Source organism: Erysipelatoclostridium sp. MSK.23.31, assembly GCF_019125875.1.
GTDB classification, from domain to species: Bacteria; Bacillota_I; Bacilli_A; order Erysipelotrichales; family Coprobacillaceae; genus Thomasclavelia; species Thomasclavelia ramosa.
Genome location: NZ_JAHOCB010000033.1, coordinates 1 through 41910, shown reverse-complemented (window position 1 = coordinate 41910; position 41910 = coordinate 1). Strand labels below are relative to the sequence as shown.

The following is a 41910-nucleotide window of genomic DNA, read 5'->3' as shown; positions in this document are numbered from 1 at the left end:
TATACATAATATACGCGATAAGAATTTACATTTCCTACCATTATGCGAAGTTATATATGTTATATCTACTTTACTAATTATAAGAGGTAAGGAGTTTTTAATATTCCTTACCTTTCTTGATTTTATCCATTTCAAATGAATCATATAAATTTGTTACATATTCACCATTGAAACAAGCTAAACATAAACTACATTTATGTTTTTCTTTATTAAAATGGATAGATTTATCAATTCCTTCTTCAGTAATAAAGGCAAGTGAATCAGCTTCAATATAATTGCATAATTCATTAACATTCAAACGATTAGAAATTAATTCGTCCATGGTTGACATATCAACACCATAAAAACAAGGATATTTGATTGCTGGTGAAGCAATTCTTACATGCACTTCTCTAGCACCAGCTTCTTTTAACAATCGTACAATTCTTTTAGAGGTAGTTCCACGTACAATTGAATCATCAATCATAACAACACGTTTTCCTTTAACAATTGAAGAAACTGCAGATAATTTCATTCGAACCCCCTGCTCTCTCATTTCTTGAGTAGGTTGAATAAAAGTACGACCTACATATTTATTCTTAATCAGACCCATTTCATAAGGAATATTAGCTGCTTCTGCATATCCGATTGCAGCAGAAATAGAAGAATCAGGAACACCAATAACTAAATCAGCTTCTACTGGTGCTTCTTTAAATAATTGTTTACCAGCAAGTTTTCTAGTTGTATGAACATTTATTCCATCTAAATTACTATCTGGTCGTGAAAAATAAATATATTCCATTGCACATATTTTATCAGTAACATCATTTGTATAAAGCTTTGATTTGATTTGACCGTCTTTGACTCTAACGATTTCACCAGGTTCTAAATCACGAACAAATTTTGCACCAACAACTTCAAATGCACACGTTTCTGATGAAAATACATATGCCCCATTAGGCAATTGACCAATAGAAACAGGTCGCAAACCATACTTATCTCTTGCTACATACAAAGCATTCTCAATCAAAATCAAAAAGGCAAATGCACCATCAAGTTTGTTTAAGGAATTACAAATACGATCAATCATATGACCTTCTTCACGCATAATTAAATGACCTAAAATCTCAGTATCTGAAGAACTAGAAAAAATGCTTCCTTTTTTTTCTAAGTCCGCCTTTAAGACATTGGCATTAACAATATTTCCATTGTGTGCAATTCCTAAAGATCCATTTAAGGTTCTAAATAATAATGGCTGAACATTAGCAATTCCACCACCACCAGCTGTTGAATAACGAACATGACCAATAGCATGATCACCTTTCATTTTGCTAATTTTATCTTGATCAAATACTTCAGTAACTAGCCCTTCACCCTTTTGAATTGACAAAGCTTCTTTATTTTTTACAACAATACCAGCAGCTTCTTGCCCCCGGTGTTGTAAACTATGTAATCCATAGTAGCACATTGCTGCAGCATTTTCATATCCACAAACTGCAAATACTCCACATTCCTCATGTAATTCTCGATCTTTTGAAAACATTAACTAACCTCCTCTTAAATACTTTTACATTTTATAATGCAGAGATAGGTTAGTCAATAAAAAATAGGTATTATAGGCACTCATTTATATAAAATTTATTATCTTGACAACTATTTTTTAAAAAATTGGTCAACATTGTACATATATACGTACAATCACCAATTATTTCATTGTTTAAATCACTTTCAATAATCAGTTCTTTGTTTGTTTTTGATAAGAAACAAACGATTTTATTTAGACTTTCATAATTAGTATAGATTATTTCACTGACCTCAATTTTAGAAGCACTTTCATGATAAATTGCATATCCAATTATTTTAGCATTATCATAAAATAATTTTATTTGATCGTTATAAGCACGGCAACGTGCAATTAAGTAATTTTGGTAATAGTCGATATCTCTTTTACGATAACCATTAAAATCTTTTGTGAAATCATTATATAATTTAAGTGAATTTACAAAATCCAGATCTTCAATAACTGTTAAATCATAATCATTTTGATATGATTTTTTGTCAACATTTGTAATTTTATGATAATAATCTTTATTAAATCCAAAATTATAATAAATTTCTGGCATGTAAGCTTGAAGTAAAATCTTTTGACCAGCATATTTTGGCAAGTTAAGCACATAGTTCATTAACTTTTTCATCATTCCTTGCTTTTGATAATTCTTATTAGTAGCAACACCAAGAATAAAGTATGCCTTTATCTCCTGATTATCCAGAACAATGGTATATGGGACTATTTGCATCATTGAAACAAGGAAGTTGTTATTTTTTAATAGATATGTATTTTCTTTGCTGTAACATTTCATAAAATAAAAGTTAGTTGTTTGCTTGTCTTCATCTTCAAAACTATCACGCCATAGGTCAATAATTGAATGCAGATCATTATCTGCTGCCGGCATAATTGATAGGTTACTAGGAACAATATTATATTTCTTAACCATTTTAACTGGGTGCAGCATTTGTTTAGCACGGCGTAGTGATTCTAATCCCATATCTTCCTCACGGTTAACAAATTCATAACCCTCAAAATTTCGTTCTAGGAAGAATTTACCAATCGCCACATATAATCCTCTAATATCTTTATTAGCCTTCTCTACGTGAATTTGAACGGTACTGTGTTTAAGTGGGGAACCAATAATAAATGCTTCTAACTGTCCGTTAATGTAAATACAGCCAGTTTTTATTTCCAATTCATGACGATGTACTAACAAGTAGACAATCCCGATATACTCAGAAATAACACTCTCTTCTATTCGATGAGAAAAATCCCATTTTTTGAGACACTGTAAAACATTATCAACATCTTCATCTTCAATTTCTTTATAAATATAATTCGGATTTTCTTTAACAAACGCATTAAAGTGATTTCTTCTCTTTTGCATTTTTTTTCCTGCCAAAGATTCTAGAGATTTTTTTGTATAGACATAATCATCAAAATCTTCATTATGCAAATACAAAAACTTATCTCCATATCTTTCTTTAATTAAACTCATAGATTCTTCAACAGCTAAATCGATTCTAAAAAGAAAGTTATGCTCTTTAGCATAGTTTTGCATATATTCGATTGCTTCATAGTAGTACTCTGGTTTGCAAAAAGGCATTGCAAAAAACTTTTCGTCTAAATATGTGTGTAACATAACCATGAAATTATCTTTTATTTCATAATATATTTCATATTCATGATCCCACATCATCATTGTGACAAAATTAGAATTATAGCCCTCATAATTTGCATCGTCTAAATATTTTTTTATTTTGTGATAATCGTTTAATAATAATTTTCGCATATTACTCCTATTGTTTTATTTACCTAGCATTGCATTAATAAATTGTTTGGCAGTTCTTCCTGAAAATCCACCGTGACGAATTTCCCAAGTTAATGCTTTTTGATGCAATTCGTTACGCTCCATCATTAAACCATATTGTTCGGCTAAACCATCAACAATATCTAAATAATTTTGACGATCTGGATGCATAAATAAAATTTTAACACCAAATCTTGAACTTAATGATGTTTTTTCTTGTTTAGCATCATTTACATTAACCTCATCCTGATCTTGACGATCACCCCATGTTTGTTTTACTAAATGACGGCGATTACTTGTTGCATAAATCAAAATATTATCAGGTTTCTTTTCTAACCCGCCTTCAATGACTGCTTTTAAGTATTTATACTCAATTTCAAATTCCTCAAACGATAAATCATCCATGAATAATACAAATTTATAATTACGTGACTGTAATTCTTGAATAATACTAGGAAGATTTATAAACTGATGTTTATAAACTTCTATCATTCTTAGACCATCTTTATAATATTCGTTTAATAAAGCTTTAATACTACTTGATTTACCAGTTCCACTATCACCGTATAATAAAACATTGTTTGCTTTTTTTCCTGCTAAAAATGCCTCGGTATTTTGGGTAAGTTTTTCTTTTTGGCTTTCATAACCAATCAACTGATCTAGTCGCCCATTACCTATATGTATTATAGGACTAATTTGCTCATTTTCATAACGAAATGCTTTATTTAATCCAAATTTTCCAACTCCATACGTTAAAAAGAAGTTTTCTAATACATTATAAAATGATTCAACATCATTACAGGCAGTTAAATTGTCCTGTAATGTTTTTGAAACTTCGAATAGTTCAATATTAATGACAGGCTTTGAAGGTGTGAATCCTGTTATCAAATTTTGTTGTGCTAATGGCAAGACACTAAAATCCGTATTAAACATTTTGAAAATAATCTTAAAATCATTCATAACAATTTCTTTTAAATTAGCAGCTATTGTTTTTTTTCTTTCTAATGCTAGAGTAAACGAATTTTCATTATTAATTAACAAATAAGTTAATAAACTATTAAATAGATTATCGTACAAGTTGTATTTTTCAGCTAATTTAATTAACAATGAAACAAATTTACTGCTATTTTCAAGTTTCCCATCTACTACTTCAGTATATAATGCAAAACACTCAGCAATATCTTTATTTTTATACAATGGATTAAAAACTATTAAATCATTCATTTTACATTTTCCTTTCAATATAATGAAAAAGACGAGTTAACGTCTTTTAATTTTTAAAACTATGAATTGGTGCAGGAATTCTACCACCACGATTAATAAATTCAGCACATCCAAATTGGTTTACTGGCATTACAGGTGCATAACCCAATAGTCCCCCAAATTCTACTACTTCACCAACATTTTTACCGATTACAGGAATAATTCTAACAGCTGTGGTTTTTTGATTGATCATACCAATTGCCATTTCATCGGCAATGATTCCAGATAAAGTAGTGACTGGAGTATCTCCAGGAATCGCAATCATATCAAGTCCAACTGAACATACACATGTCATAGCTTCTAATTTTTCAAGTGTTAATGCGCCACGGTTTACAGCATCAATCATACCTTGATCTTCACTGACTGGAATAAATGCTCCACTTAATCCACCAACATATGAAGAAGCCATAACGCCACCTTTTTTAACTTGATCATTCAAGATTGCTAATGCAGCTGTTGTTCCTGGAGCACCAACACTATCCAAGCCCATTCCTTCTAAACAATCGGCGATACTATCACCGATTGCTGGAGTTGGAGCTAATGATAAATCGATGATTCCAAAAGGAATCCCCAATTTTTCCGACGCTTCTAAAGCAACTAATTGACCTACGCGAGTAATTTTAAACGCAGTTTTCTTGATAATTTCACATAACTCTCCAAAATCTTTTCCTTTGGCATTGGCAATAGCATTTTTAACAACACCCGGGCCACTAACTCCAACATTTATAATTGCGTCTGCTTCACTAACCCCATGGAAAGCCCCAGCCATAAATGGATTATCGTCAGGTGCATTGCATAAAACAACTAACTTAGCACAACCAATAGAATCATTTTCCTTAGTTAAATCTGCAGTTTCATGAATGATTTCCCCCATTAATTTTACTGCATCCATATTAATACCAGTTTTAGTTGATCCAACATTTACCGAACTACAAACATTACTAGTAACTTTCATTGCTTCAGGAATTGAACGAATTAATAATTCTTCCGCCTTTGTCATTCCTTTGGAAACAATTGCTGTATAACCACCGATGAAATTAACTCCAGTTTCATGAGCACATTTATCCAATGTTTTAGCAATTTTAACAAAGTCCGCTGTTGATTTGCAAGCATTAGAGCCAACAAATCCAATTGGTGTTACTGAAATTCTTTTATTGACAATAGGAATTCCATATTTCATTTCGATTTGTTTACCCGTAGAGACTAGATTCTTAGCTACGGTAGTAATTTTTTTATAAATATTTTCACATAAAACATCAATATCATGATCCATACAGTCTAATAAACTGATCCCTAATGTAATTGTTCTCACATCAAGATTTTCTTGCTCAATCATTTTATTTGTTTCTGCTACTTCAAATAAATTAATCATTCCGATTCTCCTTAAATACGATGCATTTTATTAAAAATGTTTTCATGTTGTAATTTAATATTTACTCCGATTTCTTCACCTAATTTATCTAAATCTTCACAGATAGTTCCAAATTCTTCGGTAATTGAACTTAGTTCTACAATCATCATCATGTTAAAATAACCTTGAATGATAGTTTGAGAAATATCCAAGATATTAACTTGTTTTTCCGCTAAAAAACTACAAACCTTAGCAATAATTCCTACTTGATCTTTTCCTACTACTGTAATAATCCCCTTTTGCATACTATTACCTACCTCCTAATTATTTAGGATATTATATCATAGTTGTATACAATATAAAACCCCTATTTCTTGAAATTTCGTCAAAATAAAAACGGATAAATTTTATCCGTTTTTATTTAATCGTAAGGAATTATCTTCCCATTAATTTTTTAGCAAATTCGTAAACAGCTTTACCATTCATCATTCCGTAATCTTTCATTTCAATTACATCATAAGGAATATCTTTTCCAGTATCTGCAATAATTTTTTCAACTTCTTTTTTTGCATATCTAACTTGTGGGCCAAGTAATACACAATCTACAGTATCAATAATTTTTTCACCTTCTGTCAAAGGTAAAGCAAAGATTTCTACTTCTTCTCCAGCTTCTTTTGCTGCTACTTCCATTTTTGTTACTAATAAACTAGTAGACATACCTGCAGCACATACTAACATAATTCTTGTTGCCATAACTAACTCTCTCCTTTATTGTTAAATTTCATATAAAAAGGGCATCACAAAAAACGCCCGTTTTATCTTTTGTTATTTCAGTTTAAGCTTTTTGATTACCCAATCATTTTCATTGCAGCTTCAAATACAGCTTTACCGTTCATAGTTCCATAATCTCTCATATCGATTACATCAACAGGGATAGCTCCTGCTTTACGTCCAGCAGCCAATTTTTCAATAGCAGCTTTTTGGAATCTAACTTGTGGGCCAAGTAAAATACAATCTACTTCTTCTAATACTCTTGGTGCATCAGAGAATGGTAATGCAAAAATTTTACATTCAACACCTGCATCTTTAGCAGCACCTTCCATTTTTGTTACTAGTAAGCTAGTAGACATACCTGCTGAACACACTAATAAAATAGTTTTCATAATAATATACACTCCTTTTTTTTTACCTAAATTAATTTTACACCGAATGGCTTAGAATGTAAACACTTTCTTGGCTGAAATGCTTTATTTTTTTACAATTAAAAATGAATTTTTTAGTAAAAAATAACTTCTACTCTTAGTTAATAAATCTTGCCATTTTAAAATTTTCCTTGTTAGAATCATCAATTTTTAAAGCTCTTTAACACCGTTTTTTTGAAGTGGAATTATAAAAAAAGAATCTAAAAATTTTAATTTTTCTTTTATAAAATATTTCAAATAAATCTTTTTTTATAGTATAACAGACGCTATTCTTCTGTACTTGTCTAGACCATTGGTGTCAAAGAATAATTATCTTTATTTTTATCCTTTTTCAAATATGTTATGATAGATAAAGAAGGAAGTGATTTTACATGCAGGTATTAGTAATTAGTGATACTCATTTACAAAATGAATTATTTCAAAAAATTAATCAAACATATCCTAAGATGGATTATTATTTACATTGTGGAGATTCATCCTTAAAAAAAGATGATTTCTTGTTAAACAAATATTATACTGTAAAAGGTAATCATGATGATGAAGATTTTCCAGTCAATATTATTTTAGAAATTGGAAAATATCGCTGTTTAATTACTCATGGAAATGCTTACGATATATACTACGGAAATGATAAAATAAAGCAATATATGATTGCTAATAATATTGATATCTGTTTTCACGGACATACTCATGTTCCTGCATATACCCAAATTGGTAACCGTTATATTATTAATCCAGGCAGTGTGATGATCAATCGAGGTTCATATGGTTTCGGAACCTTTGCAATCGTGGAAATCGGTGATACTATAAAAGTAAATTATTATAATAGTGAAACTTTTGAAGAATGCTCAAAAATGGTTCTAGACGATGGAAAAATCGTTTTAGAAGAATTTAAGCAAATACTAAAATAGAAGTGAGATTTAAAATTTCTCACTTCTATTTTTTTCTTCATTTCGCTTACGTTTATATTCAATCATAAACATTACTTCTTTTAAATCTTCATCCGGTAACTCTGTTAACAACCGTGCGATATTAGCAATATTATAGTAGTCGTATTTTTTACCACTCATTATTTCTTCTACACTTCGTCCATATAAGTTAGAAAATATTCTTAATTCCCCTACTGTAATATCCCTCTTACCATTTTCAATATCTGAAATGGCTGAATGTGGTACTTTTAAATAAGCAGCAACATCCTTTTGTGTCAGGTGTTTGAAATTCCGATAAGATTTTAATCGTGCCGCTAAATCTTTATCAATCATCATTATACCTCCGATAAATAGATTTTAGCATTTTCCTTATTTTTCTTCAATAAGATTTTGTATATTTATAATTTATTTCGACAAATAATAATTTTTATTTATATAATTAGATAATTAGTCATAAAAATATCCATTAGTTAGTTTTGTTTTTAAACTAATTTGTCGAGGTTTAGCAAACATAATATTATTTTTGAAATCCCTAAATACAGCTTTGGTGATTTCTGGTGCTTCATTACTAAATGAAAGCAAAATAAAATCAACTTCTAGTTTTTCTAAATGATCAATGTAAAGACAGTGACTATTGAATATTAAGTTATTACAGTCTTGATCTGGGAAAATATCAAATTGTTCACCTTTACGATCAATTAAAGTAAACTTTCCTTGTTTACAAAGATTACATTTGATTTTTTTACAATTAAAATAATGATCACTTATTAAGCAGTGTTTTAGATGCATATTGATTGTTTTGCCATACACTGTCATTATAATATTTTGTTTAATATTATTTAAATGATTAACTTGTTTTCTACTCATCTCGAGAGAAAGAATAGCATCATGATTATTAAAATAATTCAAAGCATAGCTATTATAAAGGTTGAAAGTACTATCTAAAATACATTTTTTATCTTTAAAAATTTGTAATGCTCCATAGTCACCTACTAAAATACTATTTATCTTATTGTATGAGACACTATTTTTAAACTTGATTAAAATATCCTGATTATTCAAAAAGCTTGTAAATGGGATTATTTCTTTATTTACAGAATGCGCTAAACTTATAGCTTCATCAAGTTCTTCGTTGATAGGAAAATAATATGCATCCACTTCCTCTGTTAACAATGCTTTTAATTGTGCCAAATTATAAATTTTTACCACAATCCCTTTAATTTGTTTATTAATATGATTATGTTTAGTTTTAATCATTGGTTTTTTAACTTTTTTTATCTTTACTATCATATTAGAAAGTTCATCTATTGCTTGACGACGCATTTCATTAATTTCTTTAATACTAAAAAAACCATTATCAGGAAAGTCAATAGTAATATCATTTGCCTTAAATACTGTATTTCCTAATTTTCCTAATTGTTGTCTGATTCTTTGAGGATCTAATGGCAATTTAGCTGCTGATTCAATTAGAAGATTAGAAACTTTTTCAACTTTTAAATCTTTATAGTTGATGGTTAATCGTGCTGGTTCGTTGATTTGACCTGAAAATGCCATAGTTACTGTATTTTTAATATTTTCATTTTTATAACTTGCTAAAGCTTCATTGATTAGATCTATATCAATAACCTTATATACTGTTTCATTCTTTTTTACTGGGGTATTCAATTCGATTTCAACAATATCACCAGCATTGCCTTGATTAATCAAATTATTAAATAAATATAACTTTGTAATAGTTCGAGTAAACCCAACACTCTTGAAATTAATCCGATCTCCTTGTTTCAACTTATCTTGTAATTGAATTTTTACAATTTTTCGATGTTTATCATAATCTATCACTGTACCAACTTCAATTCCTCGGTTTCCAGGATAATCTTTAGCCACAAAATTTTGATCTTTTAAAATATATCCACCAGTGAATCCACGGTTGAACATTTGCTTCATTTTTTTTATACGCTGCTCAAATGCATTAACTGTCGTATTTTTTAAATATGCATCTATTGCTTCACGGTATTGTTTAACGATTGTAGCAACATACTCAGGTCGTTTCATCCGTCCTTCTATTTTAAATGATGTAACACCAGCATCAATTAATTGCCCAATATTCTCAAAGGTACATAAATCTTTAGGTGATAATAAATAGCTTGGAATTTTATCTAAATTCATACTATCTTTTTGCAATTTATAAGCGAGCCGACAAGGCTGTCCACAAGCGCCTTTGTTTCCACTTCTTTTAGCAATCATACTCGACATTAAACACTGTCCCGAATATGACATACATAGAGCACCATGAACAAACACCTCAATATCTAGAATTGTGTTTTGACAAATATCAGCTATTTCATCAAGTGTATTTTCGCGCGCTAAAACAACACGATCAACACCAGCATCTTCAAAATATTTAACTGCTGACAAATTATAAATACTAGTCTGTGTTGACATATGAATTTCAAAATCTGGAAAGTATTGTTTAACAAAACTCATCAGTCCGATATCTTGAATAATTAAAGCATCAACTTTTATTGTTTGTAAAAACAAAAGATAATCTTGTAGTTTTTCAAACTGATTATCTTCATATAAAGTATTTACAGTTACATAAATTTTAACGTTGCGTAAATGGCCATATGCAACTGCAGCTTGTAATTCCTCGCGATTAAAGTTTGTTGCAAAAGCTCTGGCACTAAATTCATTTCCTCCTAAATAAATTGCATTTGCACCATTTTGAACCGCTGCTACTAAAGCTTCATAACTTCCAGCTGGAGCAAGTAATTCTATATTTTGCATATGTATTAATGCTCCGTTTCTGCAATTAATGCTATACACATTTTAGCTGACGCTTGGGATGCTTTTTTTAAATATTCATCAAATTGGACAGAAGAATCTCCCTTACCAAAAACATCACTTAAAGAACGTGTAATAATAAAACTAGTCCCGAATTTATAGCATGTTTGAGCAATTGCTGCTGCTTCCATTTCAGTACATTTTGCATCAGGAAAATTATTTTTAATGCGTGTTGCTACTTCCGGTGTAGCAACAAATTGGTCACCAGAAACAATTAGACCAATTTCGCAATTTAAATTTAAGTTTGATAATATTGTTTTAGCTTGAGTAATTAGTTGACGATCTGCTTCTATTCTTGGGGGTAAACCTGGAACTTCACCAATCACTCGATTGGGAAATGCCGTAATATCAAAATCATGTTGACAAACTTCATTAGAAATAACTATATCCCCAACTTCTTGAGTTAAACACAATCCACCAGCAGAACCGATATTTATGACATAATCTATTTTATAGTTAGTCAGTAATAAAGTAGTACAAATAGCAGCATTAACTTTTCCTACTCCACCCTGTAACAAAACGACTTGGCGCTCTTTTATCGTTCCTTGATAAAATGTACAATCAAGAATAGAGCGTGTTTCAGTAATCTCCATATATTCTTTAATTGCTGCCACTTCTTCTTCCATTGCTCCGATAATTCCAATCATTCTACTTACCTCCCCTTCTTTTATGACATATAAAAATAATTCTTTGTGATTTATCATGATATTCCTCAAACTCACCATAATATTGTACATCCGTAAAACCTGCCTGTTTCAATAAGCTAAGATAAATTTCAATATCGTAAGTTTGCTGATAATGCATTTCTTTTATATGTTCATTATTTTCCTTATCAATTATCTCAATTTCATGTTCCACTTTACCAAGAGCAGTCTTTTCTACATGCCATTTAAAATAGAAATCATCAGCATCTTCTTCTTCAAAATAGCCATCTAGAATTTCATCCATCTTATAAAGACTATCAACATCAAATATAAAGGTTCCATTATATTTTAGTGATTCATATACATTTTTAAAAGTTCTTAATACTTTCTTTTTACTCAAAACATAATTAATTGAGTCACAAAGGCATAAAATCAAATCTACTGCTTTATCGGTTACAAAATCAGTCATATCAACTCGACCTAATAAAAGATTAACATCTGCTTCCATTGCTTTCAAACGTGAAACTTCAAGCATATCTTTAGAAAGATCAGTTGCATAAATCTCTTTACCTGCTTTAGCTAAACGAATTGCAATTTCACCAGTTCCACACCCAAGTTCAAGCACGCTTTTAAAATCAGCGTGCTCATTTATAAACTTGAAATAATCATCATAAAATTGTTCATCCATTAAGCTGTCATAGTAATAAGCAAAATTTTCGTATGACATTAAGCTAAATATTTTGATACGTCAATTCGTGGCATATCAGACCATAATTTCTCAAGATTATAACTGTTTCGTTCGTCAGCATCAAATATATGCACAACGATATCACCATAATCCATCAATAACCACTTGCTATTGCGTAACCCTTCAATTTTTTTAACTTCATAACCATTTTCATGACAGCTGTCTTCGACACTGTCACGTAAAGCATTCATCAATCTCTCGTTACTTGCTGAACAAATCACAAAAGTATCAAAAATAGGACTAGCTAACTGCATGTCAATTACTACAATGTCCTCTGCTAATTTATCATCTAATGCTTTTATAATTACTTCTAATTTATTCATTAATATCTCCTTTTGCATATTTATTATAAATTTCAAAAAAACATTCATCAATTTTTCGCCCTTTTTCATGGGAAAAATCATAAAAATCTTGTAAACACCCTTTAAAGCCAGCAACTACATCTTTTTTGCATAATGCAATTTTTTTTGAAGAATCGTAATCTCGACTTGGATCGTATTTATCAGCTTCATAAATACACATATCAAGTTTTGACATATATAAAGAAGCAGTTGTATGATGCCTAATTGCTTGTAATATTTCAGGATCATCAACTAAATACTCATTTTTTGCAACATATTCAGATAACCATTGATGCCAAACCGCCTCTGGTTTATTAAGATAATCTGGATAATTTTTTTGCATTATTACAACAGCTTCATCATGAGGCATTTCTTTAGCAATATCATGAAGCATTCCTGCTACATATGCTTTTCTACCATCTAGATTATTAGCTAATGCAATTTCTTTAGCTAAATGAGCCATGCTCACTGTATGACGATAGCGTTTTAAAGACATTTTATTTTTCACAATTGTTTCTAAATAAATACCATTATTAACAATATATTTTAAAACTTCAGGATTTAAAGCATGTAATGCACCATTCCGGATATTATTACTAGCGTCATCACTGGCAACCAAATCTAAGTGAATAAAATTATATTTATCTAAATTATCATTAATTTGATAACCTATGCGATCGAATACCACTAATTGAGCTAATTGACTCAATTCTTTAGCAGCAATCCATTTATGATATAAACTTGCTTGATCCATTCCCATCATAAAATATAACTGATCATTTGGATATATTTTTTTTAGATATCTAATTGTATCGATCGTATAATTTTTTTTACTACTATCTTGATCAATCTCGTAGCGGCAAATTTCAACATTTTTATAGCGCTTTAAAGCAATTTCCAACATCGCTAATCGTTGTTGTTTAGTTGCTCCTGTAGAGTCTTTCCATGGGTTGTTAGCAGTCGGCATAACTAAAATTTTATCTAACTTTAATTGCCTGATTGACTCTTCAATCACGCGTACATGAGAACGATGAATTGGGTCAAAACTACCGCCAAAAACACCTATTTTTATCATGGTAATTTATAAATTTCCTTTTCACTTGGGCGATATAAAATAATTGTTCTTCCTAAAATTTGCACAACATCTGCTTTTGTTTTCATACTTAACTCTAGCGCAATCTCATTTTTTGAATCAGCACATGATTCAAGAATTTTTACTTTGATCAATTCATGAGCTTCTAGAGCATCGTCAATGCCTTCAATTTGAGTTTGATGAACTCCTTCTTTACCAATTTGAAAAATAGCATTTAAATTATGTGCTATCCCTCTTAAATATCTTTTTTGCTTTCCTGTTAACATAACCCGATTCCTTTCTAAATTAATGCTTCTCTAATAAAAACACCAACACCTTGTGGTGCATGAACTCTAACATTGGCATTGGGACAATTAACACTGACAAATCCTAGACCGGAAATAACAATATCAATTTTACCCTCTGGTAATTTAAAATCATAACTTGCCATTTCATTAATATCCTTAATACTTTCAATTTCCGGCATCAGAGTCAAGTGCCGATTATATAAATTATCACTGTTTCCCAATTTAGTTCTATGAATTTTTAATAATTTTGGAAAAAAACAAGTAAAAGAACTACGCGGTCCTTTAATGAAATCAACGCGTGCCAACCCACCAAAATATAGTGTTTGTTGGTCGTTTAATTGAAAATTAATTGGTCTTAATTCGCTTTTAGGAATAATTATTCTCAAATCTTCATCTTTAACTAAATGAGCCATCTGATGATTATTAATGATACCAGGCGAATCATATAAATAATTTTTATCATCTAGTGGAATTTCAATTAAATCAAGCGTTGTTCCAGGAAATTCACTTGTTGTTATTAAATTATCAGTTACTCCTGCATAATGTTTTAATAAAGAATTAATCAACGAAGATTTCCCGACATTAGTAACTCCAACAATATAAACATCTCGACCATGACGATATTCATTAATCTTATCTATTAATAAATCTAAATTATAATTTTTGGTTCCACTTGATAAAATAACGTCAATAGGTTTAATTCCTGATTCTTTCAACTGTCTTCTTAGCCAATGCTCAATTTTACGATCTTTTAGTGATTTTGGCAAAATATCTCGTTTGTTTCCAAGAACTAAAATATCATTATTATTAAGATGCCGTGATAATCCATTTATTAAGCTGCCATTATAATCAAATAAATCAACTAAATAAACAACAAGACAATCATGATTTCCGATTTCTTGAAGAATTTTTAAAAAATCATCACTAGTAAGATCTGTTTTTTGTAATTCATGATAATTTTTTAAGCGAAAACAGCGTTTACAAAGAATTACATCTTTTTCTAAAGCATTTTTAGGCACAAAACCTATCTTTTTTTCGTCTTCACTTTGAATTATGGCTCCACAGCCAAAACATCTAATCTCTTTAGTCATACTATCTCCTTTTCAAACCACTCCCATTGTACCTTATTTTAAGCCAATTTTAAAGTAAATAATCGTTAAAATAAAACTTGGTATAATTTTATTTATTTGGATGAATATAAAGATTTTTGTCCTAAATTAAAAGATTGACAATATATATGTATTAGAGGTGAAATATAAATGTTTTCAACATTATTATCCTTACTTACTAATGGTTTCTTTGTCTCATACATTAAATCAAAATCTTTTGAGTTACCACTAACAGCTAAAGAGGAAGAAAGATATCTTGAACAGTTTTTTAATGGTGACAAAGAGGCTCGGAATGTTTTAATTGAAAGAAATTTAAGATTGGTAGCTCATATTGCTAAAAAATACGAGAACAATAAAGATATGCAGGAAGATCTGATTTCAATTGGAACAATAGGACTGATTAAAGCAGTCGATAGTTATAAACAAAACCATAAAACTAAGTTAGCCACTTATGCTTCCAGATGTATTGAAAATGAGATATTAATGCATCTTAGAACTAATAAAAAGACTAACTTAGATATTTCATTAAATGAGACAATCGGTATTGATAAGGATGGCAGTGAAATAGTTTTAGGTGATATCATTGCCGCAAAACAAGAGGAGTTTATCGATATAGTAGATAAAAAGGATACTTTAGATAAATTTACAACATATTTTAGTGTTCTTGAACCCCGCGAAAAAGATACTTTGATTATGCGTTATGGCTTGAATAATACCAAAAAGTATACTCAAAAAGATATTGCTAAAAAATTAAATATCTCACGTTCTTATGTTTCACGTCTTGAAAAACGTGCATTAATTAAATTATTGCGTGAACATATGAAAGAAAAACCGTAAATTATATAATTTACGGTTTAAAAATCATCTTCTTTTAGAATATCTTCTAGAGATATTTTTTCATATTTAATTGGTTCTGTTTTTTTGGGTACTTTAACAACCGCTTTATTTTTGGTAGTTTCAACCTCATCACTTTCAAAATCATCTAATAAGGTATGCTCTTTGGGTTGTTTAAAGATTTCTAAATCAACTTCGGTTTTCTTAGCTACATCATAATCACTTGTTGAAATTGGAGAATTTATATAAACATCATCAATTACTTGATTAGCCGTTAATTTATTAGCTACACTTGGTTTTTGCTCAAGATTAGCATTATTATAGTCAGTTGCTTTAAATTCAAATGAAGTCTGATCGTTTAAAGTGACTGTAATTAATTGTGAATTATCAACAATTACGGAATCTTTTACATAAATAATTTTAGATTTAGGATTCTTATACAATAAAGTTCCTTTTGTAGCACGATTGCAAGGTGTTATATCGCCAATTTTAATTCGTTTAACCCCACCTTCTTCGCTAATAACGATTAATGAACTGCTAACTAATGGATTAAAAATATTGAGACTAACTAACTCATCATTTTTTAAATTTACAGCTCTAATCCCAGCGGCTTTGATTCCAACGATTGAAACTTCTTGCTCTGAATATAATGCTCCATACCCAGCTTTAGTCGTTAAGATAATTCCTTGATTATTATCAGTCAATTTAACATCGACTACCCGATCATCATTCTTTAATCCCATACATTTAAGGGGCTTTGAATATCGAGTAACTTCAAAATCTTTTAAATTCGTCCGTTTGATTTGACCATTTTTTGTTGCTAGCATAACGTACAATGGTAAATTAAAATCTTTTACCAAAATAGTTCCGATGATTTTTTCACCAGCATTTAGTTTTACTAAATAACTAACATGTTTACCAGCATCTTTCCATTTAAATTCTTCAATCTTATGAACTGGAATAAAGAGATAATTTCCAGCATCAGTAAACAGCAATAAATGATCTAACGTATTGGCTTGATACATTGAAACTAGATAGTCATTTTCTTTTTTGCCGAACGGAATACCTTCACTAGCCTTGATAGAACGATTACTAATTCGCTTAATATATCCATCACGGGTAATAGAAACATTGATATCCTCAGATAGGATCATTGCTTTCTCATCTATTTTAATTTCTTGAACCTCATCACGAATTTTTGATAGACGTGGCATTGGATATTTTTTCTTAATACCTTTTAATTGATCAATAATAACTTTACGTAGAACCTCATCACTGTTTAAAATATTATTTAAATATGCAATTCGATTATCTAATTCTTTATTTTCATTTTCCAATGTGACAATATCAGTGTTTGTTAAACGATACAATTGTAACATTACAATTGCTTCAGCTTGTTTTTCGCTAAAACCATATTTTTCAATCAAGTTATTTTTAGCATCGCTTTTATCTTTTGATTGTCTAATTGTTTTTACAACCTCATCTAAAATTGAAATTGCTTTAATCAATCCTTCAACGATATGTTTACGCTCATTAGCCTTATTAAGATCATGAATTGAACTTCGTGTAACAACATCTATTTGATGTGCAATATAGCCATCTAAAATCTCAATTACCCCCATTAAGACTGGTCGCTTATCTTTGATTGCAACCATATTATAGTTGTAATTTTTTTGTAGATCAGTATTTTTGTATAGATAGTTAAGAGTATTTTGTACATTTATATCCTTTTTTAAATCAATAACAATCCGTAATCCAGTACGATCAGATTCATCACGAACTTCGATAATTCCATCGATATTGCGATTAAATCGAATTTCATCAATTTTACGAACTAATTCTGCTTTGTTTACTTCATAGGGAATTTCAGTAATAACGATTTTATTCATCGTTTTCTCTTCAATCATTTCACTAGTACTACGAACAATCACTTTCCCACGGCCACTTTTAAAGGCATTTAAAATTCCTTGTTTTCCTTCAACAATAGCTCCAGTTGGAAAATCTGGACCTTTAATAAATTCCATTAGTTTTTCCAAAGAACAGTTAGGGTATTTAATTCGATGAATCGTTGCATCGATTACTTCTTCAAGATTATGTGGAGGAATATCTGTTGCATAACCGGCCGATATTCCCGTTGCACCATTTACTAATAAATTTGGATAGGCCGCTGGTAATACAGTTGGTTCATATTCTGTATCATCAAAGTTTAAAGACATTAATACTGTATCTTTATCTAAATCTTTTAGTAATTCAACAGCAATTGCTGATAGACGAGCTTCAGTATAACGCATTGCTGCTGCCGGATCGTTATCAATAGATCCATTATTTCCTTGCATATCAACTAATGGAACACGCATTTTCCAATCTTGGGATAAACGGACCATTGCATCATATACTGATATGTCTCCATGAGGATGATAATTACCAATAACGTTCCCAACTGTTTTTGCTGACTTACGATATGGTTTTGAATATAAATTTCCTTCTTTATACATCGAATAAAGAATCCGGCGCTGTACTGGTTTTAAACCATCACGAACATCAGGTAAAGCACGATCTTGAATAATATATTTAGAATATTTTCCAAAGCGGTCACCCATGATAGTTTCTAATGACATAATTATTTTTTTATCCACGCTTATTTTCTCCTTACTCAATTGCAAAATTATCTTCTAATGTAAATTGGACATTTTGTTCAATCCATTCTCGTCTTGGTTCTACTTTATCACCCATTAATACAGAAACTCGACGTTCAACAATTGCCGCATCTTCAATTGATACTTGAATTAAAGTCCGAGTTTCTGGATTCATAGTTGTTTCCCATAATTGAGAAGCATTCATCTCCCCAAGTCCTTTATACCGTTGTACATTATATCCACGACCAATTTTCTTCTTTGCTTCTTCTAATTCGTCTTCTTCCCAAGCGTAAACGATATCTTCCTTTTTCCCACTTTTCTTTGACACTTTATAAAGTGGTGGTAAAGCAATATATACTTTTCCTGCAGTAATTAGATCTCGCATATATCGATAGAAGAAAGTTAGTAAAAGAATTTGAATATGGGCACCGTCGGTATCAGCATCGGTCATGATGATTACTTTATTATAATTACTATCTTTTTCGTTAAAATCAGCTCCAACGCCAGCCCCAATTGTATTAATAATTGTTGCAATTTCTTCATTTTTTAAAATGTCAGCCATTGCTGCCTTTTCAGTATTAACAACTTTTCCTCGTAATGGTAAAATTGCTTGATATTTACGATCGCGACCTTGTTTTGCACTACCGCCTGCTGAATCTCCTTCGACTAAGTATAGCTCTTTACGTTTTTTATCTTTAGATTGAGCAGGTGCTAATTTTCCACTTAAAATTTTTTCTTGACGTGGGCCTTTACCTTTACGAGCAGCTTCTCGAGCTTTACGTGCCGCATCACGAACTTGAGCAGCTTTAATCATTTTCTTAACAAGATTATCTGCTGTTTCTTTATGCTCTTCTAAAAAATATGTAAGTTTTTCATAAACTACTGTATCTACAACATTTCGTGCCTCTGGCGTTCCTAGTTTAGATTTTGTTTGTCCTTCAAACTGTAAATAATGTTCAGGTACTTTAATTGAAATAATTGCCGAAAGTCCTTCACGAACATCATTTCCTTCTAAATTCTTGTCCTTTTCTTTTAATAACCCATATTTACGAGCATATTCATTAAACGTTCTAGTTAAAGCTGATCTAAATCCTGTTTCATGAGTTCCACCATCACCAGTTCTAACTAAATTCACAAAAGATAAAGTAGTTTCTTGATAACCACTAGTGAACTGCATAGCGACATCAACTTCTATTTCATTATTTGTACCCTCAATATTAATAATTTCATTAAGAGTCTCTTTTTCATAATTTAAATATTCAACAAATGCTGTTAAACCATTATCGTATTGATAACTTATCTCTTTACCTGTACGTTCATCAACTAAATCAATTTTGATTCCTTTTAAAAGGAACGCACTTTCCATCAATCGTTCACTAATCGTAGAAAAATTATATTCATAAACTGAAAAAATGCTTGAATCGGGCATAAAATGAATCGTTGTTCCAGTTTGATTTGATTTACCAATCACTTTTAACTTCCCAACTTTACTACCACCATCTTCAAATCTTTGCTGCCAAACTTTTCCATCACGATAAATTGTTACTTCAAGCCATGAAGATAGTGCATTAACGACCGACGCCCCAACTCCATGTAATCCGCCAGAAGTTTTATAACCGCCGTCTTCGTTAAACTTACCACCGGCATGTAAAATCGTAAGGATTACTTCTGTTGTAGGCTTACCTGAAGCATGCATCCCTGTCGGCATTCCCCGACCATGGTCAGTTACTTTGATACTGTTATCCTTACAAATCGTTACTTGTATATTATCACCAAATCCTGAAAGTGCTTCATCAATTGCATTATCAACAATTTCCCAAACTAAGTGATGCAGTCCGCGTGCATCAGTCGAACCAATATACATTCCTGGTCGCTTACGAACTGCTTCTAAGCCTTCAAGTATTTGAATATTTGACTCATCATAATTACTTTTAGCTGCCATATAATTCATCTGCCTCCTTTAATCACTTGTACCATTATACCTAAATTTTAGGTTTTTTTCAAAGATTATTGCATTTTTATAATGATAATATATAATAGTCACAGGTGATAAAAAATGGATATAATGATTTCAATAATTTTAATTATACTCAGTTATCTATATGGATCGATTCCCTTTGCATTAGTTATTGGGCGATTAGTCTATAAAACTGATGTTAGAAACTATGGTTCCGGTAATTTAGGGGGAACAAATACTGGTCGTGTTTTAGGAAAAAAAGCTGGTGTTGCTGTAATTCTTTTGGATGCTTCAAAGGCATTATTAGTAATGCTTTTAACTAGTTACTTATGTTCACTATTAAAAATGAATAATGATTTAGCATATATATGTGCTTTAGCTTGTGTGATTGGGCACTGCTATCCTGTTTTTGCAAATTTCAAAGGCGGTAAAGCAGTTTCAACTGCAATCGGTTTTTTTATGGCTGTCAATCCTATAGGTGCTGTCTTAGCCTTAGTCGTTTTCTTCATTGTTCTAAAGCTTTCTAAATATGTTTCACTGTCTTCAGTTTTAGCATCGTCTTCAGTATTGTTTGCAATTCCGTTTTTAAATATGTCAATGACTGGTAAAATCGTAACTGCAGCGGTTATTTTACTGTTAATTTATCGACACAAAGAAAATTTAATTAGAATTAAAAATGGGACAGAAAATAAAATTACTTGGATGTAAATATGCTCGTTAATACATAAAGTTGTGAATTATCACGGCTTTTTTATTTAATAAAAATAAGGATGCATTATCCAAAAAGAGATGCATCCATTAGGTAATTATTTATATGTAATTATTTCACTACTTTTTAGATGACTATCATCACCAATATATTTAATCTTAAATTCTTTTCCATCATATTCAACTTCACTTAAAGAACAACCACGAACAACATATTTATTGATTTTTGTTAATTCGGATGTTTTATAATTAAGCATTATTCCGTGAAGAATAATAAATAACATCCCATGAATCGTAATAAAAATTGTATCATCATGATGTTTTTTATAAATATCATTAAAAAAATCTTTTAACCGCATTTGGACTTCATGATATGTTTCACCACCAGGAGTGCTAACATCATCATCCGGAAGATTCCATAATCGATTATAAATTGGATCATTTAATAATTCATTAATAAGGCATCCTTCGTATTTACCAAAATTCATTTCTTTTAATCGTTCGTCAACAAGAACATGATCAAATAATATTTCACTTGTTGCTTTAGCACGTTCTATCGGACTGCTATAACAATAATCAATTTTAAGTTCTGTGATTCTTGCTTTTAGCAACTTAGCATCTTCTATGCCTTCTGCTGTTAGCGGTGAATCTTGCCATCCCTGTAATCTTTTTTCTTGATTCCACAATGTTTTTGAGTGTCGAGTAAGGTATATTTTCATAAAGTAAAAATAAGGGTTACCCCTTATTTATATTGTGACATAACAGATGACATGATTTTTTTAATTTGAGCCTCACTAGGTTTACGACCCATTTCCATATACATTGCACGAATCATTTTTTCGTTGATTGGTGGATTTTTTTGTAATTGTTTTTTAAACATATAACGTGCTGCGAAAAAACCGATAATCGCACCAACGATTAAACCCAAAATTATATTCAACATATTTATACCTCCAAGTTTTTAGATTGCTCTACCATTATAACATAACTTTTTGATATTTGGTATAAAATATCCAAGAATATATTTGTTTTTTTATTTGCTTCAATAATTATATAGTAATCATGAATAACGCAAATCATTTCTTCTTTTGTTAATTGATTATCAATAACATGTTTATTTTTATCCCGATGATAATCGTATCGGTCTTTTAACTTGTATTCGATAAAGTCACTAACTCCTTCATTATTTCCAAATAAACACTCCATTTGCTTCGTAAAAAAAACATTTTTAGGTTCAATATTAATAATTTGATTTTTCACCTCTGGATATTGTTCAAGTAATCCAACAACATTAGGATTTAACTTATATATTTTATATGTATTCATTTCTATCACCATGATTAGTGTATCAAAGAAAATCTAAATATATTGTCAAATCATGCCCAAAAATCAATAAAAGTGATGTTATTACATCACTTTTACTAGTCCTTATAAAATATCTTTAACGTTTTTTACTACATTTTCAACTGTAAAACCATAGTTTTTAATAACGATATCAGCAGGTGCACTAGCACCAAATTTATTTACTGACATTGTTTTACCATCTAAACCAACATATTTATGCCAACCAAAATCACTGGCCATTTCAATCGATAAACGAGCTCTAACATTGTGTGGAAGAATCTCATCTTTATATTTAGCATCTTGCTGTTCAAATAACTCCATTGATGGCATTGATACAACACGAACATCGATATCTTCTTTCAATAATTCTTCTTTAGCTGCCATTGCTAAATTTACTTCACTACCTGAAGCGATAATAATTGCATCTAATTTATTGACTTCTTTACCTACAATGTAGGCTCCATGACAAACACCTTCGTATGAAGTTGCAGTCATTGTGGTAACATTTTGACGAGTCAAAATTAGAGCTGTAGGATTATTAGTTGATTCAACTGCTAATTTCCATGCAGATGCCATTTCGACAGCATCTGCTGGTCTAAATACTCGCATATTTGGCATTGAACGTAACATTGTTAGTTGTTCAACGGGTTGATGAGTTGGTCCATCTTCCCCAACTGCAATCGAGTCATGAGATAATGGTAAAATGATTGGCAATTCCATCAAACAAGCCATTCTCAAAGCGCCTTTAAAGTAGTCAGAGAAAACTAGGAAACCACCTGCAGATACTTTTATTCCTGTGTGTAAAGTGATTCCATTCATCATTGCAACCATAGCAAACTCACGAATTCCAAACGCTAAATTACGGCCATCATAATTTTCAACACTAAATGTTTTTTCGCCTGCAATATTTGTTTTAGTTGAAGATGCTAAATCAGCTGTTCCTGACATAAATGTAGGATTTTGTTGAGCAACTTCTTGAATCATTTCTAATGAAGTGTTTCTTGTTGCATCGTTATGACCAGGTGAATATTTTTTCATTATTTCATCTAAATCTAATGAAAAGTTCCCAGCAATAGCATTTTCTAATTCTTGAGCAAGTTCTGGATAAGCATTTTTATAGTCTTTCATTAACCGCTGCCACTTATTATAACGATTTTTTCCACGTTTAATACATGTATTAGCAAAATCATCATAAACTTCTTCAGGAACATAAAATTCGTCATGATCAAAGCCATAAGAAATTTTAGCATTTTTACCATCTTCTTTTCCTAATGGATTACCATGAACTTTATTAGTTCCTTCATTACTTGAACCAAAACCAATCACTGTATCAATAATGATCAAAGTTGGTTTATATAATTCTTTTTTTCCTTTACGGATTGCTTTTTGAATTGCACTAACATCATTTCCATCTGTTACACGAATTACTTGCCATCCGATTGCTTCATAACGCTTTTTCACATCTTCACTAAAAGACATTGATAACGGCCCATCAAGCGTAACTTTATTGGCATCATATAAAACAATTAATTTACCTAACGATAAATGCCCAGCTAAAGAAGCAGCCTCATAAGTAACGCCTTCTTGCATATCACCATCTCCGCATAATGCATATGTATAGTGATCGACAACATCATAACCCTCACGGTTATATTTTGAAGCTAAGAATTTTTCTGCTAAAGCCATTCCTGCTGCCATTGGAATTCCTTGACCCAAAGGTCCTGAAGAAGCATCGACACCATCAGTAATATCACATTCAGGATGTCCTGGAGTAATAGAACCCCATTGTCTAAAATTCTTTAAGTCATCAATAGAAATTTGATAACCAGATAAATGCAGCATTGAATATAACAATGCTGAAGCATGACCAGAAGCCAATACAAAACGATCGCGATTAAACCATTTTGATTGTTTGTGATAAAAATCCATTTCCTTAGTAAATAACGTATAGATTGCCGGTGTTGACCCTAATACCATCCCTGGATGACCAGAGTTAGCTTTGTTGATGGTATCAATACCTAACGCACGAATTGTTGCGATTGATAAGCTTGATGTTTCCATTAATTTCTAATTCTCCTTTTTTGCACATAAAAACTTATTCTTATTATACACAAAATCGTATAAATTAAAATAAGTTTTTCGACAAATTATATTAATTTTTTAATTTTTCATCTTTTAGCTTTTGTGGCGTGATATCATTTCCTTCTTCGTCAACAACTTTAACACCCATTAATTGTTGCTTAAACCCACTACGAAAAGCTTTTAAATATTTTTGACGTAATTCTTTTTGTTCTTCTAATTCAGCCTCACTGATTGTACCATCTTTTTTCTTTTTAGCCAATTCATTAATTCTTACAATTAATTCTGGATCTATATTACTCATTTTAATTTTCTCCTTAAATATAAAAAAGGTAGAGAGCTTTAGATATTTCCCTGTTAAGTACAGGTGGGCACCTTTAAATATACTTTAGGATCCCTATTCAAAGACAGGTTTTCAACACCGCAATTTAGATCAGGTTCCCTTATCTATGATGTGGAAATTTATTTACTCTCTAACCAAAATTATTATAACACAGCCACCTTAAGTGTCAACACTTTAAGCATAGCGATATGTGACAAAATTATTACTTTTTCTTAACGATACAAGTACTAGTGTATTCAATATCAAAATATTTAAAAGTGTTATAAATATCTTTAAGTTGAATATCAGCCACCTCATCGACTAAATTCAAAGCGATAGTTCCTTCAAAATAATAGCGACTGAATAAATTCGCAATACTTTCAGGACTATTAAATAAATTTATAAATAATCCAATATTTTTCTTTTTAATTCTTTCAAAGTCTTTTTCTTCAATCTTAAGCTCTTTAAAATTTTTAATTAAGTCGAGCAAATGATTTTTTAATGTTTCATAGTCATCACAATCACATCCAATTTGAATAAATGCATAGTCTCTTTCTTGCGTAAAACTTGCACTAAATGAATCGTTAATAATCCCTTTATTTAACCAGTCGTTATATAATTTTGAACTTTTTGAAAATAGTAAGTCAAACAATAGATTCATTGATAACTCACGTTTGATTTTTTCTTTAGGTTTAGAAAGAATTTCATTTATTTTAATTGAAACAATTATTTTATTCATTTCAACATCCATTGATAAAATATTTTCTTTTGTTTTAACCTTACAAGGTTCAATGTTTTTCTGGCAAATAATTGGTTGTGCTGTTTCAAAATTCTTTTTAGCCTGATTTTCTCTAATTACATTTATGGCTGTATCGGCATTAATATTACCTACGACAAATAACATCATATTACTAGGATGATAGAAAGTATTATAGCAAGTTTCCAACATTGTTTTATCAGTGCGATTTACGGTTTCAACTGTTCCCGCAATATCAATGGCTACAGGATGATTATTGTAAAGGTTTTGAATTGATCCAAAATAAACACGCCAATCTGGGTCATCATCATACATTTTTATCTCTTGACCAATAATCCCTTTTTCCTTCTCAACACTTTCAGGAGTAATATCTAATCTTTGAACAAAATCTAATAGTAACTCAATACATGGATATTCATTTGAAGTAGTACTAAATAAATAGGCTGTTCTACTTGATGAAGTGAAGGCATTGGTACTGGCACCTAATTTAGCAAACTCATCAGAAGCATCAGTACCATTCATATCAAACATTTTATGTTCTAAGAAATGAGCTATTCCGTCTTCTACTTTAATCATTTCATTACCATTTAAAGGTACAAAAGTTGTATCAATAGCGCCGAATTTGGTTGAAAACAACCCGTAAGTTTTTTCAAACCCTTGTTTTGGTAAAAGATAAACTTCTAATCCGTTATCCATTTTTTCATGATATAAAGTTTCTTTTAAAGTATCAAAGTATATTTTTTCCATTATTTATCACTCCCTGTTAATAAGAAAATTGTATCTAAGTGTACTTTTTTGCTGGCAGCAATAATTTCTTCTTTGGATACACGCATTAATTTTTCTAAATATTCATCATTTGTTTCTTGAACACCTGTTAAATCCCGGTTATAAGCCAATGTAATCAAACTAATTGGTTCATCTTTAGTTTTTGTTAATGAGCTTTTTAACATCAGTTTTGCTAAATCAATTTCATCATTACTAAAATCACCATTTTGAATATTCTTTAATTCTTGGGCAATTAAGTCCTTAGCTTTTTGATAGTCACTGCCTTCAATTCCCGCATTAACTGTCATAATCCCACTAAATGCCCCATAGCTTGATGATATATAGTAACATAAACTATGCTTTTCACGAACAATTTTGAATAACCGTGATTGTGAAAATCCGCCAAAAATTGCATTAAATACAGTCATCGCATAAGTGCCAGGATCCTTAAAGTTACAATCAACAACATATCCCATATTTAATTTAGCTTGAGTAATATCTTGTTTTTCAACTACTTCTAAGATGTCATTCTTGCTTGATTTGAAATTAGTAACTGGATCAAGCGGTTGACTGCTGCTGCTAAAACTTAGATTTTCTTTAAATACATCTACAATACTTTCATCAACATCACCAACAACATATAAATGTTTAACATCATTCTCTAAGCATTCAACTAAGTATTTATAGACCTCTTCATTAGTGATTCGATCAAGTTCTTCTACATAGCCATTATTACTAATGGATAAAAAACCACCCTCACCCATATTTTTGAATAATTGATCTAATCCGTACATAAATTTATCATCATTTTGAACAATCAAACGCTCTTTTAATTCTTTTTTCTTAATAGCAAAAGTTTGTTCATCAAATTTTCCATTTCTAACATTGGGATGAAATAAAACGTCATTAAACATTTTGATTTGTTGCACTAATAAATTTTCTTGATACGGCAAAAATGTTTCATTAATACAAACACTTGAAATATTTAACACTTGTCCAATTCCCTTAGTCGCTAAATTAGTGCCAAAACTCATTCCATAAAGATCTTCCAAATGAGTTGATAATGCTTGAGTTGAGGGATAGTTTTCTGTTCCTCCAGTAAGCATAAAAGCCAATAAAGAACGTTTAGTAACATTTTCTTTTGTTAACTTTCCTTCTAATTTTAATGACATTGTTATATTCTTAAATTTTTTGCTTGGAATAACATGTAGTGTATATCCAGCTAATTGATAACTTTTTTTCATAAAAATCTCCTTTACAAACCTAATGTATATATTATACACTAAAAAATAAAAATTAAAACCGCATCTTAAAAAGAACAAGTTAAAAAGAACATCATGATGATGTTCTTTTTAACAAATTAACGTTTTGCTTTATCAAAAGGTTCTCCAGCAGCTTTTGGTGCTGCAGAATTTTTTGAAGTAAAAGCTAATAATATTAAAGTGGCAACATAAGGGAAGATTTTAAAAACTACACCTGGAACTCCAGAATTTAATAAAAATGGAATTGAAGCATATGTTACAGCTAAAGTCTTAGCAAAAGCAAAGAAAATTGCTGACAATGCGATTCGCCAAGGTGTCCAGTTACCAAAAATTAAAACTGCTAATGCTAAGAATCCATATCCAGCAACTGTACTAGAATACTCACTTGTTATTGGGATTACATAGATTAAACCACCCATACCAGCCAATATTCCAGATAGAACAACGCCTAAATAACGCATTTTATATACATTTACTCCAGCAGCATCAGCAGCTTGTGGGTTCTCACCACATGTCCTAATTCTTAATCCTGTTTTCGTTTTATAGAGATACACGTATGTAGCAATCAAAATAGCAATACCAATAAATGTAGAAAGATAAAAATCTTTAAAAAACATATCACCAATTATTGGAATGTCTGAAAGAACTGGAACTTTTTTTATTAAAAATTCATTACTGAACGGAATACTTTTCACTCCACCAAAAATAGTCTTAGCAACAAAAATTCCAAAAGCAGGAGCAAATAAATTCAATGCAGTCCCAGAAATAGTCTGATCAGCTTTCATACTGATTGCAGCAAAAGCATGTAACAGCGCAAATAATCCACCGATTACTCCAGAAATTAATAAAGCTACTAGAAACAATGCTTGCCCACTTAACCAGCCGGCATTTTGAGCAGTATGCATAAACCAAATCCCAAAAAAAGCTCCAAAAATCATAATTCCTTCTAAGGCAATATTAACTACTCCAGAGCGTTCACTAAACAACCCGCCTAAAGCAACGATCAACAGAGGGATCGAAAACATCAAGCTTTGTCTAAATAAGAAATAAAATAAATCCATTATTCATCCCCTCCAATCAAAGCTTGTTTTTTATCTTTTTTACGCCCCTTTCGGCGTTCTAAAATTAATCGAATAAACAATGTGAAAGAACTAAAATAAATAATTGCTGCAACAATTACATCGATAATTTCTACTGCAATATGTACTGCTTGAACATAGTTTCCGCCTAAATTGATATATGCGATAAATAATGCAGCGAAAATCACGCCAAGTGGATTGTTAAACCCTAATAAGGCAACAGGAATACCATTAAAACCTTCAGCGGCTAAAACTTCTGCTGTTCCTATTGTTCGTCCAGTTCCTGCCATATAAACCAAAGCTCCACCTAGTCCTGCAAAAAACCCGGCAATTACCATCGATAAAACAATACTTTTTTTCTCATTCATTCCCGCGTATTTACTCGCATCTGGATTATATCCAGTTGCTTTTAGTTCATAACCAAATGTTGTTTTATTCATAATAACATAAGCAAGAATACATACACCAATAGCAATGAACGTTCCTAAATTAATGCTCGAACCATTAAAAACCTGATCTAATCCTAAATTTGGTATTGCTAAACTTGTAGGAATAGTATACGATTCAGCGCCAGTGGGATTATACATAAATTTTTTTACTCCTTCAATTACTAATAGCATCCCAATATAATTCATCATGATACTAGATATTACAACATTAACATTGCGATAAGCTTTAAGTAATCCAGGAACACTGGCCCATAAGGCTCCTGCTAATCCTCCTGCAAGCACAGCAAAGATCCAACGAATAGATTCGGGGATAAAAGTTGCATTAAAAGCTATAAACATTGAAGCAAAGGCTCCTACAATATATTGTCCTGGTGTTCCAATATTAAATAGACCACATTTAAATGCAAAAGCCACTGAAAGACCGGTCATCATAATTGGTACTGATAAATATAATACTTCACCAACGCTTTTAATTCCACGATAAAAACCACCTCGAAGTAAGATTGAAAATCCTTCTAATGCCTGATTAGGAATTACTAAAAACATAATTAGTAGTCCAAAAATCAAACCGCATAAAATCGCAATCAAAGAAGATAAAAATGATTTTGTCCATGCTTTATTTTTCATATCCAACACCTCGCTTTGATCCCGCCATATACAATCCTAATTCTTCAACGTTAGTTTCTTTTGGATTTAAGTCAGTAACAATCTCTCCTTCATACATTACCAGAATTCGATCACTGACATTCATAACTTCATCAAGTTCTAAACTAATTAGTAAAACCGCATGTCCCTCATCGCGCTGTTGAATCAACTGTTTATGAATAAATTCTATTGCTCCAACATCAAGCCCACGAGTAGGTTGAACAGCAATCAATAAATCACAATTACTTTCAATTTCTCGCGCAATAATTGCTTTTTGTTGATTTCCACCAGACATTCCTCGAACAATCGAATGTGACCCTTGACCAGAACGAACATCAAATTTTTCAATCAATTTATCTGCATAATTATAAATGTTCTCAAATTTTAAGAAACCATGTTTCTGGTTATCTTTATTAAAATAATTTTTTAAAATCATATTTTCTGCTAAATTATAATCTAGTACTAGTCCATGCTTATGACGATCTTCAGGAATATGGGAAATTCCTTTTAAATTTCTTTGCCTAATCGAATAATGGGTTATATCCTCATTATTTAAAATTATCTTACCTGTATATCCAGTTAACATTCCAGTTAATGCATATACAAGTTCACTTTGCCCGTTTCCATCAATTCCTGCAATACAGACTATTTCACCGCGTTTAACTTCAAAATTAATATCTGTCAAGGCATTTTTCATAGCGTTTTTCTTACAATAATTGAGATTTTCAACCTTTAAAACCGTTTGCCCAGGAGTTGCTTTTCCTTTTTCAACAATAAAATTAACATCACGGCCTACCATCATCTTTGACAATTCTTCTTTTGAGGTCGTTGTAACATCAACAGTAGCAACGTACTTTCCTTTTCTAATAACAGTACATCGATCAGCTACCGCTTTGATTTCATTTAATTTATGTGTAATAAAAATAATTGATTTTCCTTCGGCAACTAATCCTTTCATAATTTTCAATAATTCTTCAATTTCTTGAGGGGTTAAAACTGCAGTTGGTTCATCAAATATTAAAATCTCATTATCCCTAAAGAGCATTTTTAAAATTTCAACTCGCTGTTGCATCCCTACTGTTATATCTTTTATAAGAGCATCAGGCTCGATATTTAAATGATATTGTTTAGAAAGATCAAGAACCTTTTTACGAGCATTGTCTTTGGCTAATAATCCATTTTTAGTTTCTTCAACACCCAAAATAATATTATCCAAAACTGTAAATGTTTCGACTAATTTAAAATGTTGATGAACCATTCCAATTTTATAACGATTAGCATCGTTAGGATCATTTATTTCAGCAATTTCACCGTTAATTTTAATGCATCCCTCGTCAGGTTGATACAGCCCGAATAGGATTGACATCAATGTTGATTTTCCTGCTCCATTTTCTCCTAACAAAGCATGAATCTCACCTTTTTTTAGTTGTACGGTTATATTATCATTAGCCTTAATTCCAGGAAATTCTTTAGTGATATTCAACATCTCTATTACATATTCCATACCGTCACTCCTTTCTTATCTAATGTTGATTTTTCTCGGTTAGATTGAGAAATACTTTTAAAAAAAGCGAGTTGTCTCGCTTTTTATTATTTATCATATGTAATATTTACATTAGTGACAGGTACTTTAGTAGGATTACCATTATCATTGTCAGTAATATCTGTCATTGATTTGATTTTAATTTCACCACTTGCCACTTTATCAAATACTTCCTTGTATGCTGCAGCATTAAAATCACCCAAACGATCAAAGTCATCTGGTAAACCAACATAACCACCTGATGCATCTAATGTTTCGATACCACCTTTAAATTTATCATTTTTGTAATCGACTAATTTATCATAAACTGTCTTTTTTACATCTTTTAATGCTGAAGTAATAACAACACCTGTCTTGTCATCATTTTGGTTGCTATCAACACCAATTGCATATTTGCCAGCTTCTTTTGCTGCAGGGAAAATAGAGTTACAAATTCCACCACCGCATGAGAAAATAGCTTCAGTTCCAGCATCATACCACTTAGCAGCTTTAGTTTTAATCGCAGGATCTTCATTAAATGTTCCTGTATATGTATACATCATATCGACTGTAACACCTAATTCTTTTGCTGCATCATTTGCTCCTTGAATATATCCATAACCATAATTAATTACAGCTGGTAATGCAATTCCACCCATAAATCCAAGTTTAGTGTGACCTGCTTTGACAGCTGCATACCCTGCTAAATATCCAGGTTGTGTTTCTGTATACAATGCACAATAAACATTATCACCAGGATCAACTGGATTAGATTTAGTACTATCCTTCTCATCTGGAACTGTTGGTGTAGCATCAATCAAGATAAATTTGACATCTTTGTATTTATCTTGTAATTCACCAATTGCATTACAGAATTTAAAACCTGGACAAACAATAATTTTTGCCCCATTTTCTACAGCTTCTTCAATTTGTGATTTGTAGCCAGCATCATCAAAACTTGCTGGTTTATAGTATTTGATAGTTGCATCATGATCTTTTTGATACTGTTCAACAGCTTCCCATGCAGACTGATTAAACGATTTATCGTTAATATCCCCTGCATCTGTTACAAGTGCTACTTCAAATTCTTCACTGCTACTACCACCGCATCCCACTAATAGAAATGAGAATACAACAAGTGAAGCCAAAAGCTTTTTCATATTCAATTTTCCTCCTTCAATAAACTATAGCTTTATTTTAACATTCTTCCTTAAAAATTGAAAGCGATTACATTTATTATTCCCGTTTTTTTATAAAATATACAAAAAAAGACATCTATTTAGATGTCCTCTTCTTGATATCCGCGAATGTAAACTTCACGTGGCTTAGAGCCAATCTGTGGTCCAATAACACCGTCTGCTTCTAACTGATCGATGATTCGTGCTGCTTTATTGTATCCAATTCGAAACTGCCGTTGTAATAAAGATGTACTTGCTTTTTGAGCATTGATTACAAAACTGCGACACATTTCATATTCTTCATCTTCCTCTTCTTCTTTCGAAGCAGCACTTGGTGAAGTAGTATTTAATTTTACATTTATGTATTTGTCATCATAGCTAGCCTCCTGCTGAGTAGCAGTGTGGTGAGTAATTGCACTAACTTCATCGTCAGATACAAAAGCACCTTGAACCCGCACCGGTGAACTAGAACCCATTGGTGAAAATAACATATCTCCTTTTCCTAATAATTTTTCCGCTCCAGAAGCATCCAAAATTGTTCGTGAATCAATTCCAGAAGAGACTGCAAAAGCAATTCTTGATGGAATATTTGCTTTGATGACTCCAGTGATAATATCAGTCGATGGTCTTTGTGTTGCAACGATCAAATGAATCCCTGCTGCCCGCGCCATTTGAGCAATCCTCATGATACAATCTTCAACTTGTTTGCTTGCGACCATCATCAAATCAGCAACCTCATCTAAAATAACTACATGAAAAGGTAAGATCTCTAATTGTTCGTCCAAAGCTAATTCTTCATTTTTTTTACGTGCATAGTTATTATAGCCTTCGATATTCCGTACATTTGCCCCAGCAAAAAGGTCATAGCGATGCTCCATTTCCACTACAACTTCCTGCAATACTGCAGCTGCCTTTTTAGGATCAGTTACTACTGGAGCTAATAGATGAGGTATACCATTATAATTAGTTAACTCTACTTTTTTAGGATCGACAAGAATAAATTTCACCTCATCCGGTCGAGCACGCATCAAAATACTACAAATAATAGTATTTACACAAACTGATTTTCCACTTCCAGTTGCCCCAGCAATCAATAAGTGGGGCATTTTATTTAATTCCGCATAAATAATCTTACCACTAACATCCTTGCCTAAAGGAACTAACAACTTGTTATCCTGTAAATCTTTTGGAATGTCTTTAATTACTTCTTTGAAACTTACCATTGTTGCAACACTATTAGGAATTTCCACTCCAACTGCCGGTTTACCAGGAATTGGTGCTTCAATACGAATATCTTTTGCAGCTAAGGCTAATTTTATATCATCTTGTAATTGCATAATTTTATTAACACGCGTGCCCGTTTCCAATTTTAATTCATATTTAGTAACCGATGGTCCAATAAAAATATCACTAATTGTTGCGTTTACTCCAAATTCATGAAGAACATTTGTTAGTGCTTCAGCTTTAGATAATGCATTTCCTTTATTATCACCAGACTTTTTTGCTGTAGGATTTTTTAATAGGGATAAGGCAGGTAAACGATAATTCTTATTAATCTTTTTCTTAGGTTTAGACATATCATTTTCATGGATCTTTGGTTCTTTATCTTTAATTTCTAAAGTCATAGAATCCTCATCAAATTCAAATGTAGAGGGTACTGATTCATCTTCTTCTAAATGAGTAGTATGGATTCGAGCTGAACTCTTTCCAGGGGGATCTTGCTCTTGGCTTGAAGTATTTTCATCACCAAATATCTCCTCTGGAAAAAAGCCTTTTGCTTTATCTTTTTTAGGGGTAAAAAAATCTGTGAATTTACTAGCGCTTTGATGCATTTTAATATCTTTTTTAGTGGGTTTCTTTTTCTTTCTTTCAGCAACATTTTTACGATGTTCTAAATAAAACTTACTACCTAACAAAGTTAAACCAATTACTAAAATAAAACCAGCAGCAATCATTGCCCCCGTTTTATCAAACAAAGCACTTAAAATGCCATATAAAACAGCTCCTAGAAATCCACCTCGATTACAAGGTGCTGTTGAGACATATTGATTAATTACTTTCATTCCAACCATTAAATCATCATTTAAAGATGACATAAAAGTCAAAACTGCCCCTACCACCATGTATAATCCGATTGCACGAGGACCAGTAAATTTTGGTAATTTAGCAAAATAAATTACATACCCACTAATCAAAACCAATGAAATATAACTAATTCCAACAAAATTTCCAATTATATAAGTACACAAAAAATTCAGTTGTTCGCCAATTGGCCCTAATTTCATTGCCCCGACAACAATTAAAAACAAGCCTACTGTAGCAATGATTCTTACTTTTAAATCCTCACTAATTTGATCTTGTTTTGATTTTTTTGAACGACTTGTTTTCGCCATGACTCACACTCCCAACTCTAACTCAATCATTATACCATATCATATCTATTTAGCAAAAGAAAAAGCAAGGATAAACTTGCTTAAACTTCGATGATAATTGGCAAGATTACAGGTCTTTTACCTGTCTCTTTAATAATAAACTTATTTGCTTTATCTTTAATATTTTGTCGAACTTCTACTGCTTCTAGTTTAGGATCATCTTTCATTTCACTAACACATTTTTCAGCAATATCAATAACTCCCTTAATAATATGTTCAGAATCCCTTAAATAAACAAAACCACGTGACTGAACATCAGTATTGGCAATAATTTCATGAGTTTTACTATCAATCGTGACTCCAATAATGACTACTCCATCATTTGACAACTGAATTCGATCATCAATAACTTTATCACCTACATCACCAACACCAATTCCATCAATCATTACATCTTCAACTTCAATAGTATCGCGATAATCTTCTAGTTTTCCACTTTTAAACGATAAAATTTCACCATTATCGATAATAGCAATATTTTCTGGTTTAATTGCCATATTTTTAGCAACTTCCAAATTTGAAATAAAATGTTGATACTCACCCTTAACTGGTACAAAATATGTCGGATTAAAAATTTGTATAATTACTTTAATATCTTCCTGCGATGCATGCATCGAACATAATTCTTTATTTTTTAATACATGAATATTTGAATCTGTCTTATATAATTCATTTACCGCTTTATTTGCAATTTTTTCTGTTCCAGGAATAACTGGAGAAGCAACAATAAATGTATCATTTTTATTTAATTTTAAAAACTCATCTCCACCATCAATGATATCACAAATATCATGATAGATTCTTTGCGGTGTTCCACTGAGCAATACTACTAAATTATCATCAATTCCTTTTTTACCAATATCAGTAGAAAAAGCAATAAGATTTTTTGGTACTTGAATCACTGCTTTTTTTAAACGCTGTCCAATGCGGACAATACTATTTGTGCTATCATATTTATCACGACCATAAAAAACAATTTTTCGATTATATTTCTTCGTCAGTTCAACAATTTCTTTAGTTCTAAAAATGTTTTGAGCATAACTTGAAATAATGATTCGTCCTTCACTATCTTCAAAAATATTATCAATTTTATCTGTCAATTTATGTTTTGGTGATGTATAACCTGGATTTTTAGAATAAGATGACTCACATAAAAGTGCTAATACACCTTTTTTTCCAATCTCCATCATTTTTTGAATATCACATCTAAATCCTTCTGGGGCACCAAAATCAACAATAAATTCACCGCTATAAACGATATATCCATTATCAGTCCATAAAGCCACTCCAACACTACCAGGAATCGAATGAGTTACTGGAAAAAATTCAACAGGAATGCCAGCAATAATAATTGAATCATTGCGTTTTACACGATTTAACTGATAACTCACTCTAAAATTATTATGTTTTTTATGTCGCTTGATCATTTGTTCAATTAGATCAGCTGTTAGTGCTGGAGCATAAACTGGGGCATTGACCGCTTCTAACAAGTAAGGCAAAGCTGCCATCACATCATCATGACCATGCGTTATGATGATAGCTACAACTCGTTCTTTATTTTCTTTTAAGTAATCAAAACTAGGAATAATGATATCCACTCCTAATTTACTTACTTCTGGGAATCTAAACCCGGCATCTAAAATAAAAATCTGTTCTTTTATTTCGATGCAGTACATACTTTTACCCATCTCAGCCTGTCCGCCAAGTGGTAAAATTTTAACAACATCTTTCTTCATTTTTTCCTCCATTATTATAATCTATATTATTTCTTAATCATCGCTGAAAAACAATCTTTACCATATTAACATATTATAGTATCGTTTGCTAATACTTTCTACGTTCATTGTATCAAAATTCTCAAGAAAAGAGAAATGATTTAATTTTTACTAACATCTTTAACATGTAATATTATTAACACAATAACCTTTTTTAGCCGTGTTCATTTAAGAAATTATTTAGCAAAAGTGAGATCGTAAATTTCATCTTATTCTGGTAAATGCGTAACATACCCAATTGGTATTTTATTTTCCGTCACTTCAATTATAGTTTTAGCTCCTGCTTTTCCAAAAGCACCGCATAATTCGATGCAGTCAACTCCCTCAATAAATAATTTTTTGCCACAATACTTGCTTCTGCTAAATTAGTAACGCCAATTATTTGTGCTGTCTGTTGATGGATTGCGGCATGATCATATTTCAAATTAAAATCTCCCATGATTATAAATGCAAATTTCATTATATTGTCTCCTTAAAATTCAAACTCTAATCTTTAATTAGACTTTACGAGTATCTACTTTTTCATAGTTATCTAGCCGTTTTTAATAGTATATAACATCCGCCTCATTAAATAAATAAATTTAAAGTATCTTTTTTTATTTCGTGATTCAAAAATAATGGAGAAATAAATTAATATTTCTCCATTATTTTATTCAATTGTTCTTTTGACTCATCACTGATTTTAACTAATGGCAAACGTAACTTATAAAGAATATTGCTACTTTGGCTCAACGAATATTTTAATGTACTTACAATATTATCTTGATAAAAATATTTAACTATTAATTTAAAAAAATCAAAATATAAATCATTATGCTGAGTAATTAATTCTCTATACTTTTTATAACTTAGATTAGTTAAGTTACTAATAAGTCCATCATAATTATTAATTTCATTTTGCACTAGCATCTCTTCTATACCGTATAGACCTAACCCTTTATTTCTAATAATCTGATAACCTGTGCTATTTACTTCAGTAATCAAGCCAGTTATATTTTCATGTTTTTCTTTCAATTCCAATAAATGATTAACAGCAATCATATTTTGCTTATGTTGTTGAATAACAATCGATTTATTAGTTGCAGTAGCAATTAGATCAAGATGCTTAATCAATCCGTTTTGGGTTAAACTAAAAATTTCTGGTAACTCGATCATATAGCCAGCAAATTCGCTAATGTCTTTAAGGTCTCCTATCTGTTTAATTACTTTTTTTGTACATGATTCACTAAGCTGCATATATATTTCAAGACCAGGATAGTGATAGCAAACATATCGTAATAAGTGTTTTTGTTCTAAAAAAGTCAATGAAGCAGCTTCCCCTGTCCTGCTGCCAATAATAAATTTATTATTTCCTTGATTTACTAATTTTTCAATATGATTATCTAGCGCTTGATAATCAATCATATCATCAATATCAAAGGGAGTAATTAAATTAGTAAAAATATCTATTTTAATCACTCCTTACAACCAAATCATGTAAAAGATTCAAATCTTGTTTTTGATTTTTTGCTTTCACATAATAACTATCATGTTCATTTTTAGAAACAATTGCAAATTTTTCAAGAAAATTCCGATAAATCTCATCATTTTCTAATCCACAACCAACAAAATGTACTTTTGTATAAAGATCTATTTTAGTATAATCAGTTTCTAGTTTAGCTAAATCTTCTTCAAAAATTAAATAATCATCGTCAAAGCAATCATGAAGGAAACTATAATCGCTTTTAGCTATTGTTTCTTCAAAACGAATTAGCCAATAATTAAAATTAATTGACATTGTTCGGATATTTGTATCATCATGATTAATCAAAGTACCAATCCTATCATCTTTAAAAGAACGTAACTTGATTTTAAAGCCATCTTTTTTATACCCTTCCATCAATGCTTTGTAACAAATGATCCGAGCTTTGTGCTTGGCTAAATCAAGAGCTTGACGATAGCCAATATGCTTGATAAGTCGTGCTTCATTAATATATTTAGGATCACCAGTAAAAATGCCACAAACATCACTATAAATATATACCTCATCCAAATTCAAACGTCGTGCTAGGTATACTGCTGTATAATCGCTATCCCCTTTTTCTAGAATACGAATATTTTTAAATTTATCTATTCCCTGAAATCCTGGCACGATAATGACATCATATGTTTCAAAATACTTATTGATTACTTTGGTATCTAAGCCAACTAAACGATTATGCTTAACTTTAAGATTTAACTGCATACTTGAAAGCGAGATTGCATTAATTCCTTGTGATTTCAAATTACTAGATAACACGATACTACTTATTATTTCTCCACAACTAAGCAATCGACAATGTTCATCATAGTTAGCATTAAGTGCTAGTGCATTTAATGTATCAGTGGCATAAGCATCTGGATAACGTCCCATAGCACTTACAATAACTAATAATTTATGATCCAAATTATTAGTTATAACATTAGTAACTAGTTTGATTGAATCATTTGTTTTTAAAGCAGTTCCACCAAATTTTAAAACTCTAATCATCTTTTACACCCTCAAAAACGGGCTGGAGCTGATTATTATTAATTGCATTGATTACTGTTTGAATTACAAGAGTCTCATCAAATAACATGCTATTTGGTTTTTTTATGCAGTCATCTTGATACATTGGGACAAGATAAAAATGTTTAGTATTTAAAATTTGCATGATATTTTTACCAGAATTACTTAAAGCATCGTTTGTCGCGATTGCTAAAACAACATTATGTTCATTACGAAGTGTTGATTTACAAGCCTTTGTGACAGCATTATCGTTTATCCCTATAGCTAATTTTGCTAATGTGTTGCCACTACAGGGCATTACAATCATTATATCCAAAGGAATTTTGGGTCCAAATATTTCACTGTCTACAACATTAGTAATTACTTTTCTTTTAGAAAGTTTTTCTAATTCATCAATTAATTCGTCAGCTTTATTAAAACGAGTATTACAATTTAAAATTTTTTCACTTGCAAATATATATAAATCACATTCTAAAGCTGCTAATTCTTTTATTACAGCCAGCGTCTTTTGTAGCGAACAAAAAGACCCTGTTAATCCAATTCCGATTTTCTTGTTTCTAAGCATATTGATCAACTGCCCGTTTAATTGCTTTATAAAGCGCTTTTGCACTACTATCATAGGCATACTTAGTCGGAAGCTGCTTTAATAGATGATAACTTTCATCACGATCACAAGTTTTTAAACCATATGGTGTTGAAGCAACATCATAAATCTTACAATTAACATCTTTTGTTTTTAGAATATCGCTGTCAATTATTTGACTAGGAATAGTATTAATAACAAAATCATACCCATTTAAAGTGAGCTGATCCAACCGAATATAACGATATCCTTTTTCAACAACTTCATCATGATAATGATCACTGCGATTACTAATGCTGACTTTCGCATTAAATTTTTCAAGTTTAGCTGCTAAATCACGTCCACAATGACCATAACCTAAGATTAACACATTAGAATTTGACAAACTAATTGAATTATCAATTATCATATACGCAATCACTGCTTCATCACTAATATGCGTATTTTCAACAACAAAATCTTCATCACTATACAAGTAACGATAATTAAATCCCTTTAACTTACTTAAATAACATAATCGCTGATTCTTTAATAATGAAAGTACTACAGCATTATTTTTAAAATCAACTTGTTCAAACCCCTGACCATCTTTACCTAAATAAATAATATCACAAGAAGATATCAGCCTACTATCTTCTTGAATTTGATAACCATCTGCAATCATTAGCTTTGCTAATTGTTTACAACGATTATCATTTCCATTTATATAAACTATCATATTCCACCTCTACTATAAAATATGATAATTAATTTAGTTTGTTACTCGATAATCACTTTCATCATGAAAGTAATTCAAAACCCATTTCTTCAGTTAATAAGGCTAATATAATTTCAATACGTTCTTGTAAATTTTCTACTGCTTCATTTAAAATCTCTTTTTCAGACATTTCTGTTGAGAAATCAATCAAGACAAAAGAACACTTAATAACATATAAATGCCCACTGTTTTGCTTACCTACAGATATATGATAATTAAGCTGCAATCGATTTTTTTCATCGTGACTATATCCAATTTCTATCTGTGCTCGAACATCCGTGGCACTTGCTGATACGGTTTCATTAATAATGTTTGCATGAATACTCTTCATTTTGATTTTCATTTTAAAATCCTCCTATAATATTATTTACTATTCAATGTTCATTTTTTCTTTTATTATTTACAATTTTTTAGAATTTTATTAAAATAACATTATTGGGGGTTGAAAAATGTATCTATTTATGTTTATAATCACCTTATTAATGTCGTTAAAAACCTCTTGGGCATATAATAATTTTACTTACTTATCTTATCAACCTCATTTAAGAATATATTATTTAATTTGGGTTACATTAATTTCATGTTTCTTATTATTTAAGGTAATTAAACTTTTTAAACATATTACGTATCTAACGATTGCAAATAAGTTCTTAATCGGGAGTTGTTTTATTTCCATGCTGACAGGTTCCTATTTACCTTATCATCCTGATAATGAAAATATTGTTTCGGTTCTCCATGTCCTCATTTCATCATCAGGAACCATCTCCCTATTATTTATTATCCAATTACTAATTAATCGTATCATGTTAGATGATTATCAGTTTTATAAAAAAATGTCTACTCTATTTAGGAGTTTAGTCTTATTAATTGGAATGTTTATCATTATGTTTGGCGTAATCAATAGTATTGTTGAACTTTTCTTTACTTTTACTGTATTGTTTTCACTTGCTCAAATTGAAAAGCACTATTTTTAAATAAATTAAGCATAATAAAAAGTAGGTATACTTAAAGAAATTTTATCTTTTTATATACCTACTTTTATTGCTTTAATTTAAAAAATTATTCTTAATTATCCGAAATAGCGTTTTAATAATCCAGCAAACGCTTTTCCATGACGTGCTTCATCACGTGCCATTTCATGCACTGTATCATG

The 41910-nt window shown here is 30.8% G+C and carries 41 protein-coding genes and 1 pseudogene; 4 read left to right on the top strand and 38 right to left on the bottom strand.

The window, feature by feature from the left end:
• Nucleotides 1-97: 97 nt before the first annotated feature.
• The 7 genes from purF to KSU54_RS13585 all read right to left on the bottom strand — a co-directional run bounded on the left by purF (nt 98) and on the right by KSU54_RS13585 (nt 7115).
• Nucleotides 98-1522, bottom strand: coding sequence for an amidophosphoribosyltransferase (gene purF / locus KSU54_RS13615; RefSeq protein ID WP_003538353.1), 1425 nt, complete (start codon nt 1520-1522; stop codon nt 98-100).
• A 70-nt stretch (nt 1523-1592) separates the two neighbouring features.
• Nucleotides 1593-3320: a GNAT family N-acetyltransferase gene (locus KSU54_RS13610; RefSeq protein WP_003538355.1), complete on the bottom strand. Its 1728-nt coding sequence runs from the start codon at nt 3318-3320 to the stop codon at nt 1593-1595.
• Nucleotides 3321-3335: 15 nt separating this feature from the next.
• Entirely contained in the window at nt 3336-4562 is a 1227-nt protein-coding gene (locus KSU54_RS13605) for an ATP-binding protein (RefSeq protein ID WP_003538357.1), read from the bottom strand.
• A gap of 46 nt (nt 4563-4608) precedes the next feature.
• On the bottom strand, nt 4609-5973 hold the full coding sequence (locus KSU54_RS13600; RefSeq protein WP_008791731.1) for a PFL family protein: 1365 nt from the start codon (nt 5971-5973) through the stop codon (nt 4609-4611).
• 11 nt (nt 5974-5984) lie between these two features.
• Entirely contained in the window at nt 5985-6257 is a 273-nt protein-coding gene (locus tag KSU54_RS13595; protein ID WP_003538362.1) for an ACT domain-containing protein, read from the bottom strand.
• A gap of 130 nt (nt 6258-6387) precedes the next feature.
• Nucleotides 6388-6705, bottom strand: coding sequence for a PTS sugar transporter subunit IIB (locus KSU54_RS13590; RefSeq protein ID WP_003538363.1), 318 nt, complete (start codon nt 6703-6705; stop codon nt 6388-6390).
• A gap of 95 nt (nt 6706-6800) precedes the next feature.
• Nucleotides 6801-7115: a PTS sugar transporter subunit IIB gene (locus KSU54_RS13585; RefSeq protein ID WP_003538364.1), complete on the bottom strand. Its 315-nt coding sequence runs from the start codon at nt 7113-7115 to the stop codon at nt 6801-6803.
• A 410-nt stretch (nt 7116-7525) separates the two neighbouring features.
• Here KSU54_RS13585 and KSU54_RS13580 point away from each other — a divergent pair, with 410 nt between their 5' ends.
• The gene (locus KSU54_RS13580; protein ID WP_003538365.1) at nt 7526-8065 is read left to right on the top strand and encodes a metallophosphoesterase family protein; all 540 of its coding nucleotides are present in this window, start codon (nt 7526-7528) and stop codon (nt 8063-8065) included.
• 9 nt (nt 8066-8074) lie between these two features.
• Here KSU54_RS13580 and KSU54_RS13575 read toward each other — a convergent pair whose 3' ends face one another.
• The 8 genes from KSU54_RS13575 to yqeH form a co-directional block, all read right to left on the bottom strand.
• On the bottom strand, nt 8075-8419 hold the full coding sequence (locus tag KSU54_RS13575) for a helix-turn-helix domain-containing protein (protein ID WP_003538366.1): 345 nt from the start codon (nt 8417-8419) through the stop codon (nt 8075-8077).
• Nucleotides 8420-8530: 111 nt separating this feature from the next.
• On the bottom strand, nt 8531-10867 hold the full coding sequence (locus KSU54_RS13570) for a U32 family peptidase (protein WP_003538367.1): 2337 nt from the start codon (nt 10865-10867) through the stop codon (nt 8531-8533).
• A gap of 5 nt (nt 10868-10872) precedes the next feature.
• Nucleotides 10873-11571 carry a 5'-methylthioadenosine/adenosylhomocysteine nucleosidase gene (locus KSU54_RS13565; RefSeq protein ID WP_009009920.1) on the bottom strand — a complete coding sequence of 233 codons (699 nt, stop codon included), beginning with the start codon at nt 11569-11571 and terminating at the stop codon, nt 10873-10875.
• Between the two features lies 1 nt (nt 11572).
• Nucleotides 11573-12295, bottom strand: a complete 723-nt coding sequence (locus KSU54_RS13560) for a class I SAM-dependent DNA methyltransferase (protein WP_003538372.1) — start codon at nt 12293-12295, stop codon at nt 11573-11575.
• Entirely contained in the window at nt 12295-12639 is a 345-nt protein-coding gene (gene rsfS / locus KSU54_RS13555; protein ID WP_009301104.1) for a ribosome silencing factor, read from the bottom strand. Before rsfS ends, KSU54_RS13560 begins: the two co-directional genes overlap by 1 nt.
• Complete coding sequence (locus tag KSU54_RS13550; protein ID WP_003538375.1) at nt 12632-13732, bottom strand: nicotinate-nucleotide adenylyltransferase; 1101 nt, start codon at nt 13730-13732, stop codon at nt 12632-12634. Before KSU54_RS13550 ends, rsfS begins: the two co-directional genes overlap by 8 nt.
• Entirely contained in the window at nt 13729-14016 is a 288-nt protein-coding gene (yhbY, locus tag KSU54_RS13545) for a ribosome assembly RNA-binding protein YhbY (protein ID WP_003538377.1), read from the bottom strand. The genes KSU54_RS13550 and yhbY overlap by 4 nt, the downstream gene beginning before the upstream one ends.
• A gap of 14 nt (nt 14017-14030) precedes the next feature.
• On the bottom strand, nt 14031-15128 hold the full coding sequence (gene yqeH, locus KSU54_RS13540) for a ribosome biogenesis GTPase YqeH (protein ID WP_003538378.1): 1098 nt from the start codon (nt 15126-15128) through the stop codon (nt 14031-14033).
• A 168-nt stretch (nt 15129-15296) separates the two neighbouring features.
• Here yqeH and sigK point away from each other — a divergent pair, with 168 nt between their 5' ends.
• Entirely contained in the window at nt 15297-15983 is a 687-nt protein-coding gene (gene sigK, locus KSU54_RS13535; protein WP_003538379.1) for an RNA polymerase sporulation sigma factor SigK, read from the top strand.
• 17 nt (nt 15984-16000) lie between these two features.
• On the opposite strand, the gene parC is transcribed toward sigK, so the two are convergent.
• Together parC and parE are read right to left on the bottom strand one after the other, a co-directional pair.
• On the bottom strand, nt 16001-18616 hold the full coding sequence (gene parC, locus KSU54_RS13530) for a DNA topoisomerase IV subunit A (protein ID WP_008791727.1): 2616 nt from the start codon (nt 18614-18616) through the stop codon (nt 16001-16003).
• Nucleotides 18617-18629: 13 nt separating this feature from the next.
• A complete protein-coding gene (gene parE, locus KSU54_RS13525) occupies nt 18630-20558 on the bottom strand; it encodes a DNA topoisomerase IV subunit B (protein ID WP_029480026.1) in 1929 nt (642 codons plus the stop codon).
• A gap of 114 nt (nt 20559-20672) precedes the next feature.
• Here parE and plsY point away from each other — a divergent pair, with 114 nt between their 5' ends.
• A complete protein-coding gene (gene plsY / locus KSU54_RS13520; RefSeq protein WP_003538383.1) occupies nt 20673-21281 on the top strand; it encodes a glycerol-3-phosphate 1-O-acyltransferase PlsY in 609 nt (202 codons plus the stop codon).
• Nucleotides 21282-21379: 98 nt separating this feature from the next.
• Here plsY and KSU54_RS13515 read toward each other — a convergent pair whose 3' ends face one another.
• From KSU54_RS13515 to KSU54_RS13425, 20 genes are all read right to left on the bottom strand, one after another.
• Nucleotides 21380-22000, bottom strand: a complete 621-nt coding sequence (locus tag KSU54_RS13515; protein WP_008791724.1) for a histidine phosphatase family protein — start codon at nt 21998-22000, stop codon at nt 21380-21382.
• Nucleotides 22001-22023: 23 nt separating this feature from the next.
• Nucleotides 22024-22224, bottom strand: coding sequence for a YneF family protein (locus KSU54_RS13510; RefSeq protein WP_003538385.1), 201 nt, complete (start codon nt 22222-22224; stop codon nt 22024-22026).
• Between the two features lie 2 nt (nt 22225-22226).
• The gene (locus KSU54_RS13505; RefSeq protein WP_008791723.1) at nt 22227-22607 is read right to left on the bottom strand and encodes a sporulation inhibitor of replication protein SirA; all 381 of its coding nucleotides are present in this window, start codon (nt 22605-22607) and stop codon (nt 22227-22229) included.
• A 102-nt stretch (nt 22608-22709) separates the two neighbouring features.
• Nucleotides 22710-24686, bottom strand: a complete 1977-nt coding sequence (tkt, locus tag KSU54_RS13500; protein WP_008791722.1) for a transketolase — start codon at nt 24684-24686, stop codon at nt 22710-22712.
• Between the two features lie 91 nt (nt 24687-24777).
• The gene (locus KSU54_RS13495) at nt 24778-25008 is read right to left on the bottom strand and encodes a DUF896 domain-containing protein (RefSeq protein ID WP_003538394.1); all 231 of its coding nucleotides are present in this window, start codon (nt 25006-25008) and stop codon (nt 24778-24780) included.
• Between the two features lie 241 nt (nt 25009-25249).
• A complete protein-coding gene (yfmH, locus tag KSU54_RS13490) occupies nt 25250-26530 on the bottom strand; it encodes an EF-P 5-aminopentanol modification-associated protein YfmH (protein ID WP_117791783.1) in 1281 nt (426 codons plus the stop codon).
• Nucleotides 26530-27792, bottom strand: coding sequence for an EF-P 5-aminopentanol modification-associated protein YfmF (yfmF, locus tag KSU54_RS13485; protein ID WP_003538396.1), 1263 nt, complete (start codon nt 27790-27792; stop codon nt 26530-26532). The genes yfmH and yfmF overlap by 1 nt, the downstream gene beginning before the upstream one ends.
• Nucleotides 27793-27908: 116 nt before the next feature.
• Nucleotides 27909-28871 (bottom strand): ABC transporter permease, encoded by a 963-nt coding sequence (locus tag KSU54_RS13480; RefSeq protein ID WP_003538397.1) that lies wholly within the window; start codon nt 28869-28871, stop codon nt 27909-27911.
• Nucleotides 28871-29965, bottom strand: a complete 1095-nt coding sequence (locus KSU54_RS13475) for an ABC transporter permease (protein ID WP_003538399.1) — start codon at nt 29963-29965, stop codon at nt 28871-28873. Before KSU54_RS13475 ends, KSU54_RS13480 begins: the two co-directional genes overlap by 1 nt.
• Entirely contained in the window at nt 29955-31487 is a 1533-nt protein-coding gene (locus tag KSU54_RS13470) for an ABC transporter ATP-binding protein (RefSeq protein WP_117791782.1), read from the bottom strand. The genes KSU54_RS13475 and KSU54_RS13470 overlap by 11 nt, the downstream gene beginning before the upstream one ends.
• Before the next feature lie 86 nt (nt 31488-31573).
• Complete coding sequence (locus KSU54_RS13465) at nt 31574-32665, bottom strand: BMP family lipoprotein (protein ID WP_003538403.1); 1092 nt, start codon at nt 32663-32665, stop codon at nt 31574-31576.
• Between the two features lie 119 nt (nt 32666-32784).
• On the bottom strand, nt 32785-35076 hold the full coding sequence (locus KSU54_RS13460) for an FtsK/SpoIIIE family DNA translocase (RefSeq protein WP_003538406.1): 2292 nt from the start codon (nt 35074-35076) through the stop codon (nt 32785-32787).
• 80 nt (nt 35077-35156) lie between these two features.
• On the bottom strand, nt 35157-36851 hold the full coding sequence (locus tag KSU54_RS13455) for a ribonuclease J (protein WP_008791720.1): 1695 nt from the start codon (nt 36849-36851) through the stop codon (nt 35157-35159).
• A gap of 248 nt (nt 36852-37099) precedes the next feature.
• Nucleotides 37100-37201, bottom strand: coding sequence for a DUF6506 family protein (locus KSU54_RS19510; RefSeq protein ID WP_226814532.1), 102 nt, complete (start codon nt 37199-37201; stop codon nt 37100-37102).
• Entirely contained in the window at nt 37156-37350 is a 195-nt protein-coding gene (locus KSU54_RS13450) for a hypothetical protein (protein WP_003538417.1), read from the bottom strand. The genes KSU54_RS19510 and KSU54_RS13450 overlap by 46 nt, the downstream gene beginning before the upstream one ends.
• 170 nt (nt 37351-37520) lie before the next feature.
• Nucleotides 37521-38348: a dihydrodipicolinate synthase family protein gene (locus KSU54_RS13445; protein ID WP_008791719.1), complete on the bottom strand. Its 828-nt coding sequence runs from the start codon at nt 38346-38348 to the stop codon at nt 37521-37523.
• Nucleotides 38341-39399 carry an amino acid kinase family protein gene (locus KSU54_RS13440; RefSeq protein ID WP_009009905.1) on the bottom strand — a complete coding sequence of 353 codons (1059 nt, stop codon included), beginning with the start codon at nt 39397-39399 and terminating at the stop codon, nt 38341-38343. The genes KSU54_RS13445 and KSU54_RS13440 overlap by 8 nt, the downstream gene beginning before the upstream one ends.
• The gene (locus KSU54_RS13435) at nt 39392-39982 is read right to left on the bottom strand and encodes a dipicolinate synthase subunit B (protein ID WP_217760790.1); all 591 of its coding nucleotides are present in this window, start codon (nt 39980-39982) and stop codon (nt 39392-39394) included. The genes KSU54_RS13440 and KSU54_RS13435 overlap by 8 nt, the downstream gene beginning before the upstream one ends.
• Nucleotides 39975-40718 carry an NAD(P)-dependent oxidoreductase gene (locus tag KSU54_RS13430; RefSeq protein WP_029480034.1) on the bottom strand — a complete coding sequence of 248 codons (744 nt, stop codon included), beginning with the start codon at nt 40716-40718 and terminating at the stop codon, nt 39975-39977. The genes KSU54_RS13435 and KSU54_RS13430 overlap by 8 nt, the downstream gene beginning before the upstream one ends.
• Before the next feature lie 61 nt (nt 40719-40779).
• A complete protein-coding gene (locus KSU54_RS13425) occupies nt 40780-41100 on the bottom strand; it encodes a hypothetical protein (RefSeq protein WP_003538427.1) in 321 nt (106 codons plus the stop codon).
• Nucleotides 41101-41206: 106 nt separating this feature from the next.
• Between KSU54_RS13425 and KSU54_RS13420 the strand changes: the two genes are divergently transcribed.
• Entirely contained in the window at nt 41207-41731 is a 525-nt protein-coding gene (locus KSU54_RS13420; RefSeq protein ID WP_117791780.1) for a hypothetical protein, read from the top strand.
• A 95-nt stretch (nt 41732-41826) separates the two neighbouring features.
• Here KSU54_RS13420 and KSU54_RS13415 read toward each other — a convergent pair.
• Nucleotides 41827-41910: pseudogene (locus KSU54_RS13415) on the bottom strand (NADH peroxidase); the annotation flags it as partial.

Coding starts and splice junctions, on each gene's coding strand:
- parE (WP_029480026.1), bottom strand. CDS start 20,558: ATGGCAGCTAAAAGTAATTATGATGAGTCAAATATTCAAATACTTGAA.
- KSU54_RS13605 (WP_003538357.1), bottom strand. CDS start 4,562: ATGAATGATTTAATAGTTTTTAATCCATTGTATAAAAATAAAGATATT.
- KSU54_RS13425 (WP_003538427.1), bottom strand. CDS start 41,100: ATGAAAATCAAAATGAAGAGTATTCATGCAAACATTATTAATGAAACC.
- KSU54_RS13560 (WP_003538372.1), bottom strand. CDS start 12,295: ATGTCATACGAAAATTTTGCTTATTACTATGACAGCTTAATGGATGAA.
- KSU54_RS13565 (WP_009009920.1), bottom strand. CDS start 11,571: ATGATTGGAATTATCGGAGCAATGGAAGAAGAAGTGGCAGCAATTAAA.
- KSU54_RS13460 (WP_003538406.1), bottom strand. CDS start 35,076: ATGGCGAAAACAAGTCGTTCAAAAAAATCAAAACAAGATCAAATTAGT.
- plsY (WP_003538383.1), top strand. CDS start 20,673: ATGGATATAATGATTTCAATAATTTTAATTATACTCAGTTATCTATAT.
- KSU54_RS13420 (WP_117791780.1), top strand. CDS start 41,207: ATGTATCTATTTATGTTTATAATCACCTTATTAATGTCGTTAAAAACC.
- KSU54_RS13515 (WP_008791724.1), bottom strand. CDS start 22,000: ATGAAAATATACCTTACTCGACACTCAAAAACATTGTGGAATCAAGAA.
- KSU54_RS13470 (WP_117791782.1), bottom strand. CDS start 31,487: ATGGAATATGTAATAGAGATGTTGAATATCACTAAAGAATTTCCTGGA.
- yqeH (WP_003538378.1), bottom strand. CDS start 15,128: ATGACTAAAGAGATTAGATGTTTTGGCTGTGGAGCCATAATTCAAAGT.
- KSU54_RS13510 (WP_003538385.1), bottom strand. CDS start 22,224: ATGTTGAATATAATTTTGGGTTTAATCGTTGGTGCGATTATCGGTTTT.
- KSU54_RS13600 (WP_008791731.1), bottom strand. CDS start 5,973: ATGATTAATTTATTTGAAGTAGCAGAAACAAATAAAATGATTGAGCAA.
- KSU54_RS13570 (WP_003538367.1), bottom strand. CDS start 10,867: ATGCAAAATATAGAATTACTTGCTCCAGCTGGAAGTTATGAAGCTTTA.
- KSU54_RS13435 (WP_217760790.1), bottom strand. CDS start 39,982: ATGCTTAGAAACAAGAAAATCGGAATTGGATTAACAGGGTCTTTTTGT.
- KSU54_RS13480 (WP_003538397.1), bottom strand. CDS start 28,871: ATGGATTTATTTTATTTCTTATTTAGACAAAGCTTGATGTTTTCGATC.
- KSU54_RS13505 (WP_008791723.1), bottom strand. CDS start 22,607: ATGAATACATATAAAATATATAAGTTAAATCCTAATGTTGTTGGATTA.
- KSU54_RS13575 (WP_003538366.1), bottom strand. CDS start 8,419: ATGATGATTGATAAAGATTTAGCGGCACGATTAAAATCTTATCGGAAT.
- KSU54_RS13465 (WP_003538403.1), bottom strand. CDS start 32,665: ATGAAAAAGCTTTTGGCTTCACTTGTTGTATTCTCATTTCTATTAGTG.
- rsfS (WP_009301104.1), bottom strand. CDS start 12,639: ATGAATAAATTAGAAGTAATTATAAAAGCATTAGATGATAAATTAGCA.
- KSU54_RS13585 (WP_003538364.1), bottom strand. CDS start 7,115: ATGAAAACTATTTTATTAGTGTGTTCAGCAGGTATGTCTACTAGCTTA.
- KSU54_RS13595 (WP_003538362.1), bottom strand. CDS start 6,257: ATGCAAAAGGGGATTATTACAGTAGTAGGAAAAGATCAAGTAGGAATT.
- KSU54_RS13580 (WP_003538365.1), top strand. CDS start 7,526: ATGCAGGTATTAGTAATTAGTGATACTCATTTACAAAATGAATTATTT.
- KSU54_RS13475 (WP_003538399.1), bottom strand. CDS start 29,965: ATGAAAAATAAAGCATGGACAAAATCATTTTTATCTTCTTTGATTGCG.
- yfmH (WP_117791783.1), bottom strand. CDS start 26,530: ATGGAAAAAATATACTTTGATACTTTAAAAGAAACTTTATATCATGAA.
- KSU54_RS13430 (WP_029480034.1), bottom strand. CDS start 40,718: ATGATAGTTTATATAAATGGAAATGATAATCGTTGTAAACAATTAGCA.
- KSU54_RS13590 (WP_003538363.1), bottom strand. CDS start 6,705: ATGGCAACAAGAATTATGTTAGTATGTGCTGCAGGTATGTCTACTAGT.
- tkt (WP_008791722.1), bottom strand. CDS start 24,686: ATGGAAACATCAAGCTTATCAATCGCAACAATTCGTGCGTTAGGTATT.
- KSU54_RS13610 (WP_003538355.1), bottom strand. CDS start 3,320: ATGCGAAAATTATTATTAAACGATTATCACAAAATAAAAAAATATTTA.
- sigK (WP_003538379.1), top strand. CDS start 15,297: ATGTTTTCAACATTATTATCCTTACTTACTAATGGTTTCTTTGTCTCA.
- yhbY (WP_003538377.1), bottom strand. CDS start 14,016: ATGTTAACAGGAAAGCAAAAAAGATATTTAAGAGGGATAGCACATAAT.
- KSU54_RS13440 (WP_009009905.1), bottom strand. CDS start 39,399: ATGATTAGAGTTTTAAAATTTGGTGGAACTGCTTTAAAAACAAATGAT.
- KSU54_RS13550 (WP_003538375.1), bottom strand. CDS start 13,732: ATGATAAAAATAGGTGTTTTTGGCGGTAGTTTTGACCCAATTCATCGT.
- yfmF (WP_003538396.1), bottom strand. CDS start 27,792: ATGAAAAAAAGTTATCAATTAGCTGGATATACACTACATGTTATTCCA.
- KSU54_RS13450 (WP_003538417.1), bottom strand. CDS start 37,350: ATGAAATTTGCATTTATAATCATGGGAGATTTTAATTTGAAATATGAT.
- KSU54_RS13455 (WP_008791720.1), bottom strand. CDS start 36,851: ATGAAGAAAGATGTTGTTAAAATTTTACCACTTGGCGGACAGGCTGAG.
- purF (WP_003538353.1), bottom strand. CDS start 1,522: ATGTTTTCAAAAGATCGAGAATTACATGAGGAATGTGGAGTATTTGCA.
- KSU54_RS13495 (WP_003538394.1), bottom strand. CDS start 25,008: ATGAGTAATATAGATCCAGAATTAATTGTAAGAATTAATGAATTGGCT.